Here is a 57,671-nt window from a genome sequence, read left to right as displayed (position 1 = left end):
ATTATCAATAGCATTCATAACATCAGGCAACAGGCAGGAAAAGATATCTGGCTGTATGGCGGCGCCAGGTTGATTGAAACATTCATCCATTTTGATCTGATTGACATTTACAGGATATCTGTACATCCTGTTGCCCTGGGAAAAGGAAAACCATTATTTGAAAACCTGCAAGATCGGCTTCAGCTGAAATTAACTGCAACAAATGTATTTAAGTCCGGCGTGGTACAGCTTATTTATGAAAAATAAGCGGTGGTGATTTCAGAATGCAGATAGAAAATGAAAAAAACCTCCTAATAACACAAATGCTTTAGCAGCAATTATTGTGTAAAATTCTCTAATCCTTTATACCCTCTCACGCAAATTCTCTGCGTAACGATCCTCTATTTTAGTGTTGCATTATTGCGCATAATATAAACCTCAAAAAAATGATTATTAACACTGTTAAAAACGACCTGAAAGTCACCATTGGTAGTCCGGGAAATCTCCTCGTAAATGTCCTTGGGTTTGCCGCACCTGGAGACGGAGGAGGAGGTGATTTTTATTGGGATGATCAAAGTACCGTTACCGGTGATGATTACAATATTATACAACCTGCAGCCGGAGCTGGCAGGTGGATAAGAATAAATCCGGAAGTAGCGGGCGATGATACTGGTGGCCTACGAATTTGTTTTGTACAAGGAATAGCGTCATATGCAGAATTTATAAAAATCAGGAACGCAGGATTTAACTGTTTATTACATTATAAATATCTTGCTCCGGGAGCAGGCATGACCAGACTAGATCTTTGCAACCTCGCTCTTTCCGCCGGCCTGCGCATGATAATTAATCTTGCACCCTATAGTGGCACTGATTTAGAAAATATAATAATTGAAATTGATAGCCATCCGGCAGTAATAGGATACTACCTTTTTGATGAACCGGATGGCAAAAACGTTTCAATAAGCACACAGGAAGTAAAAATTAACCTTTGTCGCGGGAAAACTACAAAACGATTATTTACATCGATGATGGCAGAAAATCAATTAATTCCACTTGTCAGCCAAAAATTCGATGTTTACCTGCTTTCTATTTACTACCTGATATCCGGTTCCTTTACCTTATATGGCGGTGGTGGAGATATGAAAACATATAACTACAATAGAATGGGAACACAGGTAGCACTATATAAAGAAATATATGCGGGGAAAACTATCATTCCGATTTCAACCTCATTTTTTTCCCATGATGGCAGCTACGGGTATCCAAATCAAAATGCGAAGGAATTAATAGAATGGCAAAAGAAATTCTATTCCTATTTTAGCGAAGATAATTCTGTTGCTTCCTTTATATGGGATTCAGGGGGAGATGTTGATGCGGGTATGAATAGCAATAGTATTCTGAGAGATTATGCCGTTGAAATAAATAATGACGCGATAAGGAATCTGAGAGGCAAAAGCCAGACATTCATTTATATGACCAATAGACCGTCGGATCTGAATGCCAATGAATTACCAAGAAAAAAAGACGGAACAAATGATGCTATTAACGATGACATTAGCTATTATTCTATCATTAATGTTGGTAATGCTCTTGATGAAAGGCGACAAACATTCGGAACACAAGGCATTGCAGTGAGAAAAAACGGAGGAACAATTGCTTATAGATGCCCTCAGGTAAATAAGATCAGGCTTGTTGGTATTTATCACAATTATGGAGACAACACCACTGCTACTTTTCAGTTGCTTACATCCGAGGCAGACTACTACTATTTTGATGCAACTACTAATAACATACAAGTTCTGGCAACGGCTTCCAATATCCCAAATCTATCCACTATAGAGCTATGGGGAATAAGTAATTCCAATAGCAATTTTAAATCATTTGGAATACGGTTTACGCCCAGCACCTCTTATCCAAATTTTTTCAAATTCCTCCAGAATACTTATATACTTGGATTCTAAATAACAACATGATAAATATTTAAAAGCAGGAGCCTTCCAATCACGGGATTTAAAGGTTCCTGCTTTTCGTGAATTTTTACGATGCGAATCCGATTATTCACCTAAATAGGATCTATAGATCCTGATCACCCGGCCTATGAACGGCCTTATACTGACATTATTAACAAAAGAGAATGTGATTTACCCCCTGCATCATCCTATCTTCCTATCAATGTAACGCATATACGTATATTTGCACATTCATGCACCGCTAACCCAATCAAACTGGTATGAGTAGCTTATCACCGACCCGGAAACAATTTATTGACGAAAATTTCTATGAGGGAATTGGGAATCAAATCAGTAAAGAAAAATTCAACCAGCTTACAACACCGGAAGAGCTTCACTACTTGGCGGAACAGCATAACTGGGATGATGGCGTGGACGTGCTGCAGTGGGTGGCTGAAAGTGAACAATGCAGCGAAGCAACTGCCTTAATGCTTTTCTGGTTGGCACAACCGCGCGAGTTTACCAAATATAAATTAACGTTCACATTTGGAAATATACACGAAAATCAGGTGTTCCTATTAATCAAAACAATCCTCGAAAACTTCACAAAGGGTGTTTACAGGCAGACTGATATTCATTTTGATCCGGTAACGGTCAACGGATTCCCTGCACTTCAGGTACCTGCATTCATGAGGCTGGCGACAAAAGGCGAAGAAACTTATATTTACTACGAGAAGAAGGAAGTAGATAGCTGGTTGCTTCAGCAGTTAGAAAATAAGATTAAACGATGCGATAATACTTTAGAACTTTTCAATATTGCATCATTCATTAAAACCCCCGACAAAGCAAAATTAATACTTAACAGCCGGCTATGTGACAAAGGAATTGCCGTAATGCTTTTTTGGAAACTTATGACCTACGCTTATATGTGGTATGAAACAAGCGATCTGCTCACAGAAATTAGTGAAAAAGTAAACGCCAATGAGTACCCCGAAGTATTAAGCTATGACCCAACAACAGATACCCAAATTACGATGAATGTCCCTAAACCCAAATGGGCAATACCTGAAATGATGACACGCCCGGTTTAAGCCAGCGTGTCAGCCTAGCCTAACACTTTCTCATAAGCCTTTCGGGCAGCGCCCCTGAAATATACTTCACCACAATAAGTATAATTCAGCTTCTCCAATATTCGTAGCATGGGAACATTATCAAAATTGGTATCTACTTTAATACTATACACATGTTGCTCCATGCTCAAAGTTTCTATCATTTCAAATAGCTTTGTAGCAATACCTTTCCCCTTTGCCAGGCCCGATGTAGCTACCCGGTGTACTACAACATAATCACCATCTGTCAGCCATTTCCCTTCAATATCCTGGTAGGCGGGTTCTATATCAAAAATAATAGCTGCATAGGCGACAATCGCGTTATTATCAACAACCACATAACCGTAGCCGTTTTTTATATCGTCTCTTACAGTTTGTTCATTAGGGTAACCATCCTGCCATTGCTTACTGCCGTCTTCCTTTCTTTGCGCTATTGCCTGTTGTAAAATCTCCCAGATAACAGGAACTTCTGAAATGTCTGCCTTTCTTAAAATCATTTACCAAGATTTGGGTGATTTCTTAAGAAATCACCGTGTGAAGATGTAAAGGTATAAATTTGTTTCATTCAAATATACTAAAACAACTACACAGACATCATCAATATACTTACCACATCTTTATCAGGAAATGAAAATTACATACCTTTATTTTACCTGAAAAATGAAACAAAAAAAATGAAAACTCTCATAGACAATAAAGACTACAAAGGCATTGAAGCTGCACTGTCAAACAATCCGCAGCTTGCCAACGAAGGTATTCCATATGATGAGATAAACACCACTAAAGCTCATCCTTTGCACCGGCTTTGTGATGGCGTTTTTTCCGGAAAATTTTCAGACGAAGAAGCCGTTGAGATGGCTAAAATATTTCTAAAATATGGCGCAAACATTAATGGCGATGGCCTGATAGAAAAAAACGATACTCCTCTTACAGCCGCAGCGAGCCTGAATGCAGACCAGGTGGCCATTTTTTATATAGATCATGGGGCCAATATACATCATGCAGGCTGTCATGGAGGCACTGCATTACATTGGGCAGCATGGTGCGGAAGAAGTAAAGTTGTCAGGAAATTGATGGACCAGGGCGCGGAAGCAGAAATTAATAAGAAATGTATAGACTTTAAATCGACACCTCTCTTCTGGGCCGTTCATGGATTAAAAAATGGCGGTTCCAATAGTATCCCCGCCACTCTAGAATGCATCAACATCTTACTTCAATCTGGTGCAGACAAAAATATTCCAAATGGTGATGGAGAAACAGTTTTTGATTTACTGACGGAGGAAGATGTGGAATTAAAAAAAACATTAAAGGAGGACTAAATTGCCAGTTGGTCTTCTTCTGCTGTGGGTGCAAAGGCGGCGATAAATAATATTGTTGATGTATACCGAAATCTTCCATCAGTAAAAAGTTTCAATCCAACAACGTGCTATCGTATTGTATGCATCTTTCTCCCTGGCTCAATAATATAAAACAAGCACATACACCGTCCTGAAATGCGCGGCGTATGTGCTTTCCTGTGAGAACATAAAGCATATCTCTGATGTACAGAATCAATTTAACCGCAAATATTGCAAGGTTGGCGTGGAGATGGGCTGGTGGCCAGGCAGTCTGTGATCAACCGGGTACCTCCGGGGCAATTTGTTCCGGTAGCACCGCCGGCACCACCTCTTAACTGGTGCTGCTCCATTCCATTTAACTCAACGATAGAAGATTTTTGAAGGAAGAGCTTTTTGTCTAAATTGATTTTTTTTCTTTTCATAAATGAGGAGTTTTAGATGAGATACAGATTATAACGTTTTCATTTTAAAAAACAGGTAGGCTAACAGCACCCGCTGATGTTACAGGCCGTAATTTGTTTCGTACACAACAAAGTAGCCATCACTCCTTTCACCTCCAGTTGTACTGGCTGTTGAAGGGTGGCAATTCTAATGGCGGAAAGATTTAATTTTTTGGGAATTCTCTTTTTCATAAATAGTAATATTGGGTTATCAAAAGAGCAGTACCTGCTCCTGTTTTATTGACGTGGATGATGAAATTAACTTATGTCACTGCCATAAATCAGCACCACATCAGTAAACATCTAATGCCAGGAAACGCTTTCAAACTGACCAATACACTGCCGGGTTACACTGATTACAAAATAATGAATTGTTCCCCATTGCATCAATACCCCGAAACAGGTTATTTTTTATACCTGCAAACAGGTAGACGATGCTATCATTCAAGAAAATCTTATAAAACAACTACTATTAAGCGGGGGTAACCGGCTTCGTCATTTCGGCTACAACTATCTGCATTATGGCAACGTGGCATAGTTATATCCGGCCGACTTTTGTATTGTAAAACAGGAAACAATATGAAGACAATTTTTATTACCGGTGCCTCTACCGGTTTAGGTAAAGCCACCGCTAAATTATTCCAGGAAAAAGGTTGGGCAGTAATTGCCACTATGCGTAATCCGGAAAAAGAAACAGCACTCTCGCAACTGAAGAATGTCACCTTGTTACCATTGGATGTTACCAATCCGGAACAGATCAGCACTACCGTGCAGCTAGCCATTCAGCAAGGTGTGGATGTAGTATTCAACAATGCCGGTTATGGTCTGGTGGGGGCTATGGAAGCCATTAATGATGAACAACTTGTAAAGCAATTAAATACTAACCTGCTGGGAGTACTTCGGGTAACCCAGGCGTTCATCCCTTATTTCAGAGAAAGAAAAAGCGGTATGTTTATTACCACTACCTCCATGGGCGGCTTATTTACCTTCCCGCTCGGTTCGGTATATCACGCCACAAAGTTTGCCCTGGAAGGCTGGAGTGAAAGCCTCTCCTTTGAAATGGGACTATTTAATGTTGCGGTAAAAACAGTAGCGCCAGGAGGCATTGCAACCGACTTCATGAGCAGGTCTATTGATGCTCCTTCCCACCCTGYATATGAAGACGCTAATAAGAAGCTTTGGGCCGTTTTTAAACCAGAGGAATTTTCATCGGCAGCACAAATAGCAGCCGTTGTGTACGAAGCTGCCACAGATGGCAAAAACCAGGTACGTTATGTGGCCGGTGAAGATGCCAAATCCCTGTATGCAAGACGGCTCGAAGTAGGAAGTGAAGCTTTCAGAATAGAGATGGGACAAAATGTATTAGGTTTGTAAACACATAAATCCGGAAGATGAAAAAAGCCATACCTCCTCCATTTAAAATTGATGCTATCAGCACGCTACACCGGATGTTGGGTTTACCCAGCCCGCTGCATCCGTTGATTAGTATCGTTGACAATACAAAAATAGCCGTGGAGAAACAACAGCTGCCGGAAACGTTTTTACTCAGCTTTTTCAAAATATCATTTAAAAAATTATTGAAGGGCAGAATCGGATATGGACAAGGTTATTATGATTACGATGAGGGCGGTCTGGTGTTCACCGCCCCTCATCAGGTCATTTCCATTTTAAGTGATACCGAATTTTATGGCGCTACCCTCCTTATCCATCCCGACTTTATTCGTAATTATCCGTTAGGAAAAAACATCAAAAACTATGGCTTCTTTTCTTACGAAGCTAATGAAGCCCTTCACCTTTCTGAAAAGGAGAAAGTCTCCATCCTGGCCATACTTGAGCATATCTCTGCGGAGCTCGAAAATCCGATTGATGATTTTAGCCAGGACGTGATCATATCTTACATTGAGGTGTTGCTCAATTACAGCAATCGTTTTTACAAGCGACAATTTATTACCAGGAAAGCCGTGAACAATGATTTGCTGGCAAAAATGGAAGATTTGCTGAATAATTATTTTGAAACGGCCCATGCGTTAAAAAATGGGCTTCCCACAGTGGAATATCTTGCGGAACAACTGCATCTTTCTCCCCGTTACTTAAGTGACATGCTCCGATCACTTACAGGTCAGAATGCGCAGCAACACATCCATGAAAAACTAATTGAAAAAGCGAAGGAAATGCTTTCCACAACTGGTTTACCTGTAAGTCAGATCGCTTATGAGCTGGGCTTTGAGCATCCGCAATCTTTCAGTAAATTATTTAAAATAAAAACCAGCCAATCTCCGTTGGAATTCCGGCAGTCGTTTAACTGAGTTAACCTGGAAATAGATCAATAGATATATCAATGAAGCAGCCTTCAAGTCTTCGGTTTGAAGGCTGCTTCATTTTTGTATGATCCCCGGGCAAATAAGTCCCTTTTATTCCTTTCTTTTGTAAAAAAATTTAACCAGATTCAATATAAAAGTATCCACACCATGAAAAACAATAAAAAGAGATTGTCACCTGAACAAAGTCAAGGACTACTCAACGTGTTGAAGACCCGCTTTGAGAAAAACACGAACCGTCATAAAGGTATTGACTGGTCCAAAGTACAGGCAAAGCTGGAAGCGCATCCCGAAAAACTGTGGTCACTCGATGAAATGGAAATAACCGGTGGTGAACCGGATGTAGTGGGTTATGATAAAAAGACGGATGAATACATTTTTTACGATTGTTCTGCCGAAAGTCCAAAAGGCCGCAGAAGTGTTTGTTACGACCATGAAGCACTGGAGTCAAGAAAAGAACATAAACCGGAAAATAGTGCTGTTGAGATGGCAGCTGATATGGGCATTGAACTTTTAACCGAAGCACAGTACCAGGAGTTGCAGCAATTAGGGAAATTCGACACAAAAACGTCCAGCTGGATAATAACACCTCCTGCCATTAGAAAACTCGGGGGCGCCCTGTTCTCGGATCGCCGCTATGACCACGTTTTTGTGTATCATAACGGCGCAGAATCTTACTATGCCGCCAGAGGTTTCCGTGGCTGGCTAAGGGTGTAGTAACCAACATCGTTTGATAGCACGATGCTAGTTCACATGATCAATCTTCCCATCCACCAGGTGAATGATCTGATCAGATCTGCCGGCAATATCTTCATCGTGTGTTACCATCAGAACGGTTTGTCCTTTCTCTGCCGACAGTTTTTTAAACAAGTCAAATACTACGGCCGAGTTATAGCTGTCGAGATTCCCGGTAGGTTCATCACCCATAATAATCAGCGGCTCATTAATGAGCGCCCGGGCAATGGCTACCCGTTGCTGCTGACCACCGGAAAGCAGTGATGCCCGTTTATGGGCCTGATCTGCCACTCCCAGTAGCTTCAGCAAATCATTGGCATGATGTGCTGCTTCCTCCCGGCTGTATTTAGCGAGTTTAAGTGCCGGKAGCATCACATTCTTCAGTACGGTAAACTCAGGCAACAGGTAATGAAACTGGAATACAAAGCCAATATGATKGTTCCTGAAATCGGCCAGCCAGGGATTGCTTTTTCCCCGCATCTCATCCTGGTTGATCCGGATACTTCCTTCGAAATCTGTATCCATAGTGGATAACAGGTATAGTAAGGTAGATTTCCCACTGCCTGATTTACCGGTGATGGTAATCAATTTTCCTTTTTCAATATCAAAACTTACGTCGTTCAGCACCTGCATTTTTGCAGGTTGCTGAAAATATTTATTAATATTTCTTACTTCTATCAGGTTCATGGTTTAGCCTCTTAAAATGGTGATTGGATCCAGGCGGGATGCTTTGCGGGAGGGCAGGTAGCCAGCGAGTGTAGTGGTGATGATCCCGAAAGAAAAACCGCTGATGTAGTAAACAATAGAATAGTTGACCGGGAAATGATCCATCGTAATCATCACATCACTTTTGTAGGGCATTTGTGAGATGGCATAAGTGGCCAGAAAGCCGCATACAAGTCCCAGCAATGCGCCGATAGTGCCAATAATGACTGCCTGGATCAGGAAAACCCGGCGGATATCTCCATTGGAAAAACCCATGGCTTTGAGGATGGCAATATCTTTCATCTTCTCATAGATCATCATCGTAAGAATATTGAAGATGCCAAAACCGGCTACCAGCAGTATGGTGATGGAAACGCCATATACCATAAAATTGCGGAACCCTTCTCCGTCAACGATTGCTGCATTATCCTGCCTCCAGTCGGACCCCTGAAATCCGTATTTCGTTTGCAGTTCCTGGCAGAAGGCCGGCGCCAGTTCCATATCATGCAATTTGATTTTGATGTCCGTGATATATGCGGCGGGTACTTCCATGAAACGCTGAACGGTATTGATACTGGCATAGCTTTCCTGTTTATCGATGTCCGACATACCGGTTTTGAAAATGCCCGCAACGGTAACATAAAAGTTGTTGCCTTTTTCGGTGGTGAGTAATAGTTGATCACCTGTTTTGACGTTGAGTCTTTTAGCAAGATTAACGCCCATTACAATACTATTGGGCGTAGTGGCAAGCTCCTGAAAACTGCCTTCCAGCAGTTTGGCCTGCAGATTAAACAGCGCATTTTCGTTTTCAAATACAATCCCGTTAATAGTGCCGTTGATGGTACTCGATCCCAGCCGGTAAAATACCTGGGATTTGACAGAGCCTGACACGGCCAGCACACGAGGATCGTCCTGCAGCAACTGAATCACCTGTTTGCCGTCTTTCAGGTTGAGTGAAACATCTTTAGGCCTGGTGTGGTCCACGATGTTAACGGCACTGGATTGTACTTTGTCCAGTATGGTACCGGAGGCGGCCTGCATTTCGTTGTACAATCGCAGGTGGGGCGATTGTTCGAAGGCAATATTTCTCAGGAAATCGTTGATGCCCTGGATCATGCTCACCATAAATACAAACATGGTAATGCCGAAGGTAACCCCTACTGTAGCAATGATGGTTTGTTTGAGGCGGGTGCGCATATGCGTTAAAGCAATGGATGCCGCCAACTGTATGTTGGTGAATATTTTCATGGCTTATTCTTTTTTAGCGATGATATCTCCGGCATGTAAACCGGATTTTATTTCAATCCAGTTGCCATTTTTGGCGCCGCTAACGATGCCAGTCTTCTGCAACTCTTTACCTTGCTGCAGGTACACACTATCGCCTTTCAGCAGGAAGTCAGAGGGGATCATCAGGGCGCTTACGTTTTCCCGGATAATGATATTGGCTTCTACGGAAGACTGTGGATAAAAGGTATGATTGCCTGTGACGGCGGCTTCTACCTGGAAGCTTCTGCTTTCTTTCTGTAGTAGCGGCACAATTTTGTTGATAGTAGCAGTAAATTGTTTACCTGCATATACATCTGTTTCAAAGTATACTTTCTGCCCGATACTGATTTTACTGATATCGCGTTCATCTACCAGCAGCTCCAGTTTAAATTTTCCGGGCTGGCCTATCATGACTACCGGGTCATTAAGTTGGGCGAGCTCTCCTTCTTTTAGGTATACTTTAAAAATGTTACCATTTACCGGGCTTCTCAGCACTTTCCCTTCCCGGACCTGGCTGGTGGCAGCGTATTGTTGGCGGGTTTGCAGCAACTGGCCGGTGAGTTCATTTTGTTGTGCGAGGTATTGTTGTTGTAAGGATTTGTAGGTAGTGAGACTACCAGATGCATCGAGTCTTTTTTGTTCTGCATCTTTTTCTGAAACGGCTTTATCTTTTGCCAGATCAGTATACCGGGCAGCATTCCGCGCATCAACATCATACTTTTGTTTGGCCTGTTCAATTTTTTCCTGCAGTTCGCGTAAGATGGCGGAACCATCACCTGCATTTTTGCCGGCCAATGTTACCTGGCTGTGGAGTATATCCAGTTGTGTAAGCTGGCTGGGAGTGCCCAGAACTGCCAATACCTGATTTTTGCTTACGGAGTCACCTTCCTTTACATTCATTTGCAGGAGGAGGTCTGTGCTGTTGGATTTCAGGAAATAGTAAGCCTGTGGCATCACTGCACCGGAGGCATATACGGCCTCGTTCATATTGCGTGACTGTACGGTCCAGGTGATATTTTTTTGCTTACAGGCAATAGCCAGTGAAGCTATTGTTGCTATGATTAAAAGCTTTTTCATGCAGGGCTATTTATTTTGTAAGTAATTTATTTCCGTATAATGTCTGAAGAAGTCCATCCTCGCTTCATTCAGCTTTTCCTGTGCTTCATACAGGTCTTTCTGCACTTCTTTCAGCTGGATCATATCAATAATGCCTTTATCGATTTTCTTCGTACTGAGTATTTCGTTTTCTTCTGAGAGGCGGATATTATCCTGTTGCAGACGAATGTTTTGAGCTGACTGTTCCAGTGCAGCTTTTTCCTGCTGGTATTTTTTCTCCTGTTCAGCGGTGTAACTTTTGAACTGTTGATCAGCAGCTTGCCAGCGGGCTTTCTGCGCACGGGGCTTATACGCAATCCTGCTAAGTGATAGCGGCATGGAAAGTTGTATGCCCACGAAACCTACGCTGAACCAGGGCGAGCGGGTGATGAAATCAGTTTTTTCTCCAAAGCCCAATTGCTCCCAGGTGCTTTTCAGATGCAGGCTGGGATACCCGTCTGCCCGGGAAAGCTGGTACTCCTGTTTGGCAAGGGTTACTTTAGATTGTTCCGCCTCGTAGCCAGGGAGGAGGGCGTTATTGAAACCGGTGACAGCCAGTGCCGGCAATTCCCCCCCTGGCGCCAGCGGCAGGGAATCCTCCAACGGATACCCCATCCAGAATTTCAGGTCCAGGTAACCCTGTTGCAAATCGGTAGCCGCTTTGATGGCGTCTATTTCACGGTTTTTCAGCAGAGTAGCCGATTGATTAAGGGTTATTTTATCAGCAAGTCCTTTTTCGAACTGGAGAATAATGAGCTGATGGATATGCTGATAGTTCCCGTATAGTCTGGCAGTAACGGCCACATATTCCTGCTGTTGCTGTACGCTGTAATAAGCGATGCGCGTATTTTTCAGTAATGTTTGCAACAGGGAGTTGTATTCGTTTTTTTCCGCCTGTTGTTGTAGCCGGGCCAGTTTAATCTGCTGCCAGGTTTGTACATCTATGAGGGGAAGGTCGGCATCCACGCCATAGTTGCCCATCCAGGGAGTACCCATTCTTACCGGCACAGAGCCGCTGGAAGATGGGTTCAATAGTTGTCCGGGAAAAATCTGCACCGGAATTTTCCAGTAATGATTTATTTCCGCTTTCACCGTGAAGGAGGGCGCCAGGCTGGAAGCCGCTGCTTTGCTGCTTTGTGTGGCTGCCTGCAGCGACTGTTTTTTTGACAGCAGATCGTGATTATGCGTGGCAGTATATTCCAGGCATTTCCCGATTGTCCACTGCTGGCCATTGTTATTTTCGGGCATAGATTGCCCGCCTGCTGTACGGGCATAGATTGCCAGTAACAGCAGTAGGATAGCTGTTTTCATCTTTTGTAGTTAAATTCCTTAAGTGCTGTATTAATTATATCGGGGAATTTTGCTGACATTTTGCACTAATGCAGCAAAGACAATTGCTTACACCCGTTTCTTATACACGCTCATCGCGAGGATATAAGCCACGAGCATAATCCCAATGCACCACGCAAGCGCCACCCATATTTCATTGCCTACAGGCTGGTTGGAAAGTAGCGCGCGGAGGGTTTCCACGATAGAGGTCACGGGCTGATGGTCTGCAAAGGCGCGAACAGGCCCCGGCATGGACTTCGTAGGCACAAATGCCGAGCTGATAAATGGCAGGAAGATGATGGGATAGGAAAAGGCGCTTACACCATCCACAGATTTCGCAGATAGTCCGGCAATCACAGCAATCCAGGTCAGGGCCAGCGTAAACAACGCAAGTATGCCGGCAACGGCCAACCATGACAGTACTCCCGCCGATGAGCGAAAGCCCATGAGGAGCGCTACGAGAAGGATTACCACAATAGAAATAGCGTTGGATACCAGTGAAGTCAGCACGTGCCCCCACAACACTGTTGAACGTGCAATCGGCATGGAGTGGAACCGCTCCAATATGCCGCGTTGCAGATCAAGAAACAGGCGGTAGGCCGTATAAGATATACCACTTCCAATGGTAATCAGCAGAATGCCTGGCAGCAGGTAATTCACATATTTGTCTGTGCCGGTTTGAATGGCGCCGCCAAACACATATACGAACAACAGCAGCATTGCTATGGGCATAATAGTCACCGTGATGATGGTATCCATGCTGCGAAGAATATGGCGCATGGAACGTCCAAGCATAACACCCATATCCCTGAAAAAATAGTGTTTTATCGTTTCCATTTATTTTTTCATTTTTTCGCCGATGATGGCAAGAAATATCTCTTCCAACGTCGGCTGTTTTTCAATATATTCCACTTTCGAGGGCGGGAACAGCTCTTTCAGCTCTGCAAGCGTGCCGCTCACAATAATTCTACCCTTATGAAGAATAGCTATTCTGTCGGCCAGCTGTTCCGCCTCATCCAGGTACTGGGTGGTCAGGAAAACCGTTGTGCCGTTATCAGCAAGTTCTTTGACAATCTTCCACACCTCGATCCGTGCTTCCGGGTCAAGCCCGGTGGTTGGTTCGTCCAGGAAAATGAGCTGCGGATTTCCCACAAGACTCATGGCAATGTCGAGCCTGCGACGCATACCGCCCGAGTAAGTAGATGCCCTGCGATCGGCGGCATCAGTTAAACCGAAGCGTTTCAGCAAATCATCTGCAATGGAATGCGCATCTTTCAGGTGCCGCAGCTTAGCAATCATGGTAAGATTTTCACGCCCCGTTAAAATCTCATCCACCGCGGCAAACTGTCCGGTCAGACTGATCGACTCCCGCACATGGCCGGGTTTTGACGCCACATCGAATCCGTTTACTGAAACCGTTCCGCTGTCTTGCTTCAGCAGCGTGCTGAGGATTTTAACAATCGTTGTCTTGCCTGCACCATTGGAGCCGAGCAGGGCGAAAATACTGCCTGCCTCTACCTGAAAATCTACTCCCGTCAACACCGGCATATTTTTATAAGACTTTTCGAGCCCCTGCACCGAGATGGCGATGTCATGATGTGTCATATCTATTTCCTCCTTCATGATGTTAATAATGTGATACCAGTTAAATCCGCTTTTCCGTTTTTCAAAAAAGCATAGGTCAGGTTATCCGCCTTGCAGTCAATAAACCGAAGCCCCTTCAAGCTTTTACTCCTACCCTTGAAGAAAGTGTTCGTAAGCGTTACATGCTGAAATGTCACCCTGGTAAATGCGCAATTTTCAAAAGAGCAGTCCTCCAGTGTACCATCGAAAACCATATCATCAATCGATGTGTCATTAAAAGAAGTGCGACTCAACACGGCATTTACCATGCTGCCTTTCACGAGGGCACAGGTTTTAAACACGGCGTCAGTAAAATCTGCCCCGGAGAAATCACAACCTTTGAAGTAGCTCCCTGTAAATTCGGTTTCCTGTAAGGAACAGTCCTTGTATATATTGCTGATTAAATGAGAATTCTGCATGTGGCTGCCGCTGATGTCAGAACCGGAGAAGTCACAGTTCTCTACATTATTACCTTTTAGAAGAAGCCCCGACATATCTGAACCCACAAACAGGCAATGCTGCATGTTGGCGCCGCTGAACTTTTCATGCAGATTTTTCAACCGGGAAAAGTCTGCGTCTACCCAGCTTCCGCCTGACATATTCCAACTAAGTTTTTTCTCCGGCTTTCCGGAGGGCAATTCCACCGATTGTTTCACTAAAGGCTCAACAGGTGCCACCTCAGTGGTCTCTGACGGGAAGCTTTCTGAAAAATAATTAAGATCAACACCCAGAATTTCCGCAAGACGGTTAAAAGTAGTGATGTCCGGCATTGATTCTCCCCGCTCCCACTTTCCGACTGCCTGGGAACTAATAAATAGCCGCTGGGCGAGCTGGGCCTGGGAAATATCTATTTTTTTTCGTGCTTCGGCTATTTTGTTACCGATCGTCTTCGTATTTAACATAAGTCACTTTTTTTTTTGACACTACAAAGATATTCAGATTCATTCCTGGAATCAGCAAAGAAGCCAGCACTCTTAGTTGTAATCCCACAACTTGTAGTTGTATTCAACAACTAAGGGTAGTATACGACTATTTTATATTATACATTTATTTAACTTAATGTAAATCTTACAAATAGACCCCAATAAAAAAAGCCGCATACACGGATGTATGCGGCCCCTATTTAATATTATCTATACTCAGGCGCGGGTTTTCTTGAGTTTTACTTCCACCTTTTCGCCGGGTTTGCTCACCCTTACTACCTTTTTCACCACAGCACCAGCGCCGGTACTGTAGTCCCTGTTAACCGTATTTGTACTGGTATTCTGGAACATGCCATTGATATAGTGATCGGTATAACCTACCACTTCTGTCTGAGTATAGGAATGGTCGTATCCGAATTCTGTATATAACAGGTACTCGCCAGGCATGAGGTTTACAAATTCGAAATGTCCCTGATCATCATACACCTGGGTAGTTTTGATGCATTGGGCAGCTTCGTCCAGCAATGCAATACCTTCTCTGCCTTTTTTACGTTGGGTTTCGTTTGTTTTGATCCATTCTTTGAAATAATCGTTGTAAGGGATGAGGATCACCTTTGTACCACGGGGCGCCACCTGCTTGGCCTGGATATTCATCACCTGCATTTTGGCGAAGATAGTACCGTTGTCATTGAAATCGCGGGCAAACACCTGTCCACTAATAATGGAGTTGCCGCCTTTCACCATTTTCATAGTTTCATCTTTATCGAAAGGGGCCTTCACGGAGTTAAAATCTGTTTCTATATCCACCATCCTGATCTGCTGACCATTGGCCCAGCTGTCTATCTGCCACAGCCGGCGGGTCTTCTTATCGATGTAAGAAATAGATTTTTCATCGGTAGATGGCTCCACCACGGTTACTTCCCACACATCGTGTTTACCGGTGTATTTACTAACCCAGGTGCTGTTCTTCACTTCTTCCACAACGGCTTTTTTCAGATTATCACCATTTGCAGGTTTGTATTCATACACGGGTAAATCAGTGCTGTAGCCAGAAGTCAGCGGCAGCAGCGACAAGATAAACGGATAGGTATAACTGTCTATGAAATACTTATCGCCTGCTTCCTTGACCAGGGTCTTCTTACCTGTTTTCTTATCAATATGATACCCTGTAACATTATTCCCGAAGTGCAGCACCATATCTTTCAGGGTGCTGTGCGATGCGCGGTAAATGGGCTTAAAATCGTTCAGGTTAGATATAGAAGTATCTTTCCACTCTTCCAGTCCCACAAGAGCAGTGATAGTTGTTAATGCCAGTTTATCATTGGAGGCATTGATACCAATGGTAAAGGTGCCGATCGCCGATTCGTCACTTCCATTTACGGCGTAACAGGCAAGGGTATATTTACCGTTCTTCAGCAGTTTGCTGTCGAATTTTTCCTGGGCCTGGCTCTCGCCTCCAATAGCGGTTAGGAGTACCGAAGCGGAAGAGATCAGGATCGATTTACGAAATTGAGAAAGCATGGTTTTGATAGTTTATCTGACAATACAAAAATAGGTAATTCAACAGGCTCAGTATATACCCGAATAAAGGGAAGCAAATATACCTGTTTTCAGGTATATGCAATTGGCGTAAGCAGGTAGCTGGATAACCTGTATTGCTGCTGGCAAAGCCTCCAGGCGCACAAATTGATTTTGCTATACAGTCATATACATCTATTGTACATAATAATAGCCTTGATACAATTTTACGTGTATGAGTTTGCCGGCCTGTTGTATGTCAGGACGGCGGTGATGTTCGGCCCGCTTTATGGCTTAAGCTGTAACATCAAACCTTTAACAAAATCAATCTGACGTAGCCAATTTTTGTTATTAAATTATTTAACTTCATTTAAAACTATGCTATGATACTTCAATACCTGACAGGAGAATTCGAACATGAAGTAGAGAACACGCGTAAATTATTACAGGCGGTGCCCGAAAAAGACATCAGTTATAAACCTTCAGAGATGTCGTGGACGATGGGAGAACTTGCACAGCATATCGCTACCATTTACTATTGGTATGTAGGTGCACTTACCAAAGAGGTGTACGACCTGGCCGCCGATCATCTTGAACGGGGAGATACAAATGATATCAAGGCTACGCTGGCCCTTTTTGAAAGCAATGTTGAAAAAGCCAGAGCTGCATTAAAATCGCTTACCGAGGAAAAACTGAAAGACAACTGGACAATGAAAGCCGGCGAAAAAGTTATCCTTGGGCCCATGCCAAGGGGCATTGTATCGCGTGGACTTCTTTTCAATCATATTTATCACCACCGAGGTGAATTGATCGTTTACCTTCGCGCTACGGGAAATAAAGTACCTGGTTTGTATGGCCCAACCTACGAAGAAAAACGGAAAAACTAACACTATGGCTTAGTGTTATAATAGTTGGGGGTTATTGCTGCAGACTTATTTTTGTAAAGACGTTCATTTGTACTTCATCTCCTACCTCCAACTCACCATACGAATTTACACCAGAACACCACATCGTCCTGTCTGTTTTGATTATTTATGCTGTGCCTCATTACTGTTTTCATGATGCCATGATCAGCCATCTCTTTGTTCGGGAATGACTCAACTATCTTAATAATTTCAATATCTTTGGCCAGGAAAATGACAAAACCACCCGTATGAAGCCACTTATAGAGAAACTAACGCTGGCTGAAAACAACTCTTTTGTAGCCAGAACCTATCGTACACCTTTGTTTGAAGTTCCCTGGCATCAGCATGTAGAATATGAATTAATCCTGTTTACAGAAGGAGAAGGAAAAAGCTTTATAGGTAATTATATCGGCGAATTTCAAACCAATGACGTTTTTCTTCTTGGCAGTAACCTTCCACACACTTTTCAAAAAGCACAAAGCAATCTTGTTACAAGTGCTGTAGTAGTACAGTTCAAGGAAGACTTCTGGGGACCGGCATTTCTGCATCTTCCCGAATGCCGGGATATCCACCGGCTTCTTCAACTGTCAGCCGGTGGGCTGAAAATCCGGTCCGAATGTCGGGCGCGTCTTGCCCCACTTATCAGGGAGCTGGAACATCTCACTGGATTTTCCCGTATCATACGACTCTGTGAATGCCTCGAACTAATCGCACAAAGAGAAGAATATGAAATACTATCCACACAGGAAATAAAAGAACAGGACACTAAAAGTAAGGAACGTCTTGATGCGATCTTTCAGTTCACCCATCAAAATTTCCATGCTCCCATCCAGTTAACTGATGTAGCAAAACTGGTCAACATGAGCGTACCCGCCTTCTGTAGTTATTTCCGGCGGAGTACCAAAAAAACCTATGTTGGTTATCTGAATGAAATACGGATCGGGCACGCCTGCAAATTGCTTAAAGACACACATCAACATGTGGCGGCTATTTGTTACGAAAGTGGTTTCAGTACATTGGCTAATTTCAACAACCGCTTTTTGATCGTTACCGGAACAACGCCCTCCCAATACAGGAAAAAATTCTCCATGGCTGCCGACAGCAACAATGCCGTCCAGCAAATTAACCGCACCACCAGTATTGCCTGAAGTAACACACAAACGGGGATTTACAGGTTATTGGCATAATCATGCCGGCAATTGAAATCCAGGAAATTTAGATAGTATCATCTTCTGTACAGGCCTGTGCAGGTAACAAAAAATCATCTTTCGCCGCTTAGTAGCACCTGATTGCCTCTAATTAAGCAGGTAGCCACACGGGTTACAACGAAAGATGATTCACTTTACTGTAATTGATCTTGTGGAATTTTAGCACAAATGCTATTATTTGTTATAAACCGAGGCAAGTTACTACTAACGCCACGACTAAGCTTCCAGTATATTATTCATTTAGTAAATAATATTAATCAGCCAGTGGGCACATGTTCATGCACACTTGTCTGTCAAATTATGGTAATCGCTCATTGCAATAATTTTTATTCAAAACCTCTAATGGTGTCAGTACTTTGATCAGATATTTGTTCCGCCACTTATGCAGCCGCTTGCATCTCAAAGGGCAAAACCGACTTTTCCATATCTTCTACGTTAATTTCCCGGTCAATATTTACCAATCCAGGAGCTAACCGTTTGAATGCAATTCCATTATTCTCTTTTAGCAATCCTCCAATTTCTGAAAGAAGCGTTGATAATTTCTTGTTTGTAGCTATAAAATATAATTCTTCATTCCGGTCACTGCCCATATGCTTTGCCTACTCCCCATGCGAGCCAGTAATCATTATAAGCATTATCGAAGACAATAAAATTGTTCGGGAATAAACGCGATGAAAAACAGGTTGGTTACAGGCTTACATTCAGAAATACAGAACTCCATACATGTATGTATGTATGATCAAACACATCTAGTTTTTAGTAGCTAATAAATATATCACATGTGTAATACGCGCAAAATATAAGGATTGTAATAACTTCTATTCATGTTTTTTATTTTCAGGCATTTTCTTGCAAAAGAAATCAAATGTCTATATGTTTGTACAAATAAAAAATGCCTATAACCTGGTTTCGCGTTTTCGTTGTAGCGAGATGATTCGCTTTTTCTTGTAAAATTTATTCTCAAGTAAGGATAGAAGTTCATTGGCTCTGCCAATAGCAACTATAGAGCGTTATACCAACTGGATTAAAGTCAATCCGGAGAAAAATAAAAATCAGTTTTGTTAATAATTATTGTTGTGAACTCGTATTAACCTAAAATTCATATAATGAAAACCTATATAGACACTGAATAATTTGTTACTCGCACAGTATCCAGGAATGTTTGATATTTTCCCTATTTGATGTTGGTTGGCCCAACTGGATATTTTCTGCAATAGCAACTCAATAAAACTTCCGCTGTATTGTTCGTATTTATCATTTTAAATTCGAATGAGGCCCTTTATTTATTAAAAAAATCCATATGAATAATACCCCCCGACTACTGTATGACTGGCTCAGCTCTTATGTGCATGTTTCAAAAGAATATCTGGAAAAGTTCCTGACTTCCCATCCTTATTATCCTTCGTTGCATAGCGTTACCAGTACCATTGAACATCTGGGTTTGAAATCCATTGCTCTGGTGGTAGATAAAAATGATTTTACAAATCTCCCTACACCATTTCTCATTCATTTAGAGAAGGGCAGGGGGGAATTTATGCTGGTTACCAACAGCGTGGAGTTTCAGAAGGAAAACCCGGCTTACATTGACCAGTGGGATGGTATTGTTGTAATTATAGAAAGAGGTGCCGAGGCGGTGAGTAAAGAGAATAGTCGTCTGTTCTCTGTTGAAAAGAAAGCCGCCAACAACATCTATTGGTGGCTCGCTGGGCTCATTGCCATTTGTTCGCCTGTCCTGATCCTTTCATTCTCAGTGGTGACATTTGGTTTTTGGCTTACGTCAATTGCGGGTGTTTTCATTTCGCTTCAGATAGTACAGCATGAACTCGGTGTAGGGAACACCTTTGTTGAAAAGTTATGCGGGTTTAAAAATAAAATAGATTGCGATAGCGTACTAAAGTCTGATGCAGCGCAGCTCTACAAAGATATTAAACTAGGTGATGTTGGTATTGCTTATTTTATGACAAATGCCGTTGCCCTCTCCTTTTCGATATTTACGAACAATACATCTCTGTTACTACCGTATTTTTCTATACTTTCTGTACTTGCACTTCCCTTTACCATGTACTCTGTATACTATCAGTGGCGGGTAGTGAAAAAATGGTGCAGCCTTTGTCTGATGATTTTGCTATTACTATGGGGACAAGCCATGTTACTGGCCAAAACGCTTTGTATGATTCCGAATACCATGGCGGAAATGAATATAGAACAGATCGGATATTATTCCTTTTCAATGTTATTGGTTTCCGGCTGCTGGTTTTTAGTTATTAAGCCTATGATGAAACAACGCACCTCGGATAAAGTTGCCCTTTCCAGACTTCGTTCCTTCCAGAGGAATCCTTCGATATTCTTCGATTCACTGAAGCAACAACGACGTATTGATACAAAGCCGTTTGTGTATGAAATTGAACTAGGAAACCCTGCTGCAACTTTCCAGGTAATTGTGGCCTCAAATCTGGCTTGTAAGCCTTGTTCGGAATTACATAATAAAATGCATGATCTGTTGGCTATTTATGGTGAAAGAATGAGCCTTATCATTAGGTTCACATTTCAAGACAAGAGCAGGAATCAGGAAAAGGATAAAGCCGCTGAGCATATTCTTAGTTACCTTCTGGCAAATGAAACAGGTGATGTCAAAGAGAAAACAATGTTAAGGCGGGAAGTTCTTAGCAATTGGTTTACATGGCTCAATGAAGTGAAATTTTACCAGACATATCCCTGTTTAAAGAATATGGAGGTTGAAAATCTTGTACAACAACACCTGGCATGGACCAGGGAAAGTGATATACAGTTTACGCCTTCGTTGTTTATAAATGGTTTTGAGCTTCCGTCACATTATAGGTTCGATGAGTTTACAGATATATTACCTGATTTAATTACTTACAATGAAGAATTCGCTGAGGATATAAAATTCGCTACAACCTGACACTATGAATTTTATTCCTTTGCTTTTTACTCTTTAAATAGATTTATTTTGAAACGCTTAATACTTCTCGGCCTTTTACTTTTATCCTGCGGGATTTTCTTCCTCTCCAAATTTTATAATAGCTCCGCACAAGATAGCATCCAGCAAGCAGGTTATTCCCTCAAAGGAAGAATAAAAGGCATTTCAGGTCAGCAGGTAGTGCTGGCTATACTAGCTGGTGAACAACCTGCTTACAAGGATATTGACAGCGTGGTAATGAATGGTGAAGAGTTTACCCTGGAGGGAAAGCTGGATGAACCAGTTTTCGGAACATTACGGGTGCATAATGCAGATGGATCTACAAAGTGGTTAGTGCAGCATTTTTGGATCGAAAACAGAAAAATAGACGTTCAGGCCGACTTTACTTCAAAACCGACCTGTCTGCTGAAGAATGCCAAATTGGAAGAGTTGAGTAAACGCTATATTGACTTCTGGCGGCCTGGTACAGCATGGAGAAAAATAATGAAAGAGATACAAGATTGTGAAAATACGAATAATTGTACAGTCGGTGTAGAATTACTGTTAGAGAGTCAAAAAGCGCATACTGCAGAATACAACCGGATAAAGAAAGTCGTTCGCAATAACAATTCCTCTTATTACATGCTGTTTGGCCTTAGTCAAGGTCGTCTATTTTTAACTCCTGATGAGTTAACTGAACTAATTGGGCTATTGAAATACGATATCAAACAATACCCCACAGGTAGAAATTTACTTGCGTATATCAATTATAAACAAAAGATAAAAATCGGCGCTAAACTACCTACTGCAAACGCAGTCGATGCAGACGGTAATAAATTCCCTACTGATTTTTCCAGGGCGAAAATAACCGTGATCGATTGTTGGGCTTCCTGGTGCGGTCCCTGCCGGGAAGAATTCCCCGAATTAAAAAGATTGTATACCCAATATCATGAAAAGGGCCTGGAAATTATAGGCCTGGCAATTCTTGATGATCCGGAATATTGGAAAAAAGCTATTCAATCTCATCAATTAAACTGGCCTAATTACCTGGATGTAAAAAACGATAGTAATAGTTTCAGCAAAGTGTTTTGCTTAGATTATATACCCCAGAAAATAGCGGTAAATAGTGAAGGGCAGATCATAGCGGTGAATGTGGGGAATCATGAGCTGGAACAGCTTATCCGGCGTTCATGTGAACATTGATACTGTTTAGTAATATTGGCTAATAGCCTCATCAACCTTTAAATAATCTCAATAAAATATTCTTTACACTTCCAGGAGCTTCCGGGAGGGTAGAAAGTTCATGCTTGCAAGCTGAGGTGATTGCCTGACACCTTTAAGATTGGGTACTTTACTTAATTAATTATTAGTTATGAAAAAATTATTGTCTATCGGCAAGATCCTTAGTAAGATCGAGCAAAAACGGATTCTCGGCGGTGATTACGGGTATGGCGGATCACTTTGCAAACCCTCCTTTTCATGCCAGCTATATGTAAGGGAGCTTAATGCCACGTATACCGGCGAGTGCCATTACCAGATAGCTGGCGATTGCTGGTGCCAGGTTGAACAAGGTGGGCATATATACAGAACAGAACCAGGCGTATGGTCACAATCCTGTAGCATCCTGTAACAACATGATGTAGCATTTTAGTTAATTGGAGAAAGCTTCAACTTTCTCCAATTCCTTCATTTTTTTGGTGCACTCATTGATGATGTTAAAATAGTTAGTATGAGATTTCCCTTTATTGGGCAGCAAGATATGATGGATTGTGGTCCAACCTGCCTGGCAATGGTCTGTAAATATTATAAAAAAGCCATTCCCAGACAATTTTTGCGCGAAAGAACAGAAATAGGGAAAGAGGGTGTAAACATGCTAGGGATCAGTGAGGTGGCAGAAGAGATAGGATTCAGAACGCAGGCAACCCAGTTGTCAGTCGATGCACTTTCCAGGGACGCTTTACTACCTTGTATCCTGCACTGGGACCAAAACCACTTCGTTATTCTTTATAAAGTAAGGAAAAATAAATTTTATGTAGCAGATCCAAAAGGTGGGCTCATTGAATATGCTTCAGCAGAATTCAAAGACCACTGGGTAAGCATAAGGAATAAAGGTATAGAAGAGGGTATTGCTTTATTGCTGGAGCCAACTCCCTTCCTGCAAGACTTTGAACCATCGCTGGAAGATACAGATGGTGTAAGGGATACTAAAAATATTAATACCGAGGGAGTAACACTCGGGCAGATCTTCGAGTATATTCTGCCACATAAAAAACTCGTATTTCAGCTATTCTTTGGTTTGGGCGCTGTCAGCCTAATACAGCTTCTTCTGCCTTTCCTTACACAAAACCTCGTGGATATTGGTATTAATACTTCCAATATTCATTTCATTTATATTATTCTATTGGCGCAACTGGCTTTAATTACAGGCAGGCTCGTGATTGAGTTTATACGCGGTTGGGCACTATTGCACATTAGCTCAAGGATTAACTTGTCCATATTGTCGGACTTCTTTATCAAATTGATGAAGTTACCTGTGTCCTTTTTCGATAGCAAGAAAACCGGCGATATTATGCAAAGAATGAATGACCACCAAAGGATAGAATCATTCCTGACGGGGTCATCTATCAACATGATCTTTTCGGTAGTCAATTTCTTCATTTTCTCCTTTGTGCTTATCCATTTTAATCCAGGCATTTTCGCTGTCTTTATTGCTGCCAGCACAGTATACTCATTGTGGATATTTCTATTCATGAAGAAAAGGAAAACTTTGGATTTCAAGAGATTTGATCTTTCTGCCAGGAAACAGAGTTTAACTATCCAGCTAATACAAGGCATGCAGGAAATTAAACTGAACGGCGTTGAAAAGCCTATGAGATGGGGCTGGGAACGGTTACAGACAAAAATATTTAAACTAGGCATGACCGGACTGGCTTTAAATCAATGGCAACAAACCGGCGCCTTTTTCATCAACGAAAGCAAGAATATTATTATCAGTTTTTTATCTGCGAAAGCAGTGATAGACGGTGATATGACCTTGGGGGCCATGCTCACTGTACAATATATATTAGGGCAGCTTAATAGCCCAATTGAACAGTTGGTAGGCTTTTTTCAATCCTGGCAGAATGCAAAAATAAGCCTGGACAGATTAAATGAAATACATGGCCTTAAAGATGAAGAGCMATTTAATGAAGGTTTGGTGAAAGAATTACCACCAGCATTCGCCAGGCAACTTTCGGGCGGTAAAAACTGGGAGATCGGTCAATTTACAGATGAAACAAGATATGAAATGACATATGAAACAGGCATTAAAACCGAGCAACCCACACAATTACCGGCAACAACAGACAACCTGCATTCAATGAACTTCGGCGATGCAGCGTTAAGACTCGAAAATCTTAGTTATAGGTATGCCGGAAGTGGTAATGAACCAGTCCTTAAAAATATTAACATGATCATCCCTAAAGGAAAGATCACAGCCATTGTAGGAGTAAGCGGCAGTGGTAAAACAACACTTTTAAAGTTGCTGCTAAAATTCTACCCACTTCTTGAAGGGGAAATAATGCTGGATCCCGGAGTAAGTGTGAGAAATGAGAAAGGAATTAGACATGTGAAAGGAACTAAGTTATCTCATATTAGTCATAAAGTCTGGAGAAGTCATTGTAGTGCAGTGATGCAGGAGAGTTATATTTTTTCGGACACTATAGCAAGGAATATTGCCGTGGGACTTGAAAAAATTGATATGGAAAGGCTCTACTGTGCAATTGAGGCAGCTAATATCTGGGAGTTTATTGAAAGTCTGCCGCTGGGGCTTAATACAAAAATAGGTCCTGATGGCGGAGGAGTCAGTATGGGCCAACGACAACGAATCCTTTTGGCAAGGGCTATCTACAGGGATTCACCTTTTGTTTTTCTCGACGAAGCTACCAATAGCCTGGATGCAAATAATGAAAGTGTGATCATGAAAAACCTTGAATCATTTTTTGTGGGTAAAACGGTAGTTGTTGTTGCACACAGATTGAGTACGGTAAAGAATGCAGATCAGATCATTGTACTGAAGAGAGGCGAAATCGTGGAAACAGGGACCCATCAGGAATTGGTGAAACTGAAAGGAGAATATTTTTCACTTGTAAAGAATCAACTTGAATTAGGAAACTGACATCTCTATGAATCGTCATAATAAGTTACAAGTACAATACCAGGATGAGAATGACCTGATAAGTAATGAGACAAGAGATTTTATAAGTATAAGACCCCACTTCATCATCCGCAGTGGTAACCTGATATTTTTTCTTGTATTGTTGCTGCTGGCTTTATTAACCTGGTTTATTCCTTATCCTGATATTATTTCAGGATCCGCCAGATTATTAGCACTAAATTCCCCGAAGCTTGTCAGCGCCCGGGAAGATGGTAGACTGGAGAAATTGTTTGTAGAAAACGACCAGCACGTAAAACAGGGGGATATCCTTGCCTATTTGCAAAGCACCGCCGATCATAATCAGGTATTTCAGCTTAAAAAGTGGATCTCATCGTTGGAACCCTTGATTGAGAAACATCAGTTTGACATTCTCATTAACACTCCCCTACCGGTTTTAAATGAATTAGGTGAGTTGCAAAAGGATTACCAACAGTTTTATATTAGCTTGAAGGAAACAACATTACTGCTTTCAGACGGATATTACCAAAACAAGAAAATATCGCTCGAAAAGGATATCACCTACCTTTCACAGTTGCAGCAAAGTTTTAACAAACAGCGCATACTTAAAGAACAGAACCTGGAATTGCAGGAACTTGATTTCCGGGCCAAAGAAAAACTGGCTTCTGAAAAAGTGTTGGCTCCAATGGAATTCAATCAGGAAAAGGCTAAAAAGCTCGACAGGGAAGAAAGGAGGGAGCAGATAAATACCGAACAAATCAATCTTGACCTGTCTGTACATGCCAAGGAAAAAGAAATACTTGAATTACAAAAGAATATTTTTACACTTGAACAGAAGTTTTACTCTGATCTGCTGGTTTTAAAAAGCAGCCTGGATGGCTGGATGGAAAAGTATGTAGTGCAGGCACCCGTAGAAGGGAAAGTACTTTTCTATTCCTTTCTGAAAGAAAAGCAGTGGATTAATAATGGTCAAACGCTTTTTTATGTACAGCCTCCACAGAATCAATATTACGTAGAGTTGATGGTAGCCCAGAATGGCTTAGGAAAGATCCGAAACAATCAGGTTGTATTGGTTAGCATTGTAGGCTATCCACGTAACGAATTTGGCGAGCTAAAAGGTAAGATATCCTTCATATCAAATATCCCAAGTTCAACAGACAGCTTTTTGATTAAAGTTGACTTGCCTCGTGGCCTCACCACCAGTCACAACAAAGGGATTTTTTTTAAGAATAATCTTATGGGTCAGGCAGAGGTTATCACAAATAACCGGCGGCTTGGGCAACGCCTTTGGGGCAATCTTACCGATATCTTGACCCGTTAAAAAACCTAATTTTTACTATGAAAAAGTTTAAGATATCTTTTTGTACGGTCTGCATGAACCGCCTTCACCATTTGCGCCAAACACTACCCGCGAATATAAGGGATAACATGGCCTATGCAGAAATAGAATTTGTACTTCTGGATTATAATTCATCTGACGGTTTAGAGAACTATGTGCGAAACGAATTGTCCGATTTTGTTGACAGAGGAATATTGATCTATTTCAGGACGCCTGCCCCCCTCTATTTCAGGAGGGCACATTCCAGGAATGTTGCATTTAAACTGGCTACCGGTGATATCATATGTAATTTGGACGCTGATAATTTTACAGGCGAGAATTTTGCATTTTATATAAATGAAGTTTTCCAGGCATCAGGCAGTATCTGTTTAAATACCCTTGGAAATGGAGGCATTCTGCCAGAGAAAGATGTACTTGGAAGAATATGTGTCCGTAAAGATGAGTTTATAGATGTAACAGGCTTTGATGAACTTATGGATACTTATGGGTTTGAAGATTTTGATCTGATTTACCGGTTGGAAAAGAATGGTGTCCCGCAGAAATGCATTGAACACAAACACCACCTAACGGCCATCCGGCATGGTGATGACGAAAGGATAAAGAAAGAGTATATTACGAACACCTTGCGTATGGTGCTATTGAACTACATTGATGAATCTACAACCCATGTAGTTTTTATTCATATCGATTCGACTTTTAAAATAGGCACTATCGTAGACAATCACACTATCTCTTCACAAATACCCAAAGCGTTGCAGCAAACCTCTCCTCCTCTGCGCTTCCGTTATACCATAAAGCAACCCGAATGGATAATTGGGAAATGGTCCGGCCCCCCCGATGAAATTTCTCTTGAAACAGATGATAGCATGAAATTGACTTTGAAAACAGATGGAGTCAATAACTATTATTATGATAGCATTAGCCGGGATAGATACTACCCCATAGTAAATAAAGAAATGCTGGAAACGATCATCTTCTTTAACAGTGAAGTTTCCAATAGGATGAAAATGGAGAAGAATATGAATTCAGGGGATATACGTGTCAATCGATCTTCATTTGGAGAAGCCGTTGTATTTAAAAACTTTGATTACCAGTTACCTATATCTATTTGATTATGATTGCAGAGAAAAAAGAATGGCTGAATACTTCTGTCTTTTATACGCAGGAAAATTGGGATATATTGCTCCGGCAATGTGTGGGCCCTTTTCTAAATGAGCTGAATAGCAGCATGCCCAGCCTGGTTAGTCTTAATAAAGATCGGGGTGATAATGTGCGGTTATCCGTGTATGCAACATTGTCTGATTTTGAAGCGTTGACTCAAAAGTTGTCTTCAGAAATCGGTGCTTTTATAGAAGCCAATCCTTCAGTAAGGTTACCATCCGAGTTTCCTTTATCTACATTTTTTCTGAATGTCCCCAACAATACTATCAGATATGACATGTACGCGAACCTCATTTTCACTGAGAAAAGTAATAAAGAGGAAAATTTTAAGCTTAGACACTTTTTATCCGATTGCATTTTTTCAGAATTAACCAACAGCACCATTGACGATGAAACAATATTTTCTTTTTTGCTATATCTTCTGTTGGGAGCTGTAAGGTCTTATTGCCCTGAGATCCGGCAGGCCAGGCAACAATTGAAATCGATTATGGGAAAGTTAGAACAGTCTGTTATTGCTACTACTCCGCAACTCAATAGTATGTCTGGTAGTGAAGTCGTTCAGCAATGGAATGCGATTTTTGAGAAAAATAAAGAAATACTGATGGAAATCTGCATGGATGTATGGACGGAAGACCCAAGACCAGAGGCACTCGGTTGGCTGAATAGATGGGAAAAAGAGGTGCTTACATTTGTACCGGCTGATAGTCATTTGGAAGAAATACTTCCTATCATCTGGAATATGGTAAGCGACCACATAGGAGGGTATGACTCTTCGCAAACATTACTTCCATTCGTAACCCTTCTATACAATGCATTAAGCCTCTTTGACACGTCTGAGATAAAGTCAGAGAATAATAAATTCTCAGTGACTGCCATCTTAACGGTTTGGAAACGCAATAACCTGGAAGAGCAAATACAGGCACTACTTGTTCAAACATTCCCTGTTGATAAAATCATCGTTTATCATTGCGGTGATTTCATTACACCCGATTTTTCACTTAAAGATAAATACCCAAATCTTCACTATCAGTATAATACCGGTGACCTTGGCTATTTTGGTCGGTTTTCGACTGGACTCACGGCTAAATCGACACATCTTTACATTCTGGATGACGATGTTATTCCTTCCTCCAGATGGATTGAATATTGTTTACAACTCTGTGAATCAAAGACCGCTATTATTGCATCTGCTGGCAGGATAATTCCTCCTGATAATTATATGCCGGAGAATATTAGTAGAATGGATTATTTAACATCTTATTTCATTGGTGATAGTACGCCCAACCTTAATGTAAACCTTTGCGATGAGGATACTGTAGTGGATTACGGATGTAACAGTTGGTTTTTAAAAACGTCCTGGCTAAGATATTTCTGGTCTGCTAAGCCTCAGACCTTGGATACTGGAGAAGATATCCATTTATCAGCATCCTGCTATCTTGAGTCTGGTATTCAGACAATTTGCCCTAAACAAGACCTAATGACCGTAAATGGCAATCTTAAAAAAAATTACGGATTTGATGATTATGCCTCATGGAAGCAACAGGACTTTTTAATAAAAAGAGAGGCAGTATTAAGAGAATGGATAGATGTGGCAGGATGGAAACCAAGATTATGGACATAATCTAAAAGAGATTGCCGGCGGATGAATACTAGCTAATCAGCTTTCCGCTATGTGATATCATATTCATTAAAAAAATCCTATCAAACAATTTTTCATGAAAGCTTTAAATTTCCTCAGGCCCGTTTCTATTAAAAATAAAGAAAGAATGGGAAATCAACAGGATGGAGGCTATGTTATTTATAAAAAAACCTTAGCATCTACCGATCAGCTTTTAACCTATGGCGTAGGCTGGGATACCTCTTTTGAAGAGCATTTTAAGGAGTCGACCGGCAAAGCCGTAATTATGTTTGACCCTACTATGTACGGTAAATACTTCTTGAGTTTTCGTTACCTGAAAGAATTACTAATCCGGTTTCGTCTGTCACAAGCGTTCACGTATTTGCTTGTCGTAAAAAAAATATGGCTTCAGCATAGAATGTTTCACAAAAAGGAGTTGCATTTTGTAAATGAAGGCCTAAGTGCTATTAAAAGAGAAAAATACGATACACTAGAAAGCCACATGGAACGGTTTGGCCTTAAAAACAAACAACTACTTTTAAAAATAGATATTGAAGGTGGCGAATACGCGATCTTTAATAACCCGGATATCCTCAAACATATCAGTAATGTAAATCAAATCCTGGTAGAATGGCACGACCTTAAGAATCGTCTTTGGGATATTAAGCAGGCTGTTTCGTTGCTTAGCGATGAATTTGAAATAGTACATATCCATGGTAATAATTATGGAACAACGTTCAAAATGTATAACTCACTTTTAGATGGTACGGATAATAGGCTCTTTCCAGATGTAATTGAAACAACGTTCGTGCGTAGGACATGCATCGATAAAGAAGACTTTTTGGAGCTGCAAACTTCTTTCCCAATTGAGGGCCTCGACTTTCCTAACAATCCTTTCAGAACGGATATAAAGATCGAATTTGATGCTTCAATTGATTGAACCACAATGAAAGAGAAAGATTTAGATAACCCCATCAAAAAAAATCTCCTGGCAAATGTATCTGTGTCGGTAATACTTTTTAAATACCAGTAAAATATATTTAACTTACTATACMCGCACATTAATACGAGACTACATTTTTTAAAACGCCCCAATTATGGTTTCAGATACTCAAAAAGAAAAAGCCGCGATGCTTCTAAAATATCACCACGACGAAGAAATTTTGGTGCTGTTAAATTCATGGGATAGCGGCAGCTCTAAATTAATAGAAGCATGTGGCTATAAAGCGATCGCCACAACGAGTATGGGAATAGCCGCCTCTTTAGGTTATCCTGACTGCCAGGTAATACAATTGCCGGAGATGATTGACGTTATTACGAGGATTGTAAAGAGCGTGCAGGTTCCCGTAACGGTAGACATAGAAGCCGGCTATGGGAACAATCTGAATGAAATAATTGACTCCGTTAAAAAGATAATTGCGACAGGCATTGCAGGAATAAATATTGAGGACAGCATTGATTTAAACCCGGTATTAATTGACGAGATGGAATTTTGTGAAAGAATATCGGCTATTCGCGCTTTGTCAGATTCACTGGGCTTTCATTTAGTAATTAATGCACGAACCGATTCATTTTATACTTCATCAGGTTCATCACAGGAGAAATTATCGGAATCAATAAAGCGTGGTAACAAATACCGTGAAGCCGGTGCAGACTGCATATTTGTTCAGCCCGTATGGGAAAAAGAAACTATTGCAACATTAGTTAAAGAAATTAATGCGCCGATTAATATCCTTTCCAATCCCACAATTGCAGCGGGACTATCCCCATCCGTCCGTGAATTGCAGGATTTAGGCGTTGCCCGCTTAAGCCTGGGTTCAAGTTTAATGAAGGCTACTTTAGCCTTAATTAAAAAAGTGGCCGACGAATTATCTGAACAAGGAACCTCCAATATTTTATTAGATGCAATGACACCACTTCCCGACGCTGCGTCCGCCTACAAAATGGCGATAGGATTAAATAAATAGACATACAATGAAGCTGCTTTTATAATGCAGAAACGCCCCCCTTCTCAACCTTGAATAATTGAACAAATTAATTATTCACCTTTTGTATGTATAATAAAGTCTTTTTACATACATTTACGTAATTAATATCAGAGATGAAAGGTACAAACCTCGGAGAATTCGAAGAACTGGTGCTACTCACCGTTGCAGCGTTGATGAACGAAGCATATAGCGTAGCGATATGTGACGAACTCTCGAACCATACCGGCCGTTCAGCGAAACTCGGCGTAGTGCATGCGGTGCTCAACCGTCTCGAAGAAAAGGGCCTTGTGAAAAGTGAGCTGGGTGAGGCAACGAAAGCTCGTGGCGGTAAACGCAAAAGGTTCTATCAACTCACTATGCAGGGCAAGGCGTCATTGGTCAGCGCCAAATCAATGCGTGATGAACTGTGGGCCAGGATACCGTCCCTTGTTTGGCAAAAAATGTAGCATGAAAGAACAACGGCAACACCATCCGCCCGCCTGGGCACAGCGATTTGTAGAATGGTATTGTAAACCCGGACTCGTAGAGGACCTTACAGGAGACCTTAACGAATGCTTCGAGCGGAATGTACAATCCATCGGGCCACGCCGTGCAAAGCTGATCTACATCATTGATACCTTCAAATTCTTCAGAAGTTATACGGTACGAAGTTCAATATTTGTCAACCTTTTTATGAACCGGATCATGATTGGAAGCTACGTCAAAACATCAGGGCGCAACATCATGCGCAACAAGCTGTTCTCATTCATCAATATCCTCGGCCTTGCCATCAGTATGTCCGTTGGGTTATTGTTGATCGCGTTTCTACTCGACCTCCGTTCGTACGACAGGTTCCACAAAAATGGCGAGCGGATATATCGCATCACCAACATATTAACCTCCAACAGCGAAGAAAACGGCAAGTTTGCCTCCACATCTGTAAAAACAGGAAAGCTCATCCGCGAGAAGGTGGCCGGCATTGAAGAAGTGGCTATTATGCGCAACAACTTCTCCGGCGATGCGAAGGTGGGCGACAATATCCTCCCCATTAAGGGCTTCTGGGCAGAGCCCTCGCTGTTCAGGGTCTTTACATTTCCAATGGTGGAAGGCAACCCCGAAACGGCGCTGAAAGATCCTTATTCGGTTGTTCTCACGGAAACGGCAGCAAAGAAGCTGTTCGGCAACCAGGCGGCACTCGGCAAGGCAATCAAAATCGATACACTCGTTTACCAGGTGACCGGCATCATGAAAGACGTTCCCTTCTTTTCGCACATCAGCTTCGAAGTGCTGGTATCATTGTCCACCGCTGAACAAACCAATAAAGGCGATAAAAATTATGCCGCATGGACAAACATGTGGTCCAACTCCGTCTACCTCCTGCCCTCGAAAAATGCCGACATCGCAGCCATCCGGTCGCAGCTCAATGTGCTTGCAAGAACAGAAAACCTCGCAGACGAAAATACGAAGATCCAACTCGAACTACTTCCTTTATACAACATCGTGGTTGGAGAAAGCCTCCGTCAATCCGAGGGCGGCCCTGGCTTCACGGGCCCTCACATCCCCCCTGTTGTGCTTTGGATACTCTTCGGGCTGGCGCTCGTTGTGATATTGTCTGCGTGTTTCAATTATACCAATCTCTCGATAGCACGCGCTATGCGCCGCATTAAGGAAATAGGTCTTCGCAAAGCTATCGGCGCCGAAAAGAGCCAGGTACGGCTACAGTTCCTGGCCGAAGCGGTGATGATCTCACTGGCAGCACTGCTGCTTTCATTCCTCCTGTTTCTCGTATTGCGGCCGCTGCTGATCAACATGGCGCCGGAGATGCAGCGAACGGTGAAGCTAGATCTCACGCCATCCATGGTGGCAGCCTTCATCATCTTTTCTGTCACAGTAGGTGTTATTGCCGGCTTCCTGCCCGCTATATACTTTTCAAAAATCAGCCCCCTCAATACGTTCGGAAATGTTTCATCGGTAAAAATGTTCAAACACCTGACACTCAGGCGTACGCTGGTAGTGATTCAATACACAGTTACACTGATATTTATTACCACTACCGCCGTTGGCTATGTGCAGTATAAAAACATCCTGGCATTCGACCTGGGATTCAGCACAACAAACATTCTGAACATTAATATGCAGGATAATAAACCCGACGTACTGCTCAAAGAACTCAGCGAGATGCCGGAAGTAACTGCACTTTCCCGGTCGCTGATTACCACCGGCGTAGGAAACGCCTGGGGCGGCAATATGAAATACAAAGATTCGCGGGATTCTGTGCTGGTCATGACCAATCACATTGACGAAAACTATTTGCCACTGCATGACTATAAACTCGTTGCCGGCGGAAACTTTATTGCCCGACCCACCACAGCCGAAGCCGTTGGAGAGGTAATCGTCAACCAGCAGGTTTTAAAGCGATTCAACATAGGCGCCAACAACCCACAAAAAGCAATCGGGGAACAGATCATATTGAATGGACGCAAAATGACGATTGTTGGCGTAATGCAGGACTTTCACTATGGTAAGGTGGAGAACCTCATCGGACCAGTAGCATTCACTTTCTGGACCCCCGAAGACAGAACTATCATCAGCGCCAAAATACAAAGCGCCGACATGCCGGCCACAGTAGCTAAGATCGGGTCCATATGGAAGAAGATTGATCGTGTCCATCCGTTTATGGCTGAATTCTATGATAAAGCAATAGAAGATGCATACAGCGAATTTTCCACCATGATCAAGATCATTGGCTTCCTTTCGTTTTTGGCCATTTCTATCGCATCAATGGGATTGTTCGGAATGGTGGTATTCACCACCGAAACAAGACTAAAGGAGATTGGCATCCGGAAGGTAATGGGGGCCAGCGCCGGCAACCTTATCTACTTGCTGAGCCGCGGTTTCCTGGTCCTCCTGTCAGTATCGGCGCTCATTGCCCTACCGGCAACTTATGTCTTCTTCCAAACCATTGTGCTACCCAATTTTCCTTATCATGCACCCGTGCAAATCACTGAGCTATTCGCTGGATTACTGGCGGTATTGCTGATCGCCTTCATCATGATCGGGTCGCAAACGTTAAAGGCTGCGAGGACCAATCCGGTGGCGGTCCTGAAGAGCGAATAATTATTGATACATATCGACTTACCCAACAACAAAAAAAGAGAACATCTAATATGGTTAGCAGGAGTGAAACAGAAATGATGCAGTTAATACTTGGAGTGGCAGAGAAAGAGCCACGGATACTGGCTGTATTGCAAGATGGATCACGATCCAATCCCAATGTAACAAAAGATATATTCCAGGATTACGATATCATCTTTGTGGTAGAAAACCTCGAACCCTTCCTGCAGGACCATAGCTGGGTAGACGTTTTTGGCGAAAGAATGATCATGCAGATGCCGGAAGACATGGAACTGTATCCTCCTTCGCCGGAACTGGAAGGCGCATTCTCCTACCTGTTGCAGTTTAAGGATGGAAACCGTATTGATCTGATGATGGTACCACTGGAAACACTGGATCACTTCACCAGTGATAGTCTTTGTAAAGTTATATGGGATAAAAGCGGGGTATTAAATGCCAATCCTCTTCCTCCTGCAAGTGACGCAAGTTATATAGTACAAAAGCCATCAGAACGTTCGTTCAATGATTGCTGTAAYGAATTCTGGTATACCAATGCCGGCCTGGCAAAAGGATTGTGGCGTGAAGAAGTGATACTGGTCAAGGAATTAATAAATCAGGTGATCCGTGGAGCATTGATACAAATGATGGATTGGTACATCGGCTGCCGTCATGGATTTACAGTAAACCCGGGCAAGTTTGGAAAGTTCTACCAGCGTTACTTAGAGCCGGAGATGTACGAAAAAATGCTGGCCACTTATTCAGATGCCAACCTGCAACATATATGGCAGGCAGTGTATACTACGATAGATCTCTTCAGATATTCAGCCAGACTTGTTGCAGCGCAGTTAGGCTATGAGTATCCGGAAAATTGGGACAAAAATGTAACGACCTATATGTTGCATGTACAGCAGTTACCGAAGGATGCGGAAATGATTTATGCACCGGAAATAAAGAGATGAACGAAGTCAAACACTTCCTGTTTGATCTTCGAAAACTAACAGCATAGCAATGCCATAAAATGCCTGTCGCCAGACCGAAGTTGAACTTCAGCCTGGCGACAGTCGATATATATTTCGCGGATGATTTCAATTCATCTGATCATCCTGCTTAGCAGATATTAGAAGAAGAATCTTGCTCCCACCTGCACCTGGTAAGGATCTCCACCTGGATTAGCAATTCCGCTGGTGTTAACGGAATAGTTATACGTGCTGGTTTCTTTACTGAATGCAGAAGCACGGTATAAGGAGGTATTACCAAAGTTATGGCTTGCACCCCATTTCTTATTGAGCATATTCGCGAAGTTGAAAACATCTACAGAAAGCTCAAAACCGCTCTTTTTGGAAACCTTGAATGTTTTAGCCAGTCTTAAATCTATTGTACCATAGAAACCATTGATGCCTCCATTTCTTTCAGCAATCTTACCTTCTGATTTCTCCACATATTTTTTGAAGCTGCTACCTGCTGCTGAATTCAAAAGCTTATTCAACCCATCTCTAACTGCTGCTGATGTAGCCGGATCATTCGGATTAAATACATAAGCCAGGTCATTGGTACCACTTACAAAATCCTGGTTGCTGTTTACACCAGACAACAGGCTGTAACGGGTGCCACCGATACCGGAAAAGCGTACACCGAAAATAAATCCTGCAAAGGAGGGTGATGTACCGTAGAATACTACCTTATGACGGAACTGTAAATCAGAGTAAGTCATTTTACTCAAATCACGTGGATCATATGCCACCGGCAAACCTAAAGTAGCACTATTGGCAACGTTACCGTTGTAAGAGGTATTATCTTTGGAATCGTTCCAGGTATAGCTGGCGGTGATGCTACCATCTTTATAATAACGGTAGTTAACGTCATATACAAAAGTATAGGTATTATTTTTACCCTTGCTGGTCAGTTCCAGTACCCTGCCAAACGCCTTGCTGATTCTACCATCCAGGTAGTTACCACTACCACCGCTGGTATTCATCTTATCTAAAGGAATATATACTCCCCTGTTGGCCTCATTAGACAAAGTGAAGTAGGGAGTTTCCACCATATTTTTGTCTATATAGAAGTAGTTATTACGGCCATAGGTAAGATAAGCAGAAACACCCATTCTCAGGCGGCTGGTAATATATTTGGTATAGTTGATATTAGCTTTGTAAACGACAGGTATTTTAGCATCCGGACCTGTGTAATTGATGAGCGGCAGCTGGTACTGTGCAAAAGCAGGCACCGTAGAAAGATCTTTCCTGTATGCGGCGAAATCAGGAGAAGGTATACTTACAGAACTGGTGTTCAGGTTAGCGGTTCCGAAATGTTTGCCATCAAATGTAAGATTGTTGATGAGCATATAGTTATTAATATCGGAGCTAAACACACCTGCACCCACTTTGATATAATCTGTATGCTTTTGGTTAACATCCCATGTCAGTTGAACTCTTGGCTGTGGCACAAAAGACTTAATGCTGTTATTGGTGTTTAAGCCAAGTGCATTATGCAGATCCTGGTTAAATGGCGCTTTAGGATAAGTAGCCATATCGAAACGTATACCGGCAGTAAGGCTTACCCCGCTACCCAGGTCTGTTTGCAACTGGCCATAGATGCCACCATTGAAAATACTGGAAGTTACGCTTGGATCAGCCACCAATGGCACTTCACGATAGAATGCATATGGTGTATTATTACGGAAAGCATCCATGCCTCTGTACACATATCTACCGTTTACTTCACTGCCATACAGTGATTTAGCGTGTGTGTACATCAGATCGATACCGAAGGTATAGTTAACTTTTTCCGTGTTGTAATACAGGTTATCGGTCAACTGGACTACGTTGTTGGTAAATCCTTCCTGACCAAAGCGGTGACCACCGATCTGAACGTTGGTAGACTTGGTAGTTCCGTCAGACAATACAGAAGTTACGTTTTCAACAATCGCTCTTGGCAGCGCCCCTGGCAGCTCATCATTTTGTCTGCTGGCTTGCCAGGTATACAAATGCTGCACCTTCAATTCGTTGGTCACTTTAGTGCTGATAGTAGATCTCAGTGTTACCAACAGGCTGTTATCCTTGTTGAAGTCATTACCGGTTGACTCATACAGGTCAATGGCCGTATTATCAATCAAACCCAGTTTATTGACATCATTGGTATAGTTATCTCTGATGGTCAACAGGTTCTTATCGTTAATCTGCCAATCCAGGCGCAGGAAGCCGGCATCAGACTGACGTGTTTTTCCAAAAGAGCCATATTGCGCATGGTTGGAAACACCATACTTTGTTCTGGCAACATTCACAAATGTATCCAGTACATTCCTGGTGATGTTATATACCAACTCATCTGAAGGAGATTGTATGTCTGCAATTACCAGGGAACGGTTATCTGTTTGATGATCCCATGCAAAGAAGTAGTGAAGTTTATCTTTGATGATCGGGCCGCCGATAGATCCCCCGAACTGATAAGTGGAATAGTCATTATTTCTTTTGTTACCGCGGATATCATAAGGGCTGGATAACCAGTTAGCACGACCAAAACCAAATACAGAACCGGAAACCGTATTGGTACCGGATTTGGTAACAGCGCTTACGGTACCACCGCCTGATCTGCCGAGTGTAACATCATACTGGTTGGTAACAACTTTAAACTCACGAACAGCTTCAATAGAGATAGAATAAGGAGCACCGCTTCTGGAGGTAGTAGGACCAGCAGAAGTAGGGTTCTTTGCCGTCATACCATCGATTGTATAGTTGGTACCAGATCCCAGCTGACCACTGATACTGTTACCATTACCGGTAAGCGGCGACAGCGCTGCCAGGTTAGAGAAGTTTCTTCCATTGACAGGCAACCTGTTCATGTCAGTGGGGGTAATGGTAGTAGCAGCACCTGCATTCACAATCGCTTTCTTGTTGGATGTAGACACGATGGTAACAGCATCAAGATTTGAAACAGATTGCTCCAGATCAAAGTTTACCTGGAGAGCATCCCCCTGGTTAAAATTATAGTCCTGCTTTTTCTGAGAACCAAAACCTATTGCCGATACAGTAATAGTGTAAGGACCACCCAGTGGCAATTGTTTAAAGGTGTAAAAACCTTTGGTATTTGACTGGGTTCGGTTGGTAAAACCAGTCGATTCATTTCTCACTGTAATGGATGCACCGGGTATCATTGTGCCATCCTTCCCTTTGATCTGACCATGCAGATCAGCCAGGGTGGATTGTGCAAATACTTCGGAACACATTAGCATACCTAACGTAATAAAAAGGAGACAGATTGAGCGCTTCATCGATTTAGATGGTTTAAATTCAGGCAGCGAAGTTATCTAAGCAGTATTTATCGAATATTAACGCGGCGTTAACAAAATATTATATTTGATTTTCACACCGCATTACAAATGAGTCGTATCTGATATTTATATGCTCATTAGTCGGATTATTAGGATATCTCAGGCAAACAGGTCTCATACATTTGTCGGATCCAAACTAACAGTAAAGCAGAAAAGAATTCAAGGTGAATTTTATCGGTTACTTAAATATAAACAACATATTATAAATTGCCTAAAAATGAACAATATTTATATTATTATGTTGTGAGAAAGAACCGGTAATCTTTTTAACGAGTACCTACAAATTCATACCAGTCCTGATGAAACGAATAAGGAAACTATTAAGTGTTTTATACCATTCTTTATACGCTACCCGGAAAACTCAACAAACGGACATCCTGCTCCTGGGAAAACTGCTTGCCAGGCAGAACAAACAACTACCTATCCTCGACGATCTTGCGGAGGCAGAATTTAAGGTATTTTCCCAATCGGGAGATGATGGTATTATTCAGTACCTGATTCATAAAGTGGAGATCCCCAATAAAACATTTATAGAATTTGGCGTGGAAAATTATGTGGAATCGAATACCAGGTTCCTGCTCAAAAATGACAACTGGAGCGGTCTCCTGATCGATGGCGGCCGGAAAAGTATTGACTACATCAAAGCCGACGACATCTACTATCAGCACAAACTGGAAGTGGTACACTCGTTTATTACAGCGGAAAATATCAACGAGCTGATCACCAGGGGTGGATTGTCGGGAGAAATTGGCCTGTTATCAATTGATATAGATGGCAATGACTACTGGATCTGGAAAGCAATCGATGTAGTACAACCCGTTATTGTGGTGGTGGAATACAACAGCGTTATGGGAAAAGAGCGGGCCCTTACGGTGCCTTATAAGGCCGATTTTGTAAGAGAAAAAGAACACTACAGTCACCTTTATTTTGGCGCTTCACTAAAGGCACTATGCATGCTGGCAGAAGAAAAAGGCTATTATTTTGTAGGTTCAAATTCCTATGGCAACAATGCTTACTTCGTTAAAAAAGAAAGACTGGGAGCCCTGAAAGCCCTCAGTGCTGAAGAGGGCTATGTAATGTCGCATTTCAGGGAAAGCAGGGACAAACAGGGGAATATGAACTATCTGTCAGGCGCTGACAGATACTCTTGTATAAAAGGATTGCAGGTATACAATGTTGTAAACAATGCTGTAGAAGCCCTGTAGCAGTCCTGCTCTACCAGCCGCTTTTTTAAGTTTCTTAAATGGAAGAAGAACTGGTTCCATATTTAAAGCCACCCTCTAAGGTGAGACACTAATTTTTCACGACTACTCTATTGTAAATTTTTAAGCTCCTGTATCCGAATTTGTATCCTTCCGGACTAGCTGAATTCGTACCTGGTTGTAAAGAACTTATAACCCGTACCAATAAACGAAAACCTTTGCCAATCAGTGTTAAAAAGGATCATTGCTCTGATCCTGGCAGTAATATTAATTTTGTGTAATTCCAGCAATATACATATACAAATAAATGTCATTTATTTTATCTTTATGTGATAAATATGTAATAATTATTTTAAAAAAACAGCATTGTCCATGAGCCAACAACACCCTAATCTGGAGATTATCGGTAAATTTTTTGAAGCCTATAGCAAGTTTGATGCTGAAGCCATGAAAGAGGTTGTAGCAGAAGACGTTAAATGGACGATCCCCGGGCATCATCCAATGAGCGGTACTAAAGTAGGTATCACAGAAGTTCTCGCCTACTTCTCAAAGCTAAGCGAATCAGGATTCAAGGCGGATCCTATTGTATTGGGCGTAAATGACAACTACGTGATTGACTGCCACCGCGGCTGGAGCAGCCGGGAAGACGGCAACAATGTAGATATGCTATGGTGCCTGCTGTGGAAAATCAAGGACGGTAAAATTGTAGAAGTGGTGAATTTCGCAGCAGATCAGCATGAAGCAGACCGCTTCTTTTACAAGGCATACCAGCTGAAACCTATCCAGGAAAGAATGGCCTGAGCATATAGGCAGCAAAAGCAAACGGGCATCTCGTAAAAGAGAAACTCGTTTGCTTGCCCCAGGTGTTGTAGTTAATCCCGTTTAAGTCCATTACGCACGCCAATACCACTGCACTTCTATGTTGGCTTAAGACAATATGTTGCTACAAAATGATGTGATGAGAAATATCTTTTTCAATATTTTCTAAGATGCTCATACACTCCCGTTTGTCATTCTCAAATCCCCATTGCACTATCGTTGAATATTATACAATACGCCATACACTCCCTTTAGATAATCTTCAATCCAGCCCGAAAACAGGTTCCCCGGATTGTGTTATATTTATAGTAATCAAAATAATCTCCCATGGCAAAACAAATGTCTGTCATTTCCTTTACGGGAAAACTCGGCAATCTCATAGGGTATAAGCGCAATGGCCAATACTTCCTGCGTAGCATGCCCGAAAGCGTGCAGCAAACGGCTGCTACCCGCCGCGCATCCCGGCGCTTTGGCATCGCCAGCAGAAAGGGCGCTTTTATCCGTAAAGCTTTCTACCCCCACCTGGATATCCATTGTGACGGCGCCCACATCAATCGGCTCAACAGACTGCTCATTGCTGCCGGCGATCACCACGAGGCCCTGACTGGCTTCCGCTTCAATCAGCATACAGGAGTAGATCCTTTTTTCCCGGTGGCACCCCGGCTTCTCCGTAACGGGATATTAAATATTCCCGCACAAACCATCGCCGGCTATAAAGGTATTGCTGCGCTGGAAGTAAAAGTGATCGCAACGCGTATTGATTTTACATCACGTCAGGTGGTGGGTAGCGAAACGGTTACACTCATGATAGCCCCCGGTACCACTTTCCAGGAAACAAATGTTTCGCTGGATGTCCCCGGAGAAGGCTCACTGGTGGTAGTTTTCCAGGTAAGAGCCCTATACAAAGACAGCCCATCGCACAACAGACAATATATAGCCGCCGATATTATTGCCGTGGCAGCCCCACAGGTACGCAAATATGCTCATAAACGCACTTACCCAAAGCGGAAGATATTGCTTCCCAACCTTACCTATACATACACCTATCCATCAGTCATTCAACTGGAATAAAACGATTCTTGCCCCCGGAGATATTTTGATGAATAAACCTTTTATACCTGCTTCCTTTCAATAGTACATCTCTTTCGTCAGCTACAGCATACTTCTGAAGCAGCCCTGCTATGGCCGGTTTCGACCTCCATCCTTCTTCTGATTCAATTTCATCCCGATTATACACCCGCACGTCATCCCCGCATCAAGTCCACCTCTGCTGCACGGCTTCTATAGGTGCTAAGCGGGTGCTAAGCATAGCCTCAGCATAGTCTACATAATGAAAAGGTAAAAAACGCTCTAAAGGAATATATCGCTGGAACCGTGCCATCGCAAACCGTTTACAAGCCTATCGATAAAGCAGCAGCATTGATTGAAATATTACGGCAACTACATTTATGGAGAAAGAAAAAATATGCCGGAATACTACCAGATGGTTAATCCTTTTTTATTCACTTATCTGATTCTGTATCTCTTCTTTTCGCAAGAATTTGAATTTGTGCCACAACCTGTGGCACAATTACCCTGGTCTTATCAACCAATCTTGATTTCAAAAATAAAAGAGTTCAAAATAGCCCTCCTGTACGCGAAAGCCACACACCAGAATGGCTGGTCGAGAAATCAACTCGAAATTAACATTAAAAGTAATTCTTATTTAAGACAAGGAAAAGTTGACCTCGCAGCTGAAAGTATTAAGGATCCTTATCATTTTGATTTCCTGGATTAGAAGAAAATTCCCGGGAACGGGAAATTGAACTGGCTCTTACACAGAAAATAACTCACTTCATGCTGGAACTTGGGAAAGGGTTTGCTTTTGTTGGTCGTCAATATAAATTAGAAGTCAGTGAATCTGACTATTTTCTGGATTTATTATTCTATCACTTACACCTTCCTTGTCTTGTAGTTATAGAATTGAAGGCCGGAAAATTTCACCCGGAATATGCAGGCAAGCTAAATTTCTATTTATCGGCAGTGGATAGCCAATTAAAACACGCTACTGATAGCCCTTCAATTGGAATGATATTGTCCAGAATGAAAGATAAAATAGAGGTGTGATATCCCCTTCGTGACTTGAACAAACCTATAGGGATAAGCTCTTTTGAACTTTCAGAAATTATTCCTGACAACCTCAAAATTCAACTACCTACTATTGAAGAAATGGAAAGAGAATTAATAGATGAGCAAAGCAGCTGACTCAAATAAAAAAGCGTGATACATTCCTTTGAATTGTATCACGCTTTGTGAACCCCTTGAGACTAGCACGTATCTTCGTAATGTCTTGTAGCGTTTGTGTTTGATAGTGGTAAGCGTTTATTGCTAACCGTTATGCTAACCTGATTGCTTAACCAGTGAAATAATGTTGAATAAGCAACTTGCTATACAAACGTAAGAAATTTAACTTAATATAACTTTACTTAGACTGTTTTCTCTCTAACTCTTCTAACCGTTTACCTTGTTCTAATATCAGTTGTTGTTGCGTTTCCAATTTCTTATTCTGATCAATCAGGTATAAAGTCAATTCCTCAATTTTCTGTAGCAATTTAGCTTGATTTTGTCCTAAATCAAGCCCCTTTTCTCCTATTTCCTTCGCAGAAGATATTTCAGGAAGATGCTTATGGTCTTTAATAAATTTTTCTATTTGCTGTAAAGAGGGGAGAACATATGAAGCATCAAATACGTAGTCTGGCCAACCGGTTTGCGTTACCTTTATTCTTTTTGCGAAAACGTCACCATTAACTGCGAGTGTTGCCTGAGGAGTTGATGTTCCTATTCCTACATTCCCTCCATTAGGATTGAGCAACAGCTTCGTATTTGGCCCTTCCCCTTCGCCGATTTGGATTTTAGTTTCCCAAATTGGTGCAGGAGTAGTTCCGATTTGAAAGAAAATAGTGCCAGTAGAAGCATTCCTATAAATGCGGAATCCGTAGCTCCCGTCACTTCTACTTATATTGAAAGAATGATCACTATTGGATGCCAAATGCAACTGACTAACAGGGCTGAAGGTACCAATACCAACTTTGCCATTGTTATCAACTGTTACCCTATCAATAGTTCCTGTTCTAATCCTAAAATCATTATTGGGAGAATACCATCCTATACCATAGTTATTTGTTCCGGAAGCCCAGTAACCTCCTGTATTTATTGTATGATAATTACCATTAGCATATACCGGTCCAAGAATCTGTAGTGAAGAAATCCCGTCATCTGTTGGGTTATTTATGAGCGTGCGGCTCTGTAAATATATTCCTCCCAGTCCTACATTATCAATATAAAAATTTCTATTGGCATCATTCCCATATCCGATATAAGCCTGTGCCGTTCMGTTGGCGTTATACCATCTTAGATAATTTTTCGCGTTGCTTGTTGCGTTTTTAAATATTAGATTTTCACCATCTCTTTGCGAGATATTACCTTTGACTGTTACTTCCTGCAATGTTGGGGTTTGGCTATTAGCAGAATAGCACTCAAGCAATAAGGACAAAGCTACCAGATAACTTATTTTTCTATGCATAGGTATTTTTTAAGCAGAAGAATTCGCTGCAATTTATGGAAAATAAAATGGAGCCGCCAGCTATAATATTGGGGTAATACTAAAACACCTAAACCTATCATGCTACCGCATTCATAAAAACCGATTGTGAGCCAACACAATACGGCTTTTTTCTTTTCGCCGGCAACCTGATCTCTCTTTTTATCTCCACTACATTTCCCTTTTGCGACCATCGGAAACAAAAGGCAAGCGGTTTTTGCTGATGAAAAGAAAAAACAGAAAACAAAAAAACCTTGTAGATTATGTTTCTACAAGGTTTTAATTACGTGAGAGTATTTCCTCTTACTCCTGATGGTGTCGCCACTGGAGGTTTTAAATTCCTTTGAAATCAGCTACAGGATTACGTATTAATAAGACAAATACTGAGTAACACTTGATATCTTTAGGCAAGATGATAAAAATCAACAGATCTTATTGAATTTCGATCTCTTATTTTTTTGATGCCAGATGTTCTTTGGTCATCCCAACCAGTCTTTCTATTGTTTCAATTTCCATGGCGTTCAGGTTTTCGTCAAATACCTGTTCCTTGGTTACGACCTGCATTCGATTTGTAGCAGGCTCGATGCACAATATCGTGATTTTGTTGACCCATCCTCCAAACTTTTCATCCAGGAATGTGCTTAGTTTAACGGGGAAATTCCTTACTGCCGGATTGAGATAGGCGATGCTCTTTTGGATAATACCTTGCCGGCTAACTGTATCTTCCAATATTTTATACGCAACATGGCCTATAACTGTATCCTTCACATACTGAAATCTAGTGACCGCATCCTTAAGAACGTCTATTTCCTTTTGTGCCACAAGCAGATACCCTATTTTTTTTTGCGACAATGGAAAGCTCGCTATTATTTCAGAAGAGTCGAGGTTTTTGTTGAATTGGGTAACTGTTTCAGTAGCAAGGTCCGTTACACTGTAACCGGCAAGCTCCTTATAACGCGGATCCTCTGATCCGTACTGGATTACATTTCCCGTAGCACTATCCATACCAGAGAAATGAACGGAAATGATATCTTCAATCAGGAATGTTCCGTAAATGTAAACGGTAGTAGGGCCACCGATCAGGTGGTCAATTGACTTGCCGTCAATATTTACGGTCATAACAACTTTTCCTTTTCGCGGCGACTCATTTCCTATTGTCCGGTACGAATTCAGTACACTATACATCACAAATGCCACACAAACATAAATTGCTATTTTAGTGGCAGTATAGATATTTTTTTTCATCCTTCTGAAAATAAACGTTACTCAATCAATTGATAATATTTAACTTCCAAAATTTTACGGAAGCATTGTATGGCTTGGAGCATTCAAAGTCAGCAGGCCGGAACTCGAATTAGAAACCCCCAAAAACGGTGACAATACCTGCCACGTTCACCAAACCAACTTACGGGGTAAAGTGAACCTGAACTATACCCTGTGACCAACTTACCAATATAGTTGTTCCTTTTAACATACTGCCATCATGAGATATTCCTGTAATATACAGTAATCGCAAGCATTCGGCCAGCCTCATTTTCTTAAAAAAGTTCTCATTAAAATAACCTTTCTTTATGGCAAGAAATATATTCTTAATATGAAAGGCATACACCAGCGTTCTGTTGAAAAAATCGTCGGAAAACTCTTTCTCCTTCTTTTGTTTATCTGTAATGCTGATCGTGTCAGGGGACAGTTAGCAGCTGATTCGCTAACAGCCGCGCTCACTATACAATACCAACAAAATGGTTTTCCGGGATTCAGCGTATCTATTGTAAACAGTGATAGTATTTTATACGAACATGCGTTCGGATTCGCTGACCTTGAAAAAGAAATTCCTTACACCACTACTACGGTACAACCGATTGCTTCTATCAGCAAACTATTTATTGGAATGGCAGTGATGAAAGCTATCGAACAAGGCCTGTTCACACTGGACACTGACATCAACAGTATTTTACCTTTTAAAGTACAACATCCGTATACGCCTGAAATACCCATCACGTTAAAACAACTCGTTACGCACACTTCAGGGATAACAGATAACCCTGTTGCATACAAAAAGACATACTTATACAATCCCCCCTTGCAGGAAGACAATCCCATCTATAGTTTACTGAAATCAAAAGGTTATGGTGCAAAAGGCCAGGACACTACTTTAGGCGCATTTCTTCAGGATTATTTAAGCGCGTCCGGCACTTTTTATTCAAATAATAATTTTGATAAAGCCGCACCAGGTAAAAGATATGAGTACTCCAATATCGGTTCTGATCTGGCCGCCTGGCTGATAGAACTTAAATCAGGTATTTCCTTCGCTCAGTACACACAACAATACATTCTGCAGCCATTGCAGATGATACATACTACCTGGTCTACCGCCACCGCAGACCAGGCAAAGCTGGCAACCTTATACACCGGCCTCAAAGTCCCCTATCCAAAATACAGTTCCGTTACTTATCCAGATGGCGGACTTACCACTTCTTGTCATGAGCTGAGTCTTTTTCTGAAAGAAAATATTACAGGGCAGGAAGGCAAAGGAAAAATTCTTACTGCTGCCTCCTACACCACCATGTTACAACCTGCATTTTCAACTACTTATAATCCAAAGAATATAGATCCGGGAGAGCCTAATATTGGTGTGTTCTATGCCATGAAAAAAAATGGTAATATCGGGCATAGCGGCAGCGATGGAGGAGTTACTGCTTTCCTTTTCTTTAGCCCCACCAAAGGTTATGGCATGTTATTAATCACCAATACAGAACTGGAAGGACTGAATGGTGTGAACAAAAAACTGCTGACAKGTTTTGAAAAGATATGGGGTACTATGAGCCACTACGCAGGAAAATTGCACCCTTCTAAATGATAAATACATACATTGTAAAGAGGTTATACAATCGAATTCGGCTAAAAACAAAACCCCGCGCAAATGCGAGGTTTGAAAGTTGTCTGTGATCCCCCTGGGATTTCTGGTGTGACATTCATCTTTACAGATGATGACACAGAACTACAACAACATATGATTTTTAATATTCTACAACTCCGTATAGGCGTTAAGGGTTATGATCTCACATAACGGAAGGCAAATGGAAACACCTCTAAAGTGGGAACGAAGTTCAGACAAAATATAAGTAACTCTGGTTAATATTATAAATATTGATATTATGAATATTCCGGCGAGAGAAATAAGCAGGTCATTTGTTTGGCAACTGTTATTAATTGTCATATTAACATTTAATATTTGTTTTTGGGGAAGAAGTTCGTTTAATTTATAACGCACTTATTGATCGCGGGTATACTTTAATAGTATTACCTATTAAAAGTCCACGTTTTTAAAACATATTAAATGAAAAGGGGAGGTCTGCTTGTTGCAGCAATGCTTTATGTAGCAGTTACTTTTGCTTCGCAGGTTAATTTTGTCAGTCTCAATAATACCTATGCCCTTACCATCAGAGAAATGGCATCGGTATGCAAGGATGTGGATGGATTCATCTGGGCTTCATCCCGGATGGGGGTATTGCGGGTGGCGGAACCAGACTGCAGGATTTACCGTTTACCCTATGTTTCGGCGGATGCTATTTCTTTGAAACTAATGTATGGTGCCGGCATGCTGGTAGCCTATTCCAATAACGGTCAACTTTTCAGGTTCGATAAAAGACTGGACAAATTTGAGCTGCTGATTGATCTTAGGGGACCACTGAAAACCGGGCACCTTAGTGTCAATAATGCGGTAATAGACGAGAGCGGGGCTATCTGGGTGGCTTCGTCCATGGGATTACACAGATTTTACGATGGTAAGCTCCGGGCAATAGGCAGGGAAACCGACGAGATGTCGCGAGTGGCTATATCGGATAGAGGTTTGCTCGCTGTAGTCCGCGGAAACGCACTATATACTATAGACAGGCGTACCTGTGAGCAGAAATACGTTTGTGGTAATATACCCAAAAACGTTTCGGCGCTGGTGTATGATAAAATTTCCAACAAGCTTTGGATCGGTACATTTTCAGATGGACTGATGTATTACGATTTTTCTGTAAAGAGTGCCGCTAAAAAGGTGAATATTGATTTGCCCTGGCAGCCGATTCTGGCAATTGCATTTAACACGAACGCTACAATGCTACTGGGAATGGACGGACAAGGTATCTGGGAGCTTTCGAGGTCGGGGGAAAAGATACTGCATCATTACAAGGAGGATATGAACGATCCTGAATCACTGAAAGGGAATGGCGTTTATGATATATTTTGTGATAGCAGCAGGATCTGGATCAGCACACTCACCGGAGGATTGTCTTACTTCGAACAGCATCCACCAGGCGCAGTACATATTGTACATCAGATAAACAGCAAAAACTCTCTGGTAAATAATCATGTTAACAGCGTTTTACAGGATCATTTGGGTAATCTTTGGTTTGCTACTAACAATGGTATTTCCCGGTGGAACGAAAAGACCGATAAATGGCAGACCTTTTACGCAGATAGAAAAGAAGCGGTTAGCGCTTTCCTGGTACTGGCAGAAGATAGTACAGGTAAGATATGGGCGGGCACATACGGGGCAGGTGTATATGTACTTGATCCGGCTACCGGCAGGGAGCTGGCGCACTACGCAAAGGAAAAAGGCAGTAACCGGCCTTTTAATAATTATGTATTTGATATTTATGTAGATAGTAACAAGGATATATGGTATGGTGGTGGCCTGGGCAATATTGTAAGATATGTCGCTGCTGAAAATAGCTTTAAAAAATATGACTATCAGCCTGTTTCTGCTTTCGCTGAGCTAAGCAATCATCAGCTGCTCATGGGATGTACCTATGGATTAGGTGTCATGGACAAACATAATGGTGATAAACAGATTATTGTTGATGGGTTCCTGGTAAGCGACATTGTTTACTACAAAAACAAAGTATGGCTGGCCACTGCCGGAAACGGCGTACTGTCCTATGATATGGGCGATAAGTCGATGCAGCATTTCAACATGAATAATGGATTGCCGTCAGACTATGCCAACAGTATCATGGTAGCTGATTCGTTTATCTGGATAGGTACAGAAGGGGGTATCGCAAAATTAGACCCGCAGCGGCAGCAGGTACAGACATTTGCACATATTTCACCGATATACCGACTGGCTTGCAACAGGAATGCGTCTTCCATTCTGAAAGATGGTCGCATCATCATTGGCACCAATAGCGGTGCAGTGTTGTTTCCGCCAGACATAACACAACCCAATGCCAGCAATGGCAGGATATTTCTGCAGGATCTTACAATTGCCGGCAGGTCCGTACATGATAGTCTTTCGCCATTAAGGGATATCGACCTCTCAAAATTAGCCACACTACAACTTAATTATTTACAGCACGACTTCTCATTTGAACTGGTGATACTGGACAAAGGTGTGTCCCGCTCTGCAATTGAATGGATGCTGGAAGGTTGGGACAAAGATTGGAATAAGTCGGGAGAAGGAAGGAAAATAAATTATAATAATATTTCCCCTGGAGAATACAAATTAAAAATGCATCTCCTGGCCAATGGTGTAATTGTAGCAGAAAAAGTAATAGACCTCCGGATAATCCCGCCATTCTGGAAACGCAGGTGGTTTTATTCTGCCGCTCTGCTGCTGCTGGTTACGGTGATGTACTTTGCCCTGCGATTATATGTTGATAAACTGCAACGCAAACATACCGCAGATAAAATCCGCTTTTTTACCAACACGGCGCATGAGATGAGAAACGCGCTCACACTGGTGAAGGCGCCAATAGAGGAACTTAAAAAAGAGATTTTTTCGGAGAAAGGCCACCAACACCTGCAACTGGCTACTGAGCAGATAAAAGAACTGACAACGACCGCTTCACGTTTGCTCGACTTTCAAAAAGTAGATGCCGGCAAAGAAAAAGTCAATTTCAGCAGCGTGGATATTGTACAGCTAATTGCAGTCAGAAAAGCGCTGTTTGACGCCTGGGCCGCACAAGAAGAAATTGTTATCCGGTTTAATACGGATGTCAGACATTATACTTCAGCAGTAGATGTACTGATGATGGAAAAAGTAGTCGATAACCTGATATCCAATGCAATAAAGTATGCGTACAGGAAAAGTACTGTACTGCTCGTGTTTTCCGGTACCAAACAAAGCTGGACACTGGAAGTAACAAACAAGGGAATAGGGATTGGCAGAAAAGCACAGCGCAGTATTTTTCGGGAATTCTATCGCAGCGAAAATGCAGTAAACGCCAGGATTACAGGTTCCGGTATCGGGTTGCTGCTTACCAAAAGTTATGTAAAATTGCATCGCGGAGAGATCTCTTTTGCCAGCCAGGAAAATGCAGGCGCATTATTCAAAATTGAAATCCCTTATACTGAGATAGCTTCAGTAGAGGATCTGACACCTCCACGGCAGGAATTAATCCATGAAATCATCTCTGCCCCGTTATGGTCAGACGTGGATGCACCGGAACCTTTAAGCAAACTACGTGTATTCATCGCAGAGGATAATGAAAAATTACGGGCCTTCCTCCTCACTGCCTTACAAACAGAATTCCAGGTATTCACCGCAAATAACGGACAGGAGGCATGGCCACTCATCCGGAAAGAGTTGCCGGACCTTGTAATTTCCGATATATTAATGCCTGAAATGAACGGCCATGAACTCTGCCGGCTCATAAAGGCTACATTCGAAACCTCACATATCCCATTGATCTTGTTGTCGGCACTCAATTCCCAAACCGACCAGCTTTATGGCCTCGGACTGGGCGCTGATGATTACCTGACCAAACCTTTCGATATACCGTTGCTGGTCCAGAAAATTAAAACCATCGTACGTAACAGAACGGTCATCAGGGAAAAAGCCCTTCGCCTGATTCAACCTGAAAATAATATTCCCATCCTGCAAAATGAGCACAACGACAAATTCGTGAAACAGGCGGTAATGGTAGTCCGCGACAACCTCGCCAACGCGGCGTTTGGAAAAGAAGAGTTTGCCACTGCCATGTTCGTCAGCTCCTCCCTGCTCTATAAAAAATTAAAAAGCCTTACCGGACAGTCGCCGGTAGATTTCATCAAATCTATCCGACTTAACCACGCACTCGGGTTACTGCAGTCCAGAAAACATAGTGTKATGGACATTAGCGAATTGTGCGGGTTTTCCAGTGTCAGCTATTTCAGTACTTCTTTCAAGAAATTTTATGGAAAATCTCCCGCAGAGATATAATTATCATTTTTACAATTAATTATAAAATAGGCCTGCATTTGGCATAAAATATATACCCGCTGTTTATTAATTGTCTAAAATACACTTAATAGAACAACAGGCATCATTTCTATGCCCATGGCTTCATAGATCGTTTGTCGACTATGAAAACCGCACTACATTCAAGGAATATTATCTAAAAGTTAAACTGAAATATCTGCTTTTGAATACTGTTGTTCAGCATCCACGGTATATTTGCTTCATCACCCCTCCGGAGGGTATAAAGCGTTATGAAATACTTCTGATTTTATTTAATAATCCCGTTATGAAACTATACGTCTCTCCTGTACGTACAAACTCAGCTACGTATAAAGACCATACTATAGTGGGGTAAATACAACAATTTATTTTATGAAATTAGTGTTATCCAGCAGCCTGGCAGGCCCAGGTCATGCAAAATTCCACCTGAGGTCCGGTATTTCCACTACCTGCCGCCTTATGCTTGCTGCCTCCATTTTACTATTGACCAGCAACACGCTCCGGGCAGAAGCAGCCCATGCCATGGCGCCTGCTGCAAATACCAGCAAGTTGATTGGGATTTCCGGTTCCATTAAAAATGAAAAAGGGGACCCGCTTGAAATGGCCAACGTCATGGTAAAAGGAACCTCCACCGGCGCCATTACTGACCATGCAGGCAGATTTACTTTGAATGCTCCCAACACACAGGCTACGCTGATCGTTTCCCTCATAGGATATCAAACACAGGAGATATCCCTCAACGGACGTACTGTGGTAGATGTTGTACTGATAGAAAACACCAAAGCCCTGAACGAGGTAATAGTCATAGGATATGGTACCCAGAAAAAAGCAGACCTGTCTTCCTCCATTGCAACAGTAAACCCAAAAGACCTGCTGAAGGTTCCCGGCGGTTTCCAGGCAGCCATGCAAAGCCAGGTGCCAGGCGTACAAATCACCGGCGATAAGATCAGGATCAGGGGAGTAGGATCTATCAACAATACAGACCCACTCTACGTGGTAGACGGTATGATCGGTGGTGCCATGCCGGACGAAAATAACATAGAAAGCATCCAGGTGCTGAAAGATGCCGCTTCCTGCGCCATCTATGGAGCCAGAGGTGCAAACGGCGTTGTGCTGGTAACCACCAAACGAGGCGCCGCCGGCAAAACAAAAATTGACTATAATGGCTATGGTGGTACCAAGGAGATGTCGCATAATGTTGGCCTCCTCAATGGTCAGCAACTGGCTGAACTGATCAACGAAGAAATGTATAACCAAAACCCTTCCCGCACGGATTACCTCCCTGCCTTGTCAGATCCCGCCAAAATCGGGAAAGGATATAACATGGTAGACGCCCTGCTGAGAACAGGAGGCTACCAGAAACATAACCTGGCCATTTCCGGCGGTAATGAAAATGCCCGCTTCCGCATCAATACCAACTATTCTACAGATAAGCCTGTTATCATAAAAGATGCTTATAAAAATTATGGCATTCAGTTCATATCCGATTTTACAAAGGGTAAGTTAAAAGCCGGTGAAACTTTTTCACTCAGCCGCAACCTCAGAAACTGGAGTAATAAAAATATTATTGATGCACAGAAATGGTCTTCTACTTTGCCGATCTACGACCCTAACAGCACTACAGGGTTCGCAGGAGCAGGTAACGGTACCGATGTGGCCAGCGCCCTGGCCAATGCCTACCTCAACTCCAACGAGTCTGAAACAATAGGCGCCAATGGTAATGGATGGGTGTCTTATGAATTGATTCCAGGCCTCCGCTATAAATTCAATATGGGAATCGACTTTTACAGGAACCGTACCCAGAATTATATCTCCGCCTACTCCGTAGGTCAATATCAGAACCACGATCCGGACGAACTGTCCATCTCCACTGCACAAAACAACAGGTATCTCTACGAAAATACCCTTTCATACGACCGCCAGATAAAAAAACATAACATCAGCGCACTGGCAGGTATCACCTCCGAAAATTCCGAATACCGCGCCGTAAACGCCGGCGCCAGATCGCTGCCAAGTCCCGATCTGCTGATCCTGGGCCTCGCTCAGCTTGCCTCTTCACGTGTGGTTGGATCAGGTGTGGGACGGACCGCCATGTACTCCCTATTAGGCCGGATCAACTATGCCTACGACAGTAAATACATGCTCACCGCCAACTTCCGCCGCGACGCCTCCGCGAATTTCGGTAAGGCAAACAGATACGGTAACTTCCCTTCCTTCTCTGCAGCATGGAGAGTAAGCCAGGAAAGCTTCATGAAATCCATACCTTTCATCTCCGACCTGAAAATCAGAGGCAGCTACGGAAAATTAGGCAACTCCGATATCAGTCCATACCAATATCAGAGTACGGTCAGCTTCGACCATGTATGGTATTATCTCAATGATGTAATGGTTACCGGTGCCCTCCCTGCCACACCGGCCAATCCAAATGTTAAATGGGAAAGTCAGCACTCCACCGACCTCGGTATCGACCTCTCCCTGTTTAATAATAAACTATCAGTAACGGTAGACTATTTCAATAAGAAAACTGCCGACATGCTGGTGAATGTTCCTATCTCCTACACCGCAGGATACCTGGACAATTTTCCGATATTGAACGCAGGTAGTATCAGTAACAAAGGATGGGAATTCCTCGTCAACTATAAAAATACAGTGGGGAAATTTACCTATGCCGTAGGCGCCAACCTCTCAACGGTAAATAACAAAGTGTTAGGTCTGGGTAATGGTAATGAAATCCTTGCGGGGGGCGTAAACCCTGGCGGTGAAAACGTGACCCGTACCGCTGTTGGTAATTCCATCGGTCAGTTCTGGGGATACGTCACCGATGGTTTATACAAATCCAAAGAACAACTGGACGCCGATAAAGCCTTCGCTCCGAATGCTGCACTGGGCGACGTTCGCTTCGTAGACCGTAACCACGACGGTGCGATCAATGCTGCCGACAAAGCCTTTATCGGGAATCCTATCCCACGCTTCAGCGGTGGATTTACCACAGATGTCAGCTATGCTTCAAAGGCCGGTACCTTCGATCTCTCCATGATATGGCAGGGTTCCTACGGCAACGACATCTATAACAACAGCAAATACTGGGGAGAAGGTATGTACCACTATTATAACAGCTTCTCCTCTACGCTCGACCGCTACCGCGCGGAAGACCTGGTATTTACCAACCCTGTCTCCGGCGTTAAAACCACATACCCTAAAAATACAGCTACCAATATGCCACGTGCGGTGTTAGGAGATCCTAATAAAAATCTTCGTGTATCCGACAGGTTTATAGAAGACGGCTCCTACCTCCGGCTGAAAACCCTTACCATAGGCTATACGCTCCCTACATCTTTACTGAACAAGTATAAAATAGATTTCATCCGCTTCTACGTTGGCGGTAAAAATCTGTTCACGTTTACCAAATACTCAGGCTATGATCCTGAAGTGGCCTCCGACAACAGCTTAAGCAATGGCCGCTATAACCTGAACCGCGGTATAGATGCACAAACGCCATGGGGACTGACCTTTACCAATACCCGTGAATTCTTCTTCGGTATGCAGGTCTCCTTTTAGTCGTAAACCAATAAATGCTTTAAGATGAAAAAATTCAATGTATATACCTGCGTACTTGCTGCTGCAATGATGACCTACAGCTGCAAACCTGATATGGACCTTAATAACCCGCAGGAACTCTCCATAGATACCTATTATAAAACACCTGCCCAGCTGGAAGCAGCTGTTATCCCGGCATACCAGGCGCTCATCGGTAAAGTGCAGGGCGGCTACGCCCGCTCTTTTTACTACGAACTGCTGGCTCCCGGTGATGACTTCAACCATACCTTTAAATGGGAACCCATGTATCAGGATGCCTATAACACGCCTTCCAGCGATGGTATGGCCTCCGGTAGCTGGAAGGATATGTGGAACGGTATTTTCGCAGCCAATATGGCCATCGACAGGATCAATGCTTTTACAGGACATATAGATGATAAACAGAAATCAAGATTGTTGGGAGAAGCACATTTTCTCCGTGGCTTACTTTATATGCACCTGGTAATGCTGTTCGGTGAAACAGGTCCCCTGATCAAAACCCCTGTGAAAAGCAATGCGGATTACTATCCGACAAATTCCAAACCCGGCGAGATCTATGCACTTATAATCAGTGATTTTCAACAGGCGGCAGGCCTTCTCCCACTCAGAAGTGAATTGTACAGCAACGCTACCTTCATAGGAAGGGCCACTAAAGGCGCTGCGCAGTCCTACCTGGCAAAGGCTTACATGTACCGCCCCATACTGGAAGTTGGTAAGCCGGCAGAATTTGCGAAAGCACAGGAACAACTGAAAATTGTAATAGATAGTAAAGAATACAGCCTGGTAAATAATTTCCGTGACAACTCCCTGGAAGCAACTGAAAATAATCCCGAATCAGTTTTTGAAGTACAAATGCACAACGGGCCGGGATGGCTGGGCGATGATATGTCCGATTCCTGGAGATGGCAGGAGATCGGTATCTATGACGGTACCGGTGGAGCATGGTGGAACCTCGCTCCCAACAAAAAAACATATAATGAGTTCGAACCCGGCGATCCGCGTAAATATATGACGCTCTTCTGCGACAACGGCGCCTTCTATACGCAGATCGATGGTAAAGTAACAGATTATAACTATTGGATGGCACATCTGGCCACCAACAAGGATCTATACGGTACACGCAAATACTGCCCGGATAAACAGACGGCCGACTTTGATGATGGCATCAACGACCGCCTTTTAAGATATGCAGACGTACTGCTATTATATGCCGAATGTCTCAATGAAGCAGGAAACGCGGCCAGCGCAAAACTATACATCAATATGGTCAGGCAGCGCGCTAATTTAGTTGTGCCCTCAGAACAACCGCAACTCTGGTATCAGCATTCGCCAGGTACCATCCCTGATGTAGACGGTCTTCTCGCAAAAGATACTACCATCAATGGTATCAGACTCAATAATATCAAAAATATTATTCAGCACGAAAGATTTGTAGAATTCTGTGGCGAATACCAGCGCTACTTCGACTTACTCCGATGGGGCATGGCTGATCCACAATGGCTGACACCACTTAAGGCTATAGGATGGACCCCCAAAGCGATGTACTATCCCTTCCCGCAGGCTGAATTAGACAACAACAAAAACCTCACTGGAAATGCAATGAATCACTAATGGAATAGCAACATGGAAAGCCGGTTCCTCATCAGTAGAGACCGGCTTTTTAAATTAAACAACAGCCAGATTTCGTCCTTCAAAAAGAAAACAAAAAATCACCCCCAGGCATTTACCCGGAGCGGTTTCCTTTTGGATAACACATTGAAAGATGCTATCCGGACAAAGTTGAGATAAGATGTATTTGATTGTATCCACAAAGATGGAACAGCATATGCAAACGAAGATCTGAACAAGGGCTGCAGGAAGCTTTAAAAGAATAGACCTATTAACCCAAATTAAAAAGTTACCTAATGGATAATTTTGCTAAAGATTATGTACTCAATCACATTGATATAATGATTCGCGATTTTAAAAATAAAAAAGCATACAGCCATAAATGATAAACCGGTAGTATTACATAAAGTGTGTCACGGTGGTTAAAGATTAAGTTTCAAACGTTCACTAAAWATAATTGATAATTGCGCCAATGTCTGATTCCAGTTGTGTACTGGCTTATTCCATTTTGCACATATATTCTCCTGGACAAGGAATAAAAGTTTCATGAGTGCGTCTTCCGACTGGAAGGCGCCTTTTGATTTGGTAACGGCGCGAAGCTGCTGGAAGGCGCCTTTTGATTTGGTAACGGCGCGAAGCTG

The 57,671-nt window shown here is 42.3% G+C and carries 45 protein-coding genes and 1 pseudogene (1 of these 46 running past the window's edge); 30 read left to right on the top strand and 16 right to left on the bottom strand.

The window, feature by feature from the left end:
* The 3 genes from AC1DCV_RS30280 to AC1DCV_RS30270 form a co-directional block, all read left to right on the top strand.
* On the top strand, window positions 1-246 hold the 3' end of the coding sequence (locus AC1DCV_RS30280) for a dihydrofolate reductase family protein (RefSeq protein ID WP_477026664.1). It extends 294 nt beyond the left edge of the window; only the last 246 of its 540 coding nucleotides appear in the window; its start codon lies beyond the left edge, outside the window; its stop codon occupies window positions 244-246.
* 179 nt (window positions 247-425) lie between these two features.
* The gene (locus AC1DCV_RS30275) at window positions 426-1,940 is read left to right on the top strand and encodes a hypothetical protein (protein ID WP_477026663.1); all 1,515 of its coding nucleotides are present in this window, start codon (window positions 426-428) and stop codon (window positions 1,938-1,940) included.
* A gap of 269 nt (window positions 1,941-2,209) precedes the next feature.
* Window positions 2,210-3,019: a DUF4274 domain-containing protein gene (locus AC1DCV_RS30270; RefSeq protein WP_477026662.1), complete on the top strand. Its 810-nt coding sequence runs from the start codon at window positions 2,210-2,212 to the stop codon at window positions 3,017-3,019.
* A 14-nt stretch (window positions 3,020-3,033) separates the two neighbouring features.
* On the opposite strand, the gene AC1DCV_RS30265 is transcribed toward AC1DCV_RS30270, so the two are convergent.
* Complete coding sequence (locus tag AC1DCV_RS30265; RefSeq protein WP_477026661.1) at window positions 3,034-3,534, bottom strand: N-acetyltransferase family protein; 501 nt, start codon at window positions 3,532-3,534, stop codon at window positions 3,034-3,036.
* Window positions 3,535-3,711: 177 nt separating this feature from the next.
* Between AC1DCV_RS30265 and AC1DCV_RS30260 the strand changes: the two genes are divergently transcribed.
* On the top strand, window positions 3,712-4,356 hold the full coding sequence (locus AC1DCV_RS30260; protein ID WP_477026660.1) for an ankyrin repeat domain-containing protein: 645 nt from the start codon (window positions 3,712-3,714) through the stop codon (window positions 4,354-4,356).
* A gap of 236 nt (window positions 4,357-4,592) precedes the next feature.
* On the opposite strand, the gene AC1DCV_RS30255 is transcribed toward AC1DCV_RS30260, so the two are convergent.
* Together AC1DCV_RS30255 and AC1DCV_RS30250 are read right to left on the bottom strand one after the other, a co-directional pair.
* A complete protein-coding gene (locus AC1DCV_RS30255; protein WP_441575352.1) occupies window positions 4,593-4,796 on the bottom strand; it encodes a class I lanthipeptide in 204 nt (67 codons plus the stop codon).
* A 60-nt stretch (window positions 4,797-4,856) separates the two neighbouring features.
* A complete protein-coding gene (locus AC1DCV_RS30250; protein ID WP_477026659.1) occupies window positions 4,857-5,006 on the bottom strand; it encodes a hypothetical protein in 150 nt (49 codons plus the stop codon).
* Between the two features lie 387 nt (window positions 5,007-5,393).
* On the opposite strand from AC1DCV_RS30250, the gene AC1DCV_RS30245 reads away from it, so the two are divergent.
* From AC1DCV_RS30245 to AC1DCV_RS30235, 3 genes are all read left to right on the top strand, one after another.
* Window positions 5,394-6,188 carry an SDR family oxidoreductase gene (locus tag AC1DCV_RS30245; protein ID WP_477026658.1) on the top strand — a complete coding sequence of 265 codons (795 nt, stop codon included), beginning with the start codon at window positions 5,394-5,396 and terminating at the stop codon, window positions 6,186-6,188.
* Window positions 6,189-6,205: 17 nt separating this feature from the next.
* Window positions 6,206-7,120: a helix-turn-helix domain-containing protein gene (locus AC1DCV_RS30240; RefSeq protein WP_477026657.1), complete on the top strand. Its 915-nt coding sequence runs from the start codon at window positions 6,206-6,208 to the stop codon at window positions 7,118-7,120.
* Between the two features lie 162 nt (window positions 7,121-7,282).
* The gene (locus tag AC1DCV_RS30235; protein WP_477026656.1) at window positions 7,283-7,849 is read left to right on the top strand and encodes a DUF4256 domain-containing protein; all 567 of its coding nucleotides are present in this window, start codon (window positions 7,283-7,285) and stop codon (window positions 7,847-7,849) included.
* A gap of 27 nt (window positions 7,850-7,876) precedes the next feature.
* On the opposite strand, the gene AC1DCV_RS30230 is transcribed toward AC1DCV_RS30235, so the two are convergent.
* From AC1DCV_RS30230 to AC1DCV_RS30195, 8 genes are all read right to left on the bottom strand, one after another.
* A complete protein-coding gene (locus AC1DCV_RS30230) occupies window positions 7,877-8,554 on the bottom strand; it encodes an ABC transporter ATP-binding protein (protein WP_477026655.1) in 678 nt (225 codons plus the stop codon).
* 3 nt (window positions 8,555-8,557) lie between these two features.
* The gene (locus tag AC1DCV_RS30225) at window positions 8,558-9,820 is read right to left on the bottom strand and encodes an ABC transporter permease (RefSeq protein ID WP_477026654.1); all 1,263 of its coding nucleotides are present in this window, start codon (window positions 9,818-9,820) and stop codon (window positions 8,558-8,560) included.
* Between the two features lie 3 nt (window positions 9,821-9,823).
* A complete protein-coding gene (locus AC1DCV_RS30220) occupies window positions 9,824-10,915 on the bottom strand; it encodes an efflux RND transporter periplasmic adaptor subunit (protein WP_477026653.1) in 1,092 nt (363 codons plus the stop codon).
* 6 nt (window positions 10,916-10,921) lie between these two features.
* A complete protein-coding gene (locus AC1DCV_RS30215; protein WP_477026652.1) occupies window positions 10,922-12,244 on the bottom strand; it encodes a TolC family protein in 1,323 nt (440 codons plus the stop codon).
* Between the two features lie 87 nt (window positions 12,245-12,331).
* Window positions 12,332-13,099 (bottom strand): ABC transporter permease, encoded by a 768-nt coding sequence (locus AC1DCV_RS30210; protein WP_477026651.1) that lies wholly within the window; start codon window positions 13,097-13,099, stop codon window positions 12,332-12,334.
* Entirely contained in the window at window positions 13,100-13,885 is a 786-nt protein-coding gene (locus AC1DCV_RS30205) for an ABC transporter ATP-binding protein (RefSeq protein ID WP_477026650.1), read from the bottom strand.
* Window positions 13,882-14,787 carry a pentapeptide repeat-containing protein gene (locus AC1DCV_RS30200; RefSeq protein ID WP_477026649.1) on the bottom strand — a complete coding sequence of 302 codons (906 nt, stop codon included), beginning with the start codon at window positions 14,785-14,787 and terminating at the stop codon, window positions 13,882-13,884. Before AC1DCV_RS30200 ends, AC1DCV_RS30205 begins: the two co-directional genes overlap by 4 nt.
* Window positions 14,788-15,024: 237 nt before the next feature.
* Window positions 15,025-16,329, bottom strand: a complete 1,305-nt coding sequence (locus AC1DCV_RS30195; protein WP_477026648.1) for a DUF3108 domain-containing protein — start codon at window positions 16,327-16,329, stop codon at window positions 15,025-15,027.
* 380 nt (window positions 16,330-16,709) lie between these two features.
* On the opposite strand from AC1DCV_RS30195, the gene AC1DCV_RS30190 reads away from it, so the two are divergent.
* Window positions 16,710-17,213 carry a DinB family protein gene (locus AC1DCV_RS30190; protein ID WP_477026647.1) on the top strand — a complete coding sequence of 168 codons (504 nt, stop codon included), beginning with the start codon at window positions 16,710-16,712 and terminating at the stop codon, window positions 17,211-17,213.
* A gap of 266 nt (window positions 17,214-17,479) precedes the next feature.
* Complete coding sequence (locus AC1DCV_RS30185) at window positions 17,480-18,379, top strand: AraC family transcriptional regulator (protein ID WP_477026646.1); 900 nt, start codon at window positions 17,480-17,482, stop codon at window positions 18,377-18,379.
* A gap of 440 nt (window positions 18,380-18,819) precedes the next feature.
* Here AC1DCV_RS30185 and AC1DCV_RS30180 read toward each other — a convergent pair whose 3' ends face one another.
* Window positions 18,820-19,029 carry a hypothetical protein gene (locus AC1DCV_RS30180; RefSeq protein WP_477026645.1) on the bottom strand — a complete coding sequence of 70 codons (210 nt, stop codon included), beginning with the start codon at window positions 19,027-19,029 and terminating at the stop codon, window positions 18,820-18,822.
* A 710-nt stretch (window positions 19,030-19,739) separates the two neighbouring features.
* Between AC1DCV_RS30180 and AC1DCV_RS30175 the strand changes: the two genes are divergently transcribed.
* From AC1DCV_RS30175 to AC1DCV_RS30120, 12 genes are all read left to right on the top strand, one after another.
* Entirely contained in the window at window positions 19,740-21,362 is a 1,623-nt protein-coding gene (locus AC1DCV_RS30175; protein WP_477026644.1) for a vitamin K epoxide reductase family protein, read from the top strand.
* 48 nt (window positions 21,363-21,410) lie between these two features.
* Complete coding sequence (locus AC1DCV_RS30170; RefSeq protein ID WP_477026643.1) at window positions 21,411-22,562, top strand: redoxin family protein; 1,152 nt, start codon at window positions 21,411-21,413, stop codon at window positions 22,560-22,562.
* A 169-nt stretch (window positions 22,563-22,731) separates the two neighbouring features.
* Window positions 22,732-22,989, top strand: coding sequence for a hypothetical protein (locus AC1DCV_RS30165; RefSeq protein ID WP_477026642.1), 258 nt, complete (start codon window positions 22,732-22,734; stop codon window positions 22,987-22,989).
* Window positions 22,990-23,088: 99 nt separating this feature from the next.
* Window positions 23,089-25,515, top strand: a complete 2,427-nt coding sequence (locus AC1DCV_RS30160; protein WP_477026641.1) for a peptidase domain-containing ABC transporter — start codon at window positions 23,089-23,091, stop codon at window positions 25,513-25,515.
* A 7-nt stretch (window positions 25,516-25,522) separates the two neighbouring features.
* Window positions 25,523-26,833: an HlyD family secretion protein gene (locus AC1DCV_RS30155; RefSeq protein WP_477026640.1), complete on the top strand. Its 1,311-nt coding sequence runs from the start codon at window positions 25,523-25,525 to the stop codon at window positions 26,831-26,833.
* Between the two features lie 17 nt (window positions 26,834-26,850).
* Window positions 26,851-27,963: a glycosyltransferase family 2 protein gene (locus AC1DCV_RS30150; protein ID WP_477026639.1), complete on the top strand. Its 1,113-nt coding sequence runs from the start codon at window positions 26,851-26,853 to the stop codon at window positions 27,961-27,963.
* 2 nt (window positions 27,964-27,965) lie between these two features.
* Complete coding sequence (locus AC1DCV_RS30145; RefSeq protein WP_477026638.1) at window positions 27,966-29,633, top strand: glycosyltransferase family 2 protein; 1,668 nt, start codon at window positions 27,966-27,968, stop codon at window positions 29,631-29,633.
* A 94-nt stretch (window positions 29,634-29,727) separates the two neighbouring features.
* Complete coding sequence (locus AC1DCV_RS30140; protein WP_477026637.1) at window positions 29,728-30,570, top strand: FkbM family methyltransferase; 843 nt, start codon at window positions 29,728-29,730, stop codon at window positions 30,568-30,570.
* 157 nt (window positions 30,571-30,727) lie between these two features.
* Window positions 30,728-31,597: an isocitrate lyase/PEP mutase family protein gene (locus tag AC1DCV_RS30135; protein WP_477026636.1), complete on the top strand. Its 870-nt coding sequence runs from the start codon at window positions 30,728-30,730 to the stop codon at window positions 31,595-31,597.
* Window positions 31,598-31,731: 134 nt separating this feature from the next.
* A complete protein-coding gene (locus AC1DCV_RS30130; protein ID WP_477026635.1) occupies window positions 31,732-32,064 on the top strand; it encodes a PadR family transcriptional regulator in 333 nt (110 codons plus the stop codon).
* A gap of 1 nt (window position 32,065) precedes the next feature.
* Window positions 32,066-34,714: an ABC transporter permease gene (locus AC1DCV_RS30125; RefSeq protein ID WP_477026634.1), complete on the top strand. Its 2,649-nt coding sequence runs from the start codon at window positions 32,066-32,068 to the stop codon at window positions 34,712-34,714.
* Between the two features lie 50 nt (window positions 34,715-34,764).
* A complete protein-coding gene (locus tag AC1DCV_RS30120) occupies window positions 34,765-35,670 on the top strand; it encodes an aminoglycoside 6-adenylyltransferase (RefSeq protein WP_477026633.1) in 906 nt (301 codons plus the stop codon).
* Window positions 35,671-35,828: 158 nt separating this feature from the next.
* On the opposite strand, the gene AC1DCV_RS30115 is transcribed toward AC1DCV_RS30120, so the two are convergent.
* Window positions 35,829-38,978 carry a TonB-dependent receptor gene (locus tag AC1DCV_RS30115; protein WP_477026632.1) on the bottom strand — a complete coding sequence of 1,050 codons (3,150 nt, stop codon included), beginning with the start codon at window positions 38,976-38,978 and terminating at the stop codon, window positions 35,829-35,831.
* Between the two features lie 359 nt (window positions 38,979-39,337).
* Between AC1DCV_RS30115 and AC1DCV_RS30110 the strand changes: the two genes are divergently transcribed.
* From AC1DCV_RS30110 to AC1DCV_RS30090, 5 genes are all read left to right on the top strand, one after another.
* On the top strand, window positions 39,338-40,243 hold the full coding sequence (locus AC1DCV_RS30110) for a hypothetical protein (RefSeq protein WP_477026631.1): 906 nt from the start codon (window positions 39,338-39,340) through the stop codon (window positions 40,241-40,243).
* A 369-nt stretch (window positions 40,244-40,612) separates the two neighbouring features.
* Window positions 40,613-41,041: a nuclear transport factor 2 family protein gene (locus AC1DCV_RS30105; RefSeq protein ID WP_477026630.1), complete on the top strand. Its 429-nt coding sequence runs from the start codon at window positions 40,613-40,615 to the stop codon at window positions 41,039-41,041.
* Window positions 41,042-41,386: 345 nt separating this feature from the next.
* Entirely contained in the window at window positions 41,387-42,130 is a 744-nt protein-coding gene (locus AC1DCV_RS30100) for a hypothetical protein (RefSeq protein WP_477026629.1), read from the top strand.
* Window positions 42,131-42,482: 352 nt separating this feature from the next.
* Complete coding sequence (locus tag AC1DCV_RS30095) at window positions 42,483-42,836, top strand: DUF1016 N-terminal domain-containing protein (protein WP_477026628.1); 354 nt, start codon at window positions 42,483-42,485, stop codon at window positions 42,834-42,836.
* A 23-nt stretch (window positions 42,837-42,859) separates the two neighbouring features.
* Window positions 42,860-43,165 carry a PDDEXK nuclease domain-containing protein gene (locus AC1DCV_RS30090; RefSeq protein WP_477026768.1) on the top strand — a complete coding sequence of 102 codons (306 nt, stop codon included), beginning with the start codon at window positions 42,860-42,862 and terminating at the stop codon, window positions 43,163-43,165.
* Window positions 43,166-43,520: 355 nt separating this feature from the next.
* Here AC1DCV_RS30090 and AC1DCV_RS30085 read toward each other — a convergent pair whose 3' ends face one another.
* Complete coding sequence (locus AC1DCV_RS30085; protein ID WP_477026627.1) at window positions 43,521-44,621, bottom strand: hypothetical protein; 1,101 nt, start codon at window positions 44,619-44,621, stop codon at window positions 43,521-43,523.
* A gap of 468 nt (window positions 44,622-45,089) precedes the next feature.
* Entirely contained in the window at window positions 45,090-45,884 is a 795-nt protein-coding gene (locus tag AC1DCV_RS30080; RefSeq protein WP_477026626.1) for a hypothetical protein, read from the bottom strand.
* A gap of 349 nt (window positions 45,885-46,233) precedes the next feature.
* Here AC1DCV_RS30080 and AC1DCV_RS30075 point away from each other — a divergent pair, with 349 nt between their 5' ends.
* The 4 genes from AC1DCV_RS30075 (at window position 46,234) to AC1DCV_RS30060 (ending at window position 57,033) form a co-directional block, all read left to right on the top strand.
* Entirely contained in the window at window positions 46,234-47,496 is a 1,263-nt protein-coding gene (locus tag AC1DCV_RS30075) for a serine hydrolase domain-containing protein (protein WP_477026625.1), read from the top strand.
* Between the two features lie 480 nt (window positions 47,497-47,976).
* Window positions 47,977-51,828, top strand: a complete 3,852-nt coding sequence (locus AC1DCV_RS30070) for a hybrid sensor histidine kinase/response regulator transcription factor (protein ID WP_477026624.1) — start codon at window positions 47,977-47,979, stop codon at window positions 51,826-51,828.
* Window positions 51,829-52,218: 390 nt separating this feature from the next.
* Window positions 52,219-55,404 carry a SusC/RagA family TonB-linked outer membrane protein gene (locus AC1DCV_RS30065; protein WP_477026623.1) on the top strand — a complete coding sequence of 1,062 codons (3,186 nt, stop codon included), beginning with the start codon at window positions 52,219-52,221 and terminating at the stop codon, window positions 55,402-55,404.
* A 24-nt stretch (window positions 55,405-55,428) separates the two neighbouring features.
* Window positions 55,429-57,033, top strand: a complete 1,605-nt coding sequence (locus AC1DCV_RS30060) for a RagB/SusD family nutrient uptake outer membrane protein (RefSeq protein WP_477026622.1) — start codon at window positions 55,429-55,431, stop codon at window positions 57,031-57,033.
* A gap of 419 nt (window positions 57,034-57,452) precedes the next feature.
* Here the strand turns inward: AC1DCV_RS30060 and AC1DCV_RS30055 are convergent.
* Window positions 57,453-57,671, bottom strand: a pseudogene (locus tag AC1DCV_RS30055) (hypothetical protein); the annotation flags it as partial.

The sequence above is a fragment of the Chitinophaga sp. 10T418 genome (genome assembly GCF_056394125.1).
This window is presented reverse-complemented; position numbering and strand designations above follow the sequence as displayed.

What these genes read in the sequence shown, in the direction of transcription:
- AC1DCV_RS30100 (WP_477026629.1), top strand. Translation starts at nt 41,387, where the DNA reads ATGGCAAAACAAATGTCTGTCATTTCCTTTACGGGAAAACTCGGCAAT.
- AC1DCV_RS30140 (WP_477026637.1), top strand. Translation starts at nt 29,728, where the DNA reads ATGAAAGCTTTAAATTTCCTCAGGCCCGTTTCTATTAAAAATAAAGAA.
- AC1DCV_RS30195 (WP_477026648.1), bottom strand. Translation starts at nt 16,329, where the DNA reads ATGCTTTCTCAATTTCGTAAATCGATCCTGATCTCTTCCGCTTCGGTA.
- AC1DCV_RS30145 (WP_477026638.1), top strand. Translation starts at nt 27,966, where the DNA reads ATGATTGCAGAGAAAAAAGAATGGCTGAATACTTCTGTCTTTTATACG.
- AC1DCV_RS30155 (WP_477026640.1), top strand. Translation starts at nt 25,523, where the DNA reads ATGAATCGTCATAATAAGTTACAAGTACAATACCAGGATGAGAATGAC.
- AC1DCV_RS30255 (WP_441575352.1), bottom strand. Translation starts at nt 4,796, where the DNA reads ATGAAAAGAAAAAAAATCAATTTAGACAAAAAGCTCTTCCTTCAAAAA.
- AC1DCV_RS30225 (WP_477026654.1), bottom strand. Translation starts at nt 9,820, where the DNA reads ATGAAAATATTCACCAACATACAGTTGGCGGCATCCATTGCTTTAACG.
- AC1DCV_RS30200 (WP_477026649.1), bottom strand. Translation starts at nt 14,787, where the DNA reads ATGTTAAATACGAAGACGATCGGTAACAAAATAGCCGAAGCACGAAAA.
- AC1DCV_RS30135 (WP_477026636.1), top strand. Translation starts at nt 30,728, where the DNA reads ATGGTTTCAGATACTCAAAAAGAAAAAGCCGCGATGCTTCTAAAATAT.
- AC1DCV_RS30185 (WP_477026646.1), top strand. Translation starts at nt 17,480, where the DNA reads ATGAAGCCACTTATAGAGAAACTAACGCTGGCTGAAAACAACTCTTTT.
- AC1DCV_RS30275 (WP_477026663.1), top strand. Translation starts at nt 426, where the DNA reads ATGATTATTAACACTGTTAAAAACGACCTGAAAGTCACCATTGGTAGT.
- AC1DCV_RS30065 (WP_477026623.1), top strand. Translation starts at nt 52,219, where the DNA reads ATGAAATTAGTGTTATCCAGCAGCCTGGCAGGCCCAGGTCATGCAAAA.
- AC1DCV_RS30175 (WP_477026644.1), top strand. Translation starts at nt 19,740, where the DNA reads ATGAATAATACCCCCCGACTACTGTATGACTGGCTCAGCTCTTATGTG.
- AC1DCV_RS30235 (WP_477026656.1), top strand. Translation starts at nt 7,283, where the DNA reads ATGAAAAACAATAAAAAGAGATTGTCACCTGAACAAAGTCAAGGACTA.
- AC1DCV_RS30110 (WP_477026631.1), top strand. Translation starts at nt 39,338, where the DNA reads ATGAAACGAATAAGGAAACTATTAAGTGTTTTATACCATTCTTTATAC.
- AC1DCV_RS30060 (WP_477026622.1), top strand. Translation starts at nt 55,429, where the DNA reads ATGAAAAAATTCAATGTATATACCTGCGTACTTGCTGCTGCAATGATG.
- AC1DCV_RS30150 (WP_477026639.1), top strand. Translation starts at nt 26,851, where the DNA reads ATGAAAAAGTTTAAGATATCTTTTTGTACGGTCTGCATGAACCGCCTT.
- AC1DCV_RS30240 (WP_477026657.1), top strand. Translation starts at nt 6,206, where the DNA reads ATGAAAAAAGCCATACCTCCTCCATTTAAAATTGATGCTATCAGCACG.
- AC1DCV_RS30215 (WP_477026652.1), bottom strand. Translation starts at nt 12,244, where the DNA reads ATGAAAACAGCTATCCTACTGCTGTTACTGGCAATCTATGCCCGTACA.
- AC1DCV_RS30130 (WP_477026635.1), top strand. Translation starts at nt 31,732, where the DNA reads ATGAAAGGTACAAACCTCGGAGAATTCGAAGAACTGGTGCTACTCACC.
- AC1DCV_RS30180 (WP_477026645.1), bottom strand. Translation starts at nt 19,029, where the DNA reads ATGGGCAGTGACCGGAATGAAGAATTATATTTTATAGCTACAAACAAG.
- AC1DCV_RS30260 (WP_477026660.1), top strand. Translation starts at nt 3,712, where the DNA reads ATGAAAACTCTCATAGACAATAAAGACTACAAAGGCATTGAAGCTGCA.
- AC1DCV_RS30115 (WP_477026632.1), bottom strand. Translation starts at nt 38,978, where the DNA reads ATGAAGCGCTCAATCTGTCTCCTTTTTATTACGTTAGGTATGCTAATG.
- AC1DCV_RS30205 (WP_477026650.1), bottom strand. Translation starts at nt 13,885, where the DNA reads ATGAAGGAGGAAATAGATATGACACATCATGACATCGCCATCTCGGTG.
- AC1DCV_RS30165 (WP_477026642.1), top strand. Translation starts at nt 22,732, where the DNA reads ATGAAAAAATTATTGTCTATCGGCAAGATCCTTAGTAAGATCGAGCAA.
- AC1DCV_RS30080 (WP_477026626.1), bottom strand. Translation starts at nt 45,884, where the DNA reads ATGAAAAAAAATATCTATACTGCCACTAAAATAGCAATTTATGTTTGT.
- AC1DCV_RS30105 (WP_477026630.1), top strand. Translation starts at nt 40,613, where the DNA reads ATGAGCCAACAACACCCTAATCTGGAGATTATCGGTAAATTTTTTGAA.
- AC1DCV_RS30220 (WP_477026653.1), bottom strand. Translation starts at nt 10,915, where the DNA reads ATGAAAAAGCTTTTAATCATAGCAACAATAGCTTCACTGGCTATTGCC.
- AC1DCV_RS30125 (WP_477026634.1), top strand. Translation starts at nt 32,066, where the DNA reads ATGAAAGAACAACGGCAACACCATCCGCCCGCCTGGGCACAGCGATTT.
- AC1DCV_RS30270 (WP_477026662.1), top strand. Translation starts at nt 2,210, where the DNA reads ATGAGTAGCTTATCACCGACCCGGAAACAATTTATTGACGAAAATTTC.
- AC1DCV_RS30210 (WP_477026651.1), bottom strand. Translation starts at nt 13,099, where the DNA reads ATGGAAACGATAAAACACTATTTTTTCAGGGATATGGGTGTTATGCTT.
- AC1DCV_RS30250 (WP_477026659.1), bottom strand. Translation starts at nt 5,006, where the DNA reads ATGAAAAAGAGAATTCCCAAAAAATTAAATCTTTCCGCCATTAGAATT.
- AC1DCV_RS30190 (WP_477026647.1), top strand. Translation starts at nt 16,710, where the DNA reads ATGATACTTCAATACCTGACAGGAGAATTCGAACATGAAGTAGAGAAC.
- AC1DCV_RS30265 (WP_477026661.1), bottom strand. Translation starts at nt 3,534, where the DNA reads ATGATTTTAAGAAAGGCAGACATTTCAGAAGTTCCTGTTATCTGGGAG.